Below are 56,355 nucleotides of genomic sequence, written 5' to 3' on the forward strand. Positions count from 1 at the left end.
CGGCACGGTCAACGCGTTCTTCGGCCCGGTGGTGAGCCCCGTGCCGCGCGGCGAGGAGGCCGGCCGGCTGTGGGACGGGGTGCTGCTGGTCTCCGGCACGCCCGGCTTCTTCGAGCTCAAACGCGGACGTACCGGCGGACCGCGGGTCGACTAGGGCCTGTCCCGTCGATCATGGAAGCCAGGTGATTGCGGCGATGAGGACGAGGCGGGTGGCCTGCCGCCGGCGCTGCCCTTGGCGGTCCGGCGGGTGACCTGGTCGGAGCGTTCCGGGATGACGTGCCGGATCCCGCGCGATCGCAGGGCGCGTCTGGTGGAGTCGTGAGCGTAGCCCTTGTCCGCGATCAGTACGTCGGGACGCTTGCGGGGCCGGCCCGGTCCCGGCTCGTCGACGCGGATCGCGTCCAACCGGTGCGGTGGCTGGCTGGTGAAGCGATCGTTACGGCCCTGACCGGAAGTGCCATATGCCACTCACGAGCGCTCGGACGCCGGGAAACCCGGATCTCGGACCGTTCCGGTGGGCGGCAGATGAGCACGACGCCCGTTCTTTCCGATGAGCCGGAACGTGTGGCCCAGATCCATGACGGTGGGGAAGCTACATGCCGAACTGGGCCGCACCTGGATGCCCCGTAAAGGGCGAGTCGGGCATGATCGTTTGCGTGTCTGTGGAGGAGAGGAACGGGACGACGTCGGACAGGGAAGAAGGCGGGCCGGCCAGGCGGCGGACGGCCATGCGTGGCTCGCTGGTCCTTACGGCCCATCTGGTCGCGGTGATGGCGATGACGGTCGTCACCGTCGCCGCCTTCTGTCTCGTCGCGCTGGGCGTCGGTGTGCTGATCTTTCCCGGCTGCGTACGCGTGCTGCATCGCCGGGCCGAGCGACTGAGCCGGGCGGCTCAGCGTTTCGCCGGCAGCGGTTTCGCGGTGCCGAGCCTGCCGGACCCCGCCGGTTCCGGATTCGCCGCTCAGGCACGTCAGTGCTGGCGACTCCTCACCGACCGTGCGTTCTGGCATCTGATGCTGTGGGCGGCTTTCGACCCGTACACCGGTATCGTGCTCGCGATCGCACCATTCGGACTTGTCGCCTGGGGTCTGTACGGTTGCGTGGCCATGCCAGTCCTCTACCTCGGTCTCGGCCTGCAACCGACGGAGTGGTACGCGTTCGTCCCAGTCAATTCGGCCAGCACGGTGCCGTACGCCGCCGTCCTCGGCTGCGTTCTCATCGTGTTTGGCGCCCGCAGCGGACCCTGGTGGTTGCGGGTACAGGGCCGCTGGTCGTCCGTACTGATCGGCAGCCACCTGGTCGACCTGCAGGCTCGGGTCTCCGCCCTCTCGGCCACCCGCGACGAGGTCCGCGACGACGCGGCCGCGCAGCTTCGCCGCATCGAACGGGATGTGCACGACGGCGCTCAGGCTCAACTCGTGGCGATCGGCATGAAGCTGGGAGCCGCGGAGACCCTCATGGCCAGCGACCCGGACGCGGCGCTCGCCCTCATCTGTCAGGCGCGTGAGGACTCCTCGAACACCCTCGGCGAACTGCGCGATCTCATGCGCGGGATCCACCCTCCCGTCCTCGCCGATCGCGGACTGGGCCCGGCGATCGAGGCGATGGCCATCGAGTCGGCACTGCCGACGACCACGCAGGTACGGCTACCCGGACGTCTGGACTCCTCGCTCGAGGTCGCGGCGTACTTCGCCACCCGCGAACTGCTGACCAACGCCGCGAAGCATTCCGGCGCGGCTCACCTCGTGGTGACGGCGGACATCCAGAAGGACCATCTCCGCATCGGGGTGCGCGACGACGGCAAGGGGAGCGCGGTTATCGTGCCCGGCGGCGGGCTCGACGGTATCCGTCGGCGGCTGGCCGCCTTCGACGGCACCCTCGCCGTCAGCAGCCCGGCGGGCGGCCCGACGGAAATCGTGATGGAGGTGCCGTGCGCGTCGTAGTCGCAGAGGACCAGATGATGCTGCGCGCCGGCCTGGTCGGCCTGCTCGAGGCCGCCGGCCATCAGGTGGTCGAGCAGGCGGGTACAGGACCCGAGCTGTGCCGGGTTCTCGGCGACTGGCGGGCCGATGTCGCGATCGTCGACATCCGCCTGCCTCCGTCGCACACGGACGAGGGGCTGCGCGCCGTGCTGGCGGCACGACGGGTCCAACCCGCGCTGCCGGTCCTGCTGTTCTCGCAGTACGTGGAGCAGATGTACGTACGCGAACTCCTCGCCGACGAGGCCGGTGGAATCGGCTACCTGTTGAAGGATCGGGTGTCCCATCCGCGTCAGTTCATGGACGCCCTCACCCAGGTCGCCGCCGGCGGCACCGTACTCGACCCCACGGTCATCAGCGCGCTCATCAACCGTGTCGAACGGCGCGGGCCCGTCGGCAGGCTCACGGAACGCGAGCGGCAGGTCCTCGACCTCATGGCACAGGGGCGCTCGAACACGGCGATCGGCGGCGAGATGCATATCAGCGAGAGCGCGACGACCAAACACATCTCGAACGTGTTCGCGAAGCTCGGTCTGCACCCGAGTCTCGACGACAACCGACGGGTCCTGGCGGTACTGGCGTACCTCAACGAACGCTGAGCCCGCGGTAGGGAAAACTGCACCCAGCCGGACGCCCAGCTCCAGTGTCTGAAGCCGTCGCCTGGCCGAGGCTGGACGCATGACGAAGACGAACACTGTCCCTCCGGTGGGAGCGGGTAGGGCGCGCATGAGAACGATCGTCGTCGCGTTTCTGGTGGTGTCGGCCGCCGCCTCGCCGTTGTTCACGCTGGCGCAGGGGGTGACCGGGCTCGACCCGACCATCCTGGTGCTCACCCAGTTCTCCACCGCATTCGGCAGCCTCGTCATGTACGCGATCTGGCGAGGCCGCCTGCCCTACCCGCGTACGACCAGGCGAGGCGTCCTGGCCCCACTCTGGGCCGCCGTCGGGCTGTCGCTGGCGGTCATCCTCCTCCTCTGGCTTCTGGCGATCGTCGAGCCGCGCCGCTGGCAGTCGCTTGACACCTCGACGCTTCCCGCACCGCTGGCCCTGATCCTGTTCGCGCAGTTCCTTGGCGCGGCCGGCGAGGAAGTCGGCTGGCGGGGCCTCGTGCAACCCCTGCTCGAAACGCGCATGCCGACGTTACCGGCCGCCGCCGTTACCGGCATGCTCTTCGGGCTCGGCCACTTCCACGTGGCGGGCGCCGGAATCGCGGTCTACTCAGTCTTCGTCGTCTCGACCATCGGACTGTCCATCACCGCGGCAGCCATCACGGTCGGGCGCTCATGGTGGGCTCGCATCCTTGTGGCTACCGTTCTGCACTGGGGCGTCAATACCGGGATACTCGTCGCCTTCTCGAACGCCGATGAATCCATGCGGTGGATGACCGATACCGCGATCGCGACGGGTCTCGTCGGCGCGGCCTGCGTTCCCCTCGTCATCCGGTCGAAGCACCGGGCGTCGAACGATTCGCCGGCACCATGTGCGGCCGTCGGCGCCTGATCAGGCCCGCCGGCGCGCACGAGGGACGGACGGCCGCACTGGCGTGGACGGCTCCGCCACGCGTCACGGCGAGACCCGTGGTGCCGGGCGAGAGGACGAAACGCCTTGCTGCCGACCATCACATAAACGATGATCACTGACAGCTGTGCAGGTGCGAGCGGACGAGCTGTGGAGGCTGCGGTGGTCGGCGGCGACTCTCCCCGCCGTGGCGCGGCGGAGCCGGACGTCGACGGTGTGGCGGCCCCGCTGCTGATCGGCCGCGAGGGGGAACTGGCCCGGCTGGAGCAGGTGCTCACCGACGCCTCGGCGCTGGTGCTGGTCGAGGGGGAGGCCGGCGTCGGCAAGAGCCGGCTGCTGGAGGAGTTCCTCGCTTCCCCCGCCGGCGGTGTGCACTGCGCGCTGACGGCGGTATGTCCGCCCGTGCGCGAGCCGTACACGTTGGGACCGATCGTCGAGGCGCTGCTGGCCACCGACGTCGGCACGGTGGCGGACCTGGGCCTCAGCGGCCTGGCCGGCGCACTGCGACCGCTGTTCCCCGAGTGGGCGGAGCACCTGCCGCCGGCCCCCGAGCCGGCCGGGGACGCGAGCGCCGCCCGGCACCGGGTGCTCCGGGCCCTCGCCGAACTGCTCGACAGGCTCGGAGTGGGCCTGCTCGTCGTCGACGACGCACAGTGGTCCGACGACGCGACCCGGGAGTTCCTGCTGTTCCTGGCCGAGCGGCACGGCCAGGCGCCCAGCCTGGTGGTGGCCTACCGCCCGGAGGACCTGGTGGGGGACCCGTGGCTGCTGCGCCTGTCGGGACGCCTCCGGCCGCACCGCGCACGGCTGCGAGTCGTCCTCGATTCGCTCGACGAGTCCGAGACCGCGGCGCTCGCCTCGTCGATGCTGGCCAACCAGGAGGTCTCCGGCGAGTTCGCCCAGCACCTGCACGCCCGCACCGAAGGGGTGCCGCTCGCCGTCGAGGAGTGCGTGCGGCTGATGGCCCGACGCGGCGACCTCGTTCGTCGCGGCCAGGGCTGGAAGCGGCTTCCTCTGGAGGAGATCGTGGTGCCCCCGACGGTGCGGGACACCGTGCTGGAGCACGCCGGCCGCCTCGACGGCGCCACCCGGGCAGTGCTCCGAGCCGCCGCGGTCGTCGCCGATCCCGTCGCCGAACACCTGCTGGCGCGGATCAGCGAACTGCCGCCGGCCGAGTTCGCCGCCGGCCTGGCCGAAGCCGTCGCCCGCCGCCTGCTGCACCGACGGGACCACCATCGGGTGTCCTTCCGCCACGTGCTTGCCGGCCGGGCCATCTACGACGCCATCGACGAACGGGACCGCCGTACGCTGCACGAGCGCGCGGGGCGGGTGCTCGAGACCGTGACCCCACGACCGCTGGCGCAGCTCGCGCGGCACTTCCGGCAGGCCGGCGACGGCGAGCGGTGGGGCAGGTACGCGGAACTCTCCGCGGACGTGGCGCTGCAGACCGGCGACGAGACCACCGCGGGCGCACTGCTGCACGACGTGCTGACCAACGGCGACGTGCCCGCCGCGCAGATGTGCGCGCTGGTGGAGAAGGTGCCGTTCGGTTCCTTCACCGGCCCGGACCGCCTGCGGGACCTCACCGCCGCCGTGCGCCGGGTGCTCGACGGAGGTGTCCCCGATCCGGGGTTGGAGGCCAACCTCCGCTTCCAGCTCGCCCGGATCCTCAACGACATGGAGGAGTTCGACGAGGCCCACGCGGAGCTGGAGCGGGCGCTGCCGCACCTCGACCGTCGGCATGCCTCACCCGCCGTCGCCATGATGCTGCTCGGCTGGCCGCGCGGCCGCTCGCCGGCGGCCCGGCACCTGACCTGGCTGGACCGGGCGGCGGAGTTCGCGCGGTCGCTGGAGCCGTCGGACCGGCTACGGGTCGCGGCCGGCCGCGCGCCCGCCCTGCTGCAACTCGGTGACGAGCGCGGCTGGGCGGAGGCGGCGCAGATCCCGCAGACGGCCCGGACCGCCAGGGACCGCCGGATCATCACCGTCGGCTACCTCAACATCGGCGACGCGGCCATGCGGTGGGGGCGGTACGCGGCGGCCGGCGGCTGGCTCGCGACCGCCCGTCGGCTCGCAGTCGAGTACGAGCAGGTCAGGATCAGGGAGCTCGTCGACTCCACCCGGTTGCACCTCGACTGGTTCACGGGCGCCTGGGACGGTCTCGCGGAGCGTGCGGCCACGCTGGCGGACACCGACGACCTCCACCCGGTCAGCCGGGTCGAGCCGATCATGGTCGGTGGCCTGCTGCGTATGGCAACCGGTGACCTTGTCCAGGCGGCGCGGGAGATCGAACGCGCGGTGTCGGGTGCCCGCGACGCCGGGGCCTGGGACACCGTCGCAGAGGCGGTGGCGACGTTGGTGCAGATCCGGCTGCGCGAGGGCCGACCCGGCGAGGCGTTGACGATCTCCCGCGACCCGTGCGAGGTCGTTGCGGAGAAGGGGGTCTGGCTGTGGGGCACCGACGTGGTGCCCGCCCGCGTCCAGGCCCTGCTCGCCGTCGGAGCCACCGCACAGGCGCAGGACCTGGTCCACGCGTTCGCCCGGGGGCTGCCCACCGGGCGGTTGCCCGCGCCGCGGGCCGCCGTGCTGGACTGCCGGGGCCTGCTTGCCGAGGCCGCAGGCGACCACGCCTCGGCGGCGGGCCTGTTCGGGCGGGCCGCCGCAGCCTGGGCGGCGCTTCCCCGGCCGTACAGCGCGGCGCTCTCCCGCGAGCGGCAGGCGGGGTGCCTGATCCGGGCCGGGGCCGTTCCGGAGGGGCTCGACCTGCTCACTGACGTCCTGGATGGACTGTCGTCCCTGCCGGCGAGCCTCGATGTGGACCGCGTCGCCCGTACCCTGCGTGCGCACGGCCGCCAGGTGCCGCGCGTGTGGCGCGGCGGCCGGAAGGGCTACGGTCCCAGCCTGTCGCCCCGCGAGCGGGAGGTCGTCGCCCTCGCGGCCGAGGGGCGGACGAACCGGGAGATCGCCGATGCCCTGCACCGCTCGCACCACACGGTGGCGAGCCAGATGAAGTCGGCGATGCGCAAGCTCGGGGTCTCCTCCCGGGCGGCGCTCACCGCACGGGCCATCGGCGCGGGGCTGGTCTCCGAGCCCGGCACGGGCGCGGGGGAGTGACTCGCCGCCGACGGTCGCGAATTGTTTCACTCACCTGAGGGATCGCAGCGCCATCTCGCGGTTGACCACGATGCTGGCATGCCGCATCGAGACGACCCGGACGAGGACGAGGACGAGACGACGTCGCCGGAGACCGCCCGCCCCGCCGACACGCGCGTCGAGTCCCGCCCCGGGGCCGGACCGGGCGACGAGACCGACGTCGCGGACGACGACCGATACCTGCCGCTGTGACCAGTCGCGGCAGCAGCCCTCACACCCTTTCGGAGGAGGATCCGCCATGCGCCCAGCCCATCCGTCGAGACGAAGAATCGTGACCGTGGTGGTGGCCGCCGTGGCCACGGTGCTCGCACTGAACGGCGCGGCCACCGCGCTGCCCTCGACCGCGCCGGAGCCGCCGACGGCAGCGGCCGCGAAGGCCAAGATCCGTCCACAGCTCCAGACCCAGCTCAACGCTCAGGAGTCCCCCGTCGACTTCTGGGTCTACTTCGACGCGAAGGCGGACCTGAGCGCGGCCCGGTCGATGCGGGACTGGAACGCGCGCGGCACGGCGGTGGCCAAGGCGCTGCGGCAGGCCGCCGAGGAGAGCCAGCGGGCGGTACGCGGGGAACTCACCGCCTCCGGCGTCGCGCACCAGAGCTTCTGGGCGACGAACGCGATCAAGGTGACCGGCGATCAGGCCCTCGCCGAGCGGCTGGCCGCGAAGCGTGAGGTCAGCTCGCTGCTGCCGTCGTTCAAGGTCGCCCCGCCCCCGGTCACCAAGGGCGTCAGCCGGCAGGCCGTCGACGCGGTCGAGTGGGGGGTCGCCAACATCAACGCCGACGACGCGTGGGAGCAGTTCGACGTACGCGGCGAGGACATCACGGTGGCCTCGATCGACACGGGGGTCCAGTTCGACCACCCCGCCCTGGCGCGGCAGTACCGCGGCAACAAGGGCGACGGCGTGTTCGACCACAACTACAACTGGTTCGACGCGGCCGGCACCTGCGGGGGAGCGCCCTGCGACGGTGACGGGCACGGCACGCACACGATGGGCACGATGGTCGGCGACGACGGCGCCGAGAACCGAGTCGGGGTGGCGCCGAAGGCCCGCTGGATCGCGGCAAACGGCTGCTGCCCGAGCGACGCCGCGCTGATCAGTTCGGGCCAGTGGCTGCTGGAGCCGACGGACCTCAACGGCCAGAACCCGGACGCCAGCAAGCGACCGCACGTCATCAACAACTCGTGGGGGACCAACGCCCCGTCGGACGCGCCGTTCCTGGAGGACATCAGCCTGGCGTGGACCGCGTCGGGCATCTTCGGCGTGTGGGCCAACGGCAACAACGGGCCGGGCTGCCGGACGAGCGGCGCCCCGGGCAGCCGGAAGATCAACTACTCGGTCGGCGCGTACGACTCCGACCGCACCATCGCGCCGTTCTCGTCGCGCGGGGCCGGCCAGGACGGCGAGATCAAGCCGAACGTCGCTGCGCCGGGCGTGAACGTCCGGTCGAGCATGCCGGGAGGCACGTACGCCAGCTTCAACGGCACCTCGATGGCGGCCCCGCACGTCGCGGGCGCCGTCGCCCTGGTCTGGTCGGCGGCCACGTCGATGGTCGGCGACACCGAGGCCACCAGGTCCCTGCTGGACGGCACGGCCGTCGACAACCCGGACGGTCAGTGCGGCGGCACCGACGACGACAACAACGCCTTCGGCGAGGGACGACTGGACGCACTCGCCCTGATGAAGCAGGCGCCGCGCGGACCCACCGGCAGGATCGGCGGCACCGTGAGCGACGCCGCAACCTCGAAGCCGCTGCCCGATGCCACCGTCACGATCACCGGCCCGGTCAGTCGTGAGGTGACCACCGACGCGGAGGGCGCCTACCAGTCGGGTGCCCTGCCGTTGGGCAGCTACACGATCGGTGTACGCAAGTACGGCTACGCGGCCGGCACGACCCAGGCGCAGGTCCGCGAGGGTGAAGCCGCCACCGCCGACGTCAGGCTGACCCCTCGGCCGATGAGCACGGTCAGCGGCACCGTGACCGACGGATCCGGGCACGGCTGGCCGTTGTACGCCAAGGTCGTCATCGACGGCTATCCACTCGGACCGGTCTTCACCGACCCGGTGACCGGCCGGTACAGCGTGCGGCTGCCCGGATCCGCGTCGTACACCATGCGGGTCACCGCCCAGTACCCCGGATACCGGGGCGTCCAGCGGACGTTCGAGCTGGGCGGGGCGGACCTGACCCAGGACGCGGCGCTGACCGTCGACGAGTCGACCTGCATCGCCCCCGGCTACCGCTTCAGCGGCGTCGGCGAGGACTTCGACGACTGGACCGACAGCGGTACGCGCGACGGCTGGCGGACCTCCGGCAGGCCGGGCTGGCGGTTCGACAATCCCGGCAACCGACCGGTGCCCGAGGGCGGGGGCGGCAGGTTCGCCGTCGCCGACTCGACGGTCGGCGCCGGGAAGCGGTTCGACACCACCCTGACCTCCCCGGCGATCGACCTGTCCGGCGACGCCTCTCCGAAGCTCACCTTCCGCACGTCCTACTACCCCGACGACGCGGGGCAGCGGGCCGCCGTCGGCGTGTCCACCGACGGCGGCCGGACCTGGAAGACGGTGTGGCGGCAGACCACCAGGCACGCGTTCGGCCAGGTCACGCTGCCGCTGCCGCAGGCGGCCAACCGTGCGGACGTCCGGATCCGGTTCCACTACCAGGGCCGCGACGCGTGGTGGTGGGCGGTCGACGACGTCTTCGTGGGCGACCGCGCCTGCCGGCCGGTCGAGGGTGGGCTGGTCGTCGGGTTCGTCACCGACCGCGACACCGGCGCGCCGGTCTTCGCGACCGTGTCCCGGGCGGAACAGCCCGGGGAGGCCGGCACGGGCGTCACCACACCGGCGGACCCCGCCCTCGGCGACGGCCTGTACTGGGTCTTCAGCTCCGCGACCGGCGGCACCGAATTCACCGCGCGCGCGTCCGGCTACCAGACCGGCACCGCGACGGTCCCGGTCCGCGCCGACGCGGTCGTGACCCGGGACTGGTCGCTGGCCCCGGCAGGTGGCTGACATGCCGGACGACGCCGTGCAGCGCGGTCCCACCAGCTCGCCCGACAAGGAGCAATTCGTGACCACACCACGCAGCGACCTTCACCCCCGCAGACGCCGTCGGCTACGGCTGCTCGCCGCCGGCTCCGCCCTCCTCACCGTGCTCACCGCGCCCGTCGCCGCCGCCGCCCGGCCCGAGGAGCCGGCCGGGCGGGTCCCGACGCCGACCGGAGCCGCGGCCGAGAACGGCCTGCGGGCGGTCTCGCTACCCGGGCTGACCAAGCCCACCTACAAGGTCACCCTGATCACCGGAGACGAGGTCACGCTGGCCCGGACCGGTGGCCGTTACACAGTCACCGCCGTCCCGTCGGCGCGGGCCGACGGGACCCGCCCGACGATCGACGTCACTGTCCGGACGGGGCCGGGCGGAGCGGACACCAGCCTCCACGCGGTGCCGAGCGACGCGCAGGCGTTGGTGGCCGGCGGCGTCGTCGACCGTAAGGTCTTCGACCTGGGATGGCTCGCCGGCCAGTCGGAGCGCGGTGGCGGCAGCCCGCTCGCCGTCACCGTGAAGTACGGCGACCGGCTGGACAAGGCGGCGCTGGACAAGCGGGTGTCGGGCCTGCCCGGCGCAAAGACCACCGCAAGGCACCCGGACGACGGCTCAGTGGACCTGCGTGTCGAACCTCACCGGGCCGCCGCCTTCTGGGCCGCCGTCAACGGCGAGCAGCGGGGCGGGCTGAGCAGCTACCTCTTCGACCGGGCCACTCCGAAGCTTGCCGGCGGCGCGGTGGCGATCTGGCCCACCGGGCTCCGCTCGGCGAAGGCCGGGCCACAGACCGACACCGGGCAGCCGACGTACCGGGTCACCCAGATCGTCAAGCGGCAGAAGGGTGAGCGGTTCTACTGCGACAACCGCCTCATGACCATCTGCCCGATCGCCGGATTCGTGCTCGCCCAGGTCGCCGGGGCCGCGGTCGGGACCGGGTACGAGTCGGTCAGCGCGCGGTGCCTGGACCAGGATCCCTGCACCACGTTCGAGGTGAACTACGAGGTGCCGCCCGGCACCTACGAGTCCGCCGGTTACACGATCTTCCGCATAGACGGCCGGGAGCAGCACCTCAACCTGGAACTGCCGGAGTTCGAGGTCGCCGGGGACACCACCATCACCCGCGACGGCGACGCGGCCCAGCAGATGACGGTCGGCACCCCGCGACCGACCGAGACGTTCATCGGCTCCCGGACCACCTTCCGCACGTTCAGCAACGGCGCCGGCGGTGGCGTCCTCAGCTTCACCGGCTACAGCAACTCCAGGTTCTGGGCCATCCCCAGCGCCCCGGTGACGGTCGGCACCTTCCACTTCGGGGTCAACTGGGTGCTCGGCAAGCCGATGCTGACCATGGCGGCCACCGCCCCCGAGCGGCTGGCGCTGACGCCGACCCTGCCGATCGACTGGTACAAGCGCCCGGGCTTCGAGGTGGTGCGGTTCGACGGCCGGCAGACGGTCCAACTGGTCGACGGCGGGCTGGGGCGGGACGCCGACCTCCGGCGGATCGACGCCCGGGGCAAGCTCGTCCTGCTGCGCATCGACGCCGACAAACCCGCCGGCGGGCAGTGCCGCGTGGGGCCCGCGCAGCTGACGCGGGCGCGGGCGGCGGGCGCCGTCGGCGTGCTCGTCGACCCGACCTCCACCGGCGGGCCGTGGCCCACCACGACCTGCCTCCTCCCGGTCGAGCCGGACTGGTGGTACCACGAGACGCAGGAGGCCGCCGACATCCCGTACGCCTCCATCCCGCTGGCACAGGCCGAGCGGCTGCGTGGGCTGCTGCGCCGCGGCCCGGTGAAGCTCGACGTGTCGGGCTACGACTCGGTCAGTCCGTACGTCTACGCGCTGCACGTCTACCAGGAGGGGCGGATCCGGGCCTCGCAGCACACCAAGCTCACCGACCGGCAGCTCGCCACGGTCGACACCGCGCTCCACGGCACGCGGGCGGAGCCGGCGAGCATGATCTACTCGGCCTTCCGGCCGAACGAGACCGCGGTCGCCGGAGTCTTCCACGGCTACGTCACCGACAGCGTCCGGTTCACCACCTACCGCGGGCCGGTCTCGCCCGACCTCGTGCGGAACCAGTTCTACGAGCCCTCGGGTTCGCAGCTCGGCGTCCGCACCATCGACGTCATCGACCGGGCGGGACCGGCCACGGCGCGGTGGGCGGCGCGACCCGTCGTGCCCGGGCCGCCGGAGCTGTCGCCCAAGATCTTCCGCACCCAACCCGGTAAGTGGGAGGGCGACTGGTCCACCGAGATCTGCGCCTTCTGCCGGCAGGGCGACACGTTCTACCCGATCACCTACCTGGTCTCCGGGACGCAGCCGGGACACCTCATCGGTTCGTACGTGTTCGAGCCGGCGAACGTGCACATGTACGCCGACGACGGCCGGGAACTGCCCCAGGGCAGCTCCACCGTGTGGGGTCCCACCTACGAGCTTCCGGCCGCGCCCGGGCGCTACCGGATGACGGCCCGGACCGCCGACGGCAGGACCACGACGGAATGGCGGTTCACGTCCGCCACGCCGACGCGGAACGAGCCGCCGCAGGGGTTCAAGTGCGTCGAGGGATCGGGCCGGCCGTGCCACGCCGACCCGCTGTTGTTCCTGCGGTACGACGCGGGCACCGGCCTCGACGACGCGGTGACCGCACCCGGCCGGCATCAGATCAGGGTCGCCGCGTACCACCAGGCGCCTGCCGCGCCGGCGGTGAAGAGCCTGACGCTCTCCGTCAGCACCGACGGCGGGGTCACCTGGCGGCGGCTCCCGACGACCGCCCGGGGCGGCGGAAACTACACCGCGAGCTACCAGGCCCCACGCCTGGCCGCCACCACGGGCACGGTCAGCATCAGGGCCAGGGCGGAGGACGCCGCCGGCAACACCGTCGAGCAGACCGTCCTCGACGCCTTCCGCCTCACCGCGCGCTGACGCGCTGTCGGATCCGCCGGGCACGTCGCGGACGTGCCCGGCGGACCGGCACCCCTGGCCTCCAGGACGGTGACCGCCGACGACGAGCCCGGCCACGCAGCGCGCGGCCGGGCTCGTCGATCTGTTCGGCGGCCGGAGTGGCTATCGCCGCAGGTCGGGCCAGCGGCGGTGGGTCCATGCGCGCAACGCCCACTCCACGGGGCCGTACCGGAACCGCCGCATCCACCACGCGCTGGTCGCCACCTGCACCGCGAAGATCGTCAGCGCGATCAGCAGCGTCTGCGCCGGCGAGGTGTGGCCGGCCAGGCCCAGCCCGACGCCGGTGAACACGAGCACGCAGAGGAGTGACTGGCCGAGATAGTTCGTCAACGCCATGCGTCCGGCGGGCGCCAGGGCGTCCGCGACGCGCGGTCGCCGGGTGAACAGGCGCAGCAGGGTCGCGGCGTAGGCCGCGGCGAGGAACGGCGCGGTGACGGCGCTGACCATCAGCCCGGTCATGCTCGCCGAGCCGCCGCCGACCGCGAACACGGCGGCGCCGGCGAGACCGACCGGATAGCCGACCCGCTCGCAGCGGCATAGCAGGTTCTCGTGGGTGGGCACGGTGGCGAGCATCCGGTGCCTGCCGGCGGCGAGGCCGACCAGGAACGCGGCGAAGGCCAACGGCCCCTGCACGGCGAGCGCGCCGAGCATTGCCGGCAACGAGCGCAGGTGCTCCAGGACGACATCACCGAGCCCGCCGCGGAGGGCCTCCGTCGAACGCGCACCGGCGGCGAGCGCGGCGGCCTCGTCCGGGACCACTGTGGCGCCGAGGACCGCGGCCAGACCGATCACGGTCGCGACCACGCCCACGATGGCCGCCGCTGCGACCAGTGCGGCGCGCGGTTCGGTCCGCCGGGCGGTGAGCAGCACGAGACCGAGCAACGCGTACGTGGTGAGGATGTCGCCGTGGTACAGCAGCACCGCGTGCAACGCCCCGAGCACGAACAGCCCGGACAGCCGGCGCAGGAACGACGGGCCGAAGGCCACCCCACGCCGGGCCGCTGAGTCGAGTTGCAGGGTGAAGCTGTAGCCGAACAGGAATGAGAACAGCAGGTACGCCTTCATCGCGAACAGCAGTTCCGCCGCACCTGCGACCAGCCGGTCGACCGTGCCGTGCGCCGGATCGTCGACCAGGTGGAACTCGAATCCGGAGCTGAAATACCACACGTTGGCCAGCAGGATGAACAGCAGCGCGATCCCGCGCAACGCGTCCACGACGTTGATCCGGGCGTCGTCGTCGTGGGCGGCTGCACCGCGGGCGCGGCCCTGCCGGTCGGGTCGGAGCGCGCTCATGACGCCGAGCCTCCCGCGACCGCGAGGGGCACGTGCCGCCTCTTCGTCGCGGCATTCCGGTGGCCGTCGGCTCGGTGCCGTCGGCGAACATCCCCCGGGGCGAGGTCGACGGCGACGCCGTCGAGCGCGGCCACCGGGTCGTCGTGGGTCCTACGCTCCGGGTCCAGCTGCACGATATCAGTCATGGCGTACACCGTACGAGCGCACTATGGAGGGCAATAGTGAGGCTGTCCCCCGTATTCGCTCTCGGGGTATCGTCACTGCACTAGTGCACGGGAGGCCGCTGTGGAGGAACCGCCGTACCGCCGGATCGCCGCCGATCTCGCCGGCCGGATCGCGTCCGGCGAATTCGCCCCCGGAACGAGGATCCCGTCGACGAGGCAGCTCATAGCCGAGTACGGGGTGGCGATGGCGACCGCGACGAAGGTCCTGGCCACCCTGCGCGAGCGGGGTCTCGTCGAGCCCGTACGGGGCGTCGGCACCGTGGTGGCCGCCGATGTGGGCAGAGCACCCGGCCCGGACCGTGCGCAGGTGGTCGCCACCGCCGTGGCCACCGCCGACGCCGAAGGGCTGCACGGCCTGTCGATGCGCCGGCTCGCCGGTCGGCTCGGCATCCCGACGATGGCGATCTACCGGTACGTGGCCGACCGCGACGAGCTGGTGATGTTCATGATCGACAAGGTCATGGCCGACAATCCGCCCCCGGCCCTCACCCCGGAGCGCGACGGCTGGCGGGCCTGCCTCGAGGCCATCGCCCGGCTGCAATGGGCGATGTACCGTCGGCACACCTGGCTGGCCGAGGCGGTCTCCTTCACCCGGCCGCTGCCGGCCCCGCACGCGATGGTCCATACCGAATGGATGATGCGGGCCCTGGACGGACGCGGGCTCGACCTGAACGCACAGTTCACGGCGGCGGTGACGGTGGCCAACCACGTTCGCGGCACGGCGGTGAACCGGGCCGAGGAGGCGCAGGCCGAGCAGGACAGCGGCCTGACCGACGCCCAGTGGTTGGAGGCCCAGGAAGGACGCATCGGCGCGGTCCTGGCCGACGGGCGGCTCCCGCTGCTGGCCCGCTTCGTCGCCGCCGACGACGGGGTCTGGAACCTGGACACACTCTTCGAGTTCGGCCTCCAGCGCCTCCTCGACGGCTTCGCCCCGCTCCTGCGGTGACGGCCTCCGCCTCGCGCGCGGCCACGACGAGCACCGGGATCCGGGCCACCGGAACCTGCGAGGTCACGTGCGGCTGGCGGCGCCGAACAGGTAGCGCAGCTCGTCCAGCATGACGACCAGTACGCCGACGGCCAGCGCGGCGGCGCCGGCCAGAACCGCCTCGCCGGGGCGTACCGCACCGGCCGGCGCGAGCGCGCCGGCGACGGCACAGGCGACGAGGAACGCGTTGCGCCACACGTGGTGCCGGCCCAGGGGCGCGGCGGTGCGGCCGAAGCAGCGGCAGGTGCCGCCGCCGCGCCGCAGGTTCGCGACGACGGCGGCGGTGAAGGCGAGCAGCAGGGCGCCCGAGGCGAGGAACCCGGCCAGCGGGAACACCGCCAGCAGGACCACGGCGGTGAACTCGGCGGCGACCACGGCCGCGGCGAGCGGGCCGGCGGGCCGGTAGCCCATGTCGCGCACGGAGCGCGTGAACTCGCGGTAGGCGTCGCGGCCGGAGACCTTCCCGACCGCCGCCGCCAGCAGGACCGTGCCGAGCAGCACCCGGCACCCGATCTCGACGTACATCTGTCATCGCCTCCCTCTGACCACGCCGAGGACTGCCTCGGGTGGCACCGCGCCGAAATGCCGCGAGTCCTGGCTGTGGGTGTTGTCGCCCCGTACCGTCACGGCGCCGTCCGGTTCGACCCGGTGCACCCGTTTGACCATCCACGTCAGGTCCGAGGCGGGGACGACGTCGCGGGCCCGGAAGACGACGAGGTCACCGACGGCGGGCGCCCGGCCGACGCGGACGATGAGCCGGTCGCCGTCGCGCAGCGTCGGCGCCATGCTCTGCCCGCTCACCACCACGAGGCGCCAGCGGCGGCGCAGCCAGCCGGTCACGTCGCCGCCAGCTGGTAGCCGTCCGCCTGGAGGCGGAAGAGCCGGGCGTACTCACCGTCGGCCGCCATCAGCTCGTCGTGCGTGCCCGACTCGACGACGCGCCCGGCGTCCAGCACGACGATGCGCCGCGCGTCGCGCAGGGTGCTGAGCCGGTGGGAGATCAGCAGCCCGGTGCGGCCCTGGCGGATCCGGGTCAGCGAGGCGTGCACGCGGGTCTCGGCGTCCGCGTCGAGACCGGAGCTGGGCTCGTCCAGGATGAGCAGGTCGGCGTCGGCGCGCATCAGGGATCGGGCGAGCGCGACCCGCTGCCACTGCCCGCCGGAGAGCGTCACGCCGGGCTCGCCGTCCTGGCCGGCGAAGGTGCGGCTGAGCAGCGTGGCGTACCCGTGGGGGAGGGCGCGGAGGCGGTCGTGGATCTCGGCGCGTGCGGCGGCCTCGGCGACCTGCTCGGTCGTGTGCGGCAGCCGGCCGATGCCGACGTTCTCCTCGGCGGTGAGGTCGTAGCACATGAAGTCCTGGAACACCGCGCCCATCCGCCGGCGCACCGTCTCGATCCGCAGCTCGCGCAGGTCCACCCCGTCCCACGTGATCCGGCCGCGGTCCGGGTCGTAGAACCGGCAGAGCAGCTTGACCAGGGTGCTCTTGCCGGCCCCGTTGAGTCCGACGAGCCCGACGGCCTGCCCGGCGGTGATCGTGAGGTCGACGCCCCGCAGGACCCACGGGCCGCCCTCGTCGTAGCGGAACCACACGTCCTCGAACCTGATCGCGGTGCGCAGCGGCGGCGCCGGCAGCGGCCCGTCGACAAGGTCGGTGGGGCTGTCGAGGACGGCGACGTAGTGCCGGAACAGCCGCATGGCGGCGCCGGCCTCGCCGAGCTGGGCGGCGATGCCGGCCAGGCCGCTGTGCGCCGCGGTGAACGCGGCCAGCAGGAGGGTGAGGTCGCCGAGGCTGAGCCGGCCACGGACCGTGGCGTTCACCGCGAACACCGTCGCGGTGAGGGTCACCGCGGCGCCGGCCAACGCCCAGCACGCCTGCACCGTCGTGGTGTGCCGGGCGGCGGCAAGCTCGATCCGGGCGGCCGAGCGCACCGCGCCGGTGAGCCGGTCGTGGAAGAACCGGCCGAGGTGGTAGAGGCGCACCTCCCGGGCGGCGCGCAGGTCGGTCAGCACGGTCTGGAACAGGAACCGGGCCCGGAACAGGCCGGCGCTCTCCTCCACGGCCCGCGCGGTCCGCCGGGACAGTCGCAGTTGGATGAGGAAGTCGGGCACCGCAACGGCGAGCAGGAGCAGACCGGCCGGCGGCCAGAGGGACGTCAGGATCACGGCGAAGCCGCCGATGGTGACGACGTTCTGGGCCACGTCGACCGCGAACATGACGACCACGTACGGCGCCTGGGTGGCGGCCTGCTGGGCCAGCGCCAGCCGGTCGCGCAGGGCCGGCTGCTCGAACGGGACCAGCCCGACGAAGGTGTTCAGTTTCCGGTACAGCCGCACGTCGGCGGCGATCGTGATCGCGTTCTGCAGGGCCGTGGTGAAGTATCCGGACACCCGGCTGGCGATCGCGGCCAGCGCGCCCAGGACGGCGATCGCCACGGCGTACCAGGTGGCGGTCGACGGGTCGGCCGAGCGGCCCCTGCCGACCTCGTCGAACAGCAGCTTGGTGAACCACGCGACGCCGATCGGGGGCGCCGCGCCGATGACGACGAGGGCGACCGTGGCGGCGAGCGCCCTGCGGTCCGCGCAGCCCAGTCGCAGGGCGGCTCGCAGCGTGGCCACGTCTCAGGCCAGAACCGGAAGCTGGTGGCTGGAGCTGACGACGACGCCGTCGACGACCGACAGGACGGCGGGGAAGCCCTTGACCCCGAACTCCTTCTCGGCCTGGTCCTCGTCGATGGTCGCCGTGTCGAAGTCGGCCAGGCGGGGAGCCATCTCCACCGTGTCCTCCGGCATGCCGATCATGAACACGAAGGTGTCGTGGCGGTAGCGCCGGGCATCGGCGGTGAGGGTGTCCAGGATGGTCTGGCACGGTGGACAGGTGGGGGTCAGCATGACCACCGTGCGCCGACCGGCGGTCAGGTCGACGTGCGGGAAGCCGGTGACCTCCAGGCCCGGGCCCGGCAGCACCTCGGGGGCGGCCCCGCCGTCGTGGGCGGTGGCGGTCCGCGTCTCCCGGAGCCGTCGGGCGAGGGCCAGGGTCAGAACGAGGTTGAGCACGGCGACCGTGCCGATCACGGCGATGGCGGCGTAGGCGAAACCCGGCATGGGAACTCCTCAGCGAGTCAGCGGGGTGGGGGCCGCGCCGACGGCGCGGCCCCCGAGGATGTGCCAGGTCAGCAGACGCCGACCTTCTTGGTGTAGCAGATCGGCGACGACGTCGTGACCGAGCACACGCCGGTGCAGGACAGGGTGCTCCGCCGGTAGTAGCGGAAGTACGAACCGCCCGAGCAGTAGCCGTTGGACACCGCGCAGCACGACTGGCCGTGCTCCGGCACGCAGGCGCCGGCCACCTCGCGGCCGAGCACCTTGCTGAGCATCGCGTCGCCGACGCGGTTGACGAGCTTGGTCATGGCAGACCTCCTTGGTGGGTGACTGCCATCACTGTGCCGGGTGCCGCTGCGCGCGCCCTGCGCTCCTACTGCGCGCCGGCTGCGCTCCGCCAACGCGGCAGCGATTCGCGCAGGTCGTCGACGTACGCGGAGTCGAAGTGCTCGAAGATGCGCAGCGCCTCCTCGCCCAGCGCGACGGCCCGGTCGTGCCTGCCGAGGGTGGCTTGCGCCCGCGCGAGCAGGTGCAGCGAGTTCGCCAGCGGGAACGGCTGCCCGACGCCGCGCAGCATCGCCACCGAGCTCTCCAGTTCCACCACCGCCCGGTCCGCGTCGCCCTCCTCGAGGTGCGCCTTGCCGAGCAGCCGCCGGGAGATCGCCTCACCCCACTCGTGACGCAGCTCGTGGAACGCAAGCACCGTACGCCGCAGCAGCCGCCGTGCCGCCTCGCCGTCGCCCGCCGCGAGGTGCGTCGCGGCCAGCGCCTGCTCGGCTGTGGTCACGCTCATCCGGTCGCCGAGCCGGCGCGCGGCGGCCACCGCCTGCCGAAGCTGCTCCACGGCCGGCGGCCACTGCTCGGCGTGCCGGTGCAGCAGCCCGATGGTCTCCCGCGTGAGCGCCTCGCCCCACAGGTCGCCGTCGTCGACGAAGACCCGCAGGGCCGCGGCGCAGGCGTCGAAGGCGAACGGGGAGGTGAGCCGGTACTGCCCGTGCTGCATGCCGAGTGCCAGCAGCACGTGCCCGCCGACGCGGCCGACCGGCCAGTGCACGGCGCACAGCTGCACCATCACCAGCAGTGCGGCGTCCGCCTGCCGCAACCTGCCGAGGTGGCGGCAGGACAGCGAGTAGCCCAGCAGGGCGACGAGGCGGTGCGCCACCCACCGCCCGCGGCCGGCCCGCTGCGCCGCGCGCAGCAGCGGCACGGCTTCGGCGTGCCGGTTCAGCGACCGGTACGCCGTGCCGAGGTGCAGCCACAGCGACATCCGGGTCGCCGGCGGCAGCTCGGCGTGGCGGTCGAGCACGGCGCGCAGACAGTCGACCAGCTCGGGCAGGTGCTGGCTGCGCATCGTCGCGAAGTTGCCCATCGTGCAGGCCAACCGCCCCGCCAGGTCGACGGCGCCCAGCCGCAGCAGGTCCTGCACCGCCGCGACCAGGTTCTCCCGCTCCGCCTCGAACCAGTCGACGGCCTCCCAGGCGTCGAGCGCCGGCCCCGCGTCGGCCACCGGCAGGGCTCCGCAGGGCAGCGACGCGTCGGCCCGCTCGGCGTACGCGTGCAGCCGTGCGTACCAGGCGACGACCTCGTCGACGGGGACCTCGGTGCGTTCCCGGGCGACGAGCCTGACCAGGTCGTGCATGCGGACCCGGCCGCTGGCGTCGTCGGTCAGCAGGTGGGCCCGGCACAGCTGCTCCAGCAGCGGCTCGGTGGTCTCGTCCCACATGCCGAAGCTGCGCAGCGACGTGCGGCTGAGCACCGCGAGCAGCCGCGCGGCGGGCTGCGGCAACCGCTCGAACCCGACGGTGAAGCTGCTGCGCACGTCGAGCCCGTCGAGGGAGAGTTCGTCGAGGCGGCGTCGCTCGTCGCGTAGCCGCTCGCGCAACCGCGCCACGGTCATCGCCTCCCGCTCGGCCAGCCGCACGCCGGCGATTCGCAACGCCAGCGGCAGGCGACCGCACAGCTCCACGACGTCGGCGGCGGCCCCGGCATCCCGGTCGATTCGCTCGCCGCCGGCGAGCCCGGCCAGCAGGTCCAGGCCGTCGTCGATCGGCAGCACGTCGAGCGGGACGACCTCGGCGCCCGCCAGCCCCGGCAGCGCTCCCGTGCTCGTGACGACAGCGCTGCCGCCGGGCGGCAGCAGCGGACGTACCTGCGCCGCGTCCGCCGCGCTGTCCAGCATCACCAGCAAGGTCTGGTCGGCGAGCACGGAGCGGTACAGCGCCGCGCGCTCCTCGGCCGCTGCCGGGATGGCCTCGCCGGCCACGCCGAGGGCGCGCAGGAACGCGCCGAGCACCGTGCCGGGCCGCGCCGGTTCCGGGGTGTTGCCGCGCAGGTCCGCGTAGAGGCATCCGCCGGGGAAGCGGTGCCGGCTCTCGTGGGCCGCGCGCAGCGCCAGCGTGGTCTTGCCGGTTCCCGCCAGCCCGGTCACGACGATCACCTGGGCGACCCCGGCGACCGTCGGGGTGCGCCCCAGCAACGACAGCAGCAGCCCCAGCTCCTTGTCCCGCCCGACGAAGTCACCGGTGACTCCGGGAAGCTGGTTGGGGCGCACCCACCCCCGCGAGGGCGTCTCCTGCTCGCTGCCGAGGATCTCCCGGTGCAGTTGCCGCAGCTCCGGCCCCGGGTCGATGCCGTGCTCCTCCGAGAGCACCCGGACCCCGGCCCGGTACACGGCGAGCGCCTCCGCCTGTCGGCCGCTGCGGTGCAGGGCCACCATCAGCTGGCCGCGCAGCCGCTCCCGCAAAGGTCGGTCGCGGACCAGCGTGGTCAGCTCGGGCACGAGTTCCCGGTGCAGACCGAGCGAGAGCAGTGCCTCGGCGCGCAGCTCTGTCGCGTGCTCGCGCAGCTCACGGAGCCGATCGCGCTCGTACTCGACGAGCCGCGACCCGACGTCGACGAACGCGTCGTCGCGCCAGCGCGCCAGCGCCCGGTCCAGCAGCTCCACGGCGCGGCGGGCATCGGCGGTGGCCGCGGCGGCCCCTACCTCGGCGGCGAACTCCGCCGAGTCGACGACCGCCACGGGGTTCAGCTGGTAGCCGGGCGAGCGGGTGAGGATCAGCTCCGGCTTCGCGCCGCGGCGGACCGAGGCGACGACCGCCTGGACCCGGTTGCGCGCCCCCGTGGGCGGATCGTACGGCCAGAGCCCGTCGATCAGGCGGTCGACGGAGACGATGCGTCCCTGGTGGGCCGTCAGGCTCGCGACGAGTGCCCGTTCCAGCGGGGCGAGCGACACGGCCACCCCGTCGACGCTCACCTCGATCCGCCCGAGGATGCCGATCCGATACCCACGCACGGCGCAAAGCTACGCGGCCTGCGCCCTTTGTGGCCGCACGTGCGGGACGCTCCCGGCGGAAGGCGCTGGTCACGACGTTCCGGCCCGAAGATCGTGACCAGCGCCACTGTCGGCCCGTCGCGGGGTGGCCGGGGCGGCGGCGGCGTAGTAGCGCGAGCCGTCGTCCGGACGCCTTGCGGAGCCGGCGATCTTGGGGCTTGTCCCCGACGCTGCTGGTCAGCTGCGCCGGCCGACCCCGCAGTATGTGGCGAAGCGGCGCGGGTCCTCGTCCGGGTCGACCGGCCAGTCGGGCCGCCATTCGGGCAGCTGCACCAGTCCTGGCGAAACGAGGGTGTAGCCGGTGAAGAGTCGTTCGATCTCGGGCCTGCTCCGCAGGGTCATCCGGGCGGTGTTGGCGTACCCCTGGTTGTAGGTGTCGCGTAGGGCCAGCGCGTCGGCACGTTCGTCGGAGGAGGCGTGCGACAGGGCGAGGTAGCTGCCCGGGGCGAGTCGGTCGCGGTAGTGGGCGATGATCGGGGCCGGGTCGGTGGTGAGCTGGTGCAGCACGCCCACCAGCAGGACCGCGACCGGCCGGTCGAGGTCGAGCACGTCGCGCAGCGTCGGGTCGCCGAGGACGGCGTCGGGCTGGGTGAGGTCGGCGTGCAGCACCATGGTCCGGGGGTCGTCGGCCAAAAGGCGTCGGCTGTGGTTGTACGCCACGGGGTCGATGTCGACGTACGCGACGACGGTGTCCGGGGCGGCCTGGCCGGCGACCTCGTGCACGTTGCCCGCCGTGGGGATGCCGGAGCCGAGGTCGAGGAACTGCCGGATGCCTGCGTCGACGAGCGCGCGGACCGCGCGGCGCAGGAACGCGCGGTTGGCCCGCATGATGTGTCCGATGTCGGGCATGGCCTGCTCCATGCGGGCCGCCAGCGCGCGGTCCGCGGCGAAGTTGTGCGACCCGCCGAGGAAGTAGTCGTAGACCCGGGCAGGGCTGGGCGTGTCGAGATCCGGGGTGAGGTCCATGACACAAGTGTCCGTCGATACGCCTGTTCCGCGCTGCCCGGCGCGATCGGCGCAGTAGGAGCGCGCTTCGCTGACACCGAAGAGGCCCCGCCCGCTCCCGCGGGCGGCCGTCCTCAGTCGGCGGACGTGACCCCGACCAGCGCCGCCAGCTGAGCCCGCGACGTGATGCCCAGCTTGGGGAACGCCTTGTAGAGGTGGTAGCCCACGGTCCGTGGGCTGAGGAAGAGCTGGGCGGCGATGTCGCGGTTGGACGCGCCGGCGGCGGCCAGCCGCACGACCTCGCGTTCCTGCGCCGTGAGCACGCTGAGCGGGTCGCCGGCCCGGCGGGGCGCGGCCGGGACGTCCCCCGTCGCGCGCAGCTCGGCGCGGGCCCGCCGGGCCCACGTCTCCGCGCCCAGCCGGTCGAAGACCTCCAGCGCGACGCGGAGCTGCGTGCGCGCATCCGCCCGCCTCCGGGCCCGCCGCAGCCACTCGCCGTAGGCGAGTCGCGTCCTCGCCTGCTCGTACGGCTGGTCGTCGCCGTCGTGGGCGCGGACGGCGGCGACGAAGTGCGCCTCGTCCTGCTCCACCAGGGCCCGGCAGCGCAGGGCGACCGCGTCCGAGGCGGGCTGACTGACATGACGGGCCCAGGTCACGTAGCGCTCCAGCGGCTCGGCGGCCCGCTCCGGCCGGCCACTGCGGACCGCCGCCTCGACGAGATCGGCGGCGGCGAGCGCCCCGAACCCGGTCGGCGGAATCCGTTCCAACTGCTCCAGCGCGGCGTCCGCGTTCCCCTGCCCGAGTTCGAGCCGGCCGAGCGCCCAGCGTCCGAGGGTCGCCGCGAGGACCAGCTTGCGGTCGTCGGCCCGCCGGACGCCGTTCTCGGCCCTCGCGCGGCACCCCGCCACGTCCTCCTGATGAGCGAGCACCCAGGCGAGGCAGCAGGTGAGGTGGATGACCCGGTGCTCGTGACCCAGGTCGGTCGACAGCCGCAGCCCCTCGTCGAGGGTCGCCCTCGCCTCCCCGTAGCGGCCCTGTAGCCCTTGCGCGAATCCCTGGTCCTGAAGAGCGAACGCCAGCCAGCCGATCATCCCGCTCGTCCGGCAGTCCGCCACGACCCGCCCGGTGAGTTCCTCGCAGAGGGCCGCGCGGCCCGTCGCGAGGGCGGCGCCTGCGGCGAAGGTCAGTCCGGGAACGCCCAGCCCGGCGAGCCCGGACGGGTCCAGCGCGCGGCCGGTGAGCGGCAGCCCGCCCGTGAGGTCGCCGGCCAGCAGCCGGGCCAGCCCGACCGCCTGGCCGACCAGCGGCGAACCGGTCGCCGGCAGCTGGTGGAGCGCCGTCGCCGCCTGTTCGGCCAGCGGCGCGTCGCCGGCGAACCAGGCGCAGCGAACCGCCTCCACCAGCAGCCAGGTCGCCTGCTCGGGGTCGCGCTCCGCCACCCGGGGCGCGGCGTCGAGGATGATCCGGCCGGCGGCCAGCGGGGTGCCCAGCTCGACCTCGCGGTGAGCGCGGACCTGGGTCAACGCCACGATCATCGCCGGGTCGTCCACGTCGGGCGTGGCGTCTGCGGCGAGCGCGGCGGCGCGGTCGGTCAGACCGGCGTCGCTCGCGGCCAGCGCCGCCGCGGCCAGCCGAGCGGATCGGCGTACCGGATCGACGGTGAGCTCGGCGGCCCGCTGGTAGGCGGCCGCCACCGCGGCGTGACCGCCTCGGGTACGGGCCCGGCCCGCCGTCTCCTCCAGCTGCCGCGCGACGCCCTCATCGGGACCGAGCGCGGCGGCGGCCAAGTGCCAGATGCGCCGGTCGGCGGCGTCGGGCGAGGCCGAGCCGTTCAACGCGTCGGCGAGCGCCCGGTGTACGGCGAGGCGCCGGCTCACCGATGCGCTCTGGTAGGCGGCAGCGCGGATGAGGGGATGACGGAAACCGACGGCCGTCCCGTTGATCCCGATCAGCCGGCTCCGCTCGGCGGCTTCCAGACCGTCGAGCGGAGCGCCGGCGGCGACCAGCGTCGCGAGTTCGCCGGAGCCTTCCGCCGCCGCGACCAGGAGCGCGGTGCGCGCGGCTTCGGGCAGCGCGGCCATCTGCGCGAGGAAGGCCTCCTGGATCCGCTCCGCCACCGGCATCGCCCCCACCGGCGACAACCGGCCAGTCCGCTGTTCGGGGGTCAACGCGGCCGGCAGCTCGATGAGCGCCAGCGGGTTGCCGGCCGACTCCTGGACGAGGCGCTCCCGGACCTGCGGCGGAAGATCGGCGGGGAGCAGGGCGGTGGCCGCCGTGTCGTCGAGCCCGGCGAGACGGCGTTCGGGAAGGCCGGTGACCGGGAGGTCCGGACGGGCGGCGAAGATCATGGCGACACCCTCGGCCCCGAGCCGGCGCGCCGCGAACACCAGGGCGTCGACGGACGCCTCGTCGCACCATTGCACGTCGTCCACGAGGCAGAGCAGCCCGCCGTCCCCGGCCAGCTCCGACAGGAGGCTGAGGCTGGCCAGGCCCACCAGGAACCGGCTCTCCGGTGGCGCGTCGCGCAGCCCCAAGGCGGCGCCGAGCGCCCTCGCCTGCGCGTCGGGCAGCGCGTGGATCCGGTCGAGCCCGGTCCGCAGGAGCAGGTGCAGCGCGGCGAACGGCAACGCCGCCTCGGACTCGATGCCGACACCGTGCACCACCCGCATGCCGATCGCCCGCAGCGCGGCGTGCTCCAGCAGCACCGACTTGCCGATCCCCGCCGGTCCCCGGAGGACCAGGGCGCCGCTGCGACCCTCCCGGGCACCGTCCACCAGCCGGTCGATCTGCGCCTGTTCCTCGACCCGCCCGTGCAGCACGACTGGCAACCTACCGTCACGATGACAGATTCGGCGTGGCCCCCAGCTCCGTAGCTTCGTGATCAGACGCACGTCAGCACCACGAAGGGACTTCGAGATGGCCACCATCGCCAGCACCGCCCGGACCGCCGTCGACGCCAAGCTGCTCCGCTTCGCCCTCAAGCAGGACGCGATCGGCTCCGGCGCCAACGGCGTCGTCTACCTCGCCGCCGCGGCGATCTTCGGCCGGATGTTCGGTCTTCCCGCCGGTCTTCTCTACCCCGTTGGCGCCTTCCTGGTCGCCTTCGCGGCCGCCCTGCTCTTCCTCGCGTCGAGGCAGACGGTGAGCCGGCCCGCCGTGGCGGTCGTGATCGCCCTCAACATCGCCTGGGTCGCCGCGAGCGTCGAGCTGCTCGTCGCCGGCTGGTTCCCGTTGACCACCCTCGGCGTCGCGCTCGTCATCGCACAGGCGGTGGTGGTCGCCGGATTCACCGCCCTCCAGATCACCGGCCTGCGCCGGACCGCCGTCTGAATCGCGCTTGTCCCCGGGTGCTCGTTCCGGGCCGGTGCGGACACCCGGGGATCGAACCCGCCGGCCGATCCGGTCGGCGCCCGTTCAGTGACCGACACGTCCGAGCCGTCTGCGCCCACCACGGACGCCTGGCGACCGTGCGGCAGTCGACGCTTTCACCGGCGGCTGGGTCAGGCCGGCGGATCGTCTCGAAAGAGGGCTTCCTTCACACCTGGACCGCCCCAGCGGGTGGCGACGAGTTCGGGACGGGGACGGGTCGGCTCGGGCACCCCGCGGTGTCGTCTTGTGTCGGGCGCAGGGCGGTCCCAATCAGCTACCAGGGCGAAAGGATCGGTGCCGAGGTCCGGCTCATCGTCACATCGCTCCCGGACAACCATCGCCGGATAGAAGCGCAGTTCCTGCGCCAGGTTGCAGTCGTCTGCCCGCGAGGCGACCACGGCACCGCAGCCTTGACAGGCGACGCAAGGGATCCATCCCACCATCGACCAGCAGCCCGTGTGGACACGGTCATGGACGAAGTGTGTCCCGCGTACGTCGCCGGGTGAGAGGACGAAGGTGCCGGTGACGTGATCACGGCCGTAGGCGGCATCGTCGATCGCGTAGGCGCCGGGGTCCAGGAGCTGCGGGTTCACGTGGTGGCAGTCCAGGAGCGACCAGTGCGGCTCCGCCGGCAACTCCACCAACCGGACCGGGACGCTCAGCGTGTTCCCACAGCCCGTACACCGAAAGCGCTCCACTGCCGCAGTGTGGCATCGCAGTCGAGCGACGGCATCCGAGATGTGCATAGAAGGCGCCCGCGACGGCCGGTCGGTGGTCGACCCGGCGCTGCGTCCGCTGCTGCGGCGGCGGGCCGGGCTGCTCTCCGGTGGCCAGCGTCAGCAACTCGCCATCGCCCGCGCGTTGATCACCCGGCCGCGGCTGCTCATGCTCGTCGAGCCGACCGAGGGCATCCAGCCGTCGGTGGTCGCCGAGATCCAGGAGCGCAGCGTGGAGCTGACCCGGCAGTCCGGCTTCAGCGTGCTGCTCGTCGAGCAGCACCTCGGTTCGCCTTGCGGGTGGCGAACCGCTACCACGTCCTCGAATCCGGCCGGGCCACCTCGCACGGCGACGGGGGAGTCACGGTGGAGCGGGAGGTACGCGCGGCCTCGCGGTCTGACCCGGTACGTCGGTATCGATTTACATTGACTGCGGTCTTTACTAACATCGTGGCTGGGAGTCGCCATGCGCTGCTGGGCAGCAGTGCCGTCCACCCCTGGGACGGCTTGAATCGATCGGCGTCACCTTCTCCGGGGTGGGCACCCAGCGAGGGCCACTGGGCGCCGGCGCATCCACTGGAGCATCATGAAAATCTCACGGACAGCACGCCGTCTGGGACTGGGCGCGGTAGCAGTTCTCGTCGCCTCGTTCACGATGGTCGTCGTCAACCAGGCCGGTCCGGCCTCGGCCCACGGATCGGTCACCAACCCGCCGTCACGCAACTACGGATGTTGGGAGCGCTGGGGTTCCGACCACCTCAACCCCACGATGGCCCAGACCGATCCGATGTGCTGGCAGGCGTGGCAGGCCAACCCGAACACCATGTGGAACTGGAACGGCCTGTACCGCGAGAACGTCGGCGGCAACCACCAGGCCGCCGTGCCGGACGGACAGCTGTGCAGCGGCGGTCGCACCCAGAACGGCCTGTACGCCTCGCTCGACGCGGTCGGCGCGTGGACCGCGAAGCCGATGCCGAACAACTTCACCCTGACGCTGACCGACGGCGCCAAGCACGGTGCCGACTACATGTTGATCTACATCACCAAGCAGGGCTTCGACCCGACCACCCAGCCACTCACCTGGAACAGCCTCGAACTGGTGCTCCGCACCGGCAGCTACCCGACCACCGGGCTCTACGAGGCGCAGGTGAACGCGGGCAGCCGCACCGGGCGGCACGTCGTCTACACCATCTGGCAGGCGTCCCACCTCGACCAGCCGTACTACCTCTGCAGTGACGTGATCTTCGGTGGCGGCAACAACCCGCCGCCGACGACCCCGCCGCCCACCACGCCGCCGCCGACGACCCCGCCGCCGACCACGCCGCCGCCGGCCGGAAACGGCGCCTGCACCGCCACCTTCCGCAAGACCAACGAGTGGTCCGGTGGATTCGGTGCCGAGGTCACCGTCCGGGCCGGCAACGCCGCCATCTCCGGATGGACTGTGGCATGGACCTGGCCCAACGGCCAGAGCATCACCAACTCCTGGAACGCGACGATCACCTCGAGCGGTTCGTCGGTCACGGCGTCGAACGTCGCCTACAACGGTTCCCTGAGTGCCAACGCCAGCACCAGCTTCGGCTTCAATGCCTCCTGGAACGGCACCAACTCCACACCCACCCTCACCTGCACCGCTCGGTAACAGCATCGGCGTCGGGGTGGCGCGGCACGCGCCACCCCACCGTCGGGCATTGCCGGGCCGGCAGTGTGCCGTGCGCTGCCCTCCGCCACCACCAGGAACCGCGACGAGGTGAAGGACGACAATGATTTCCCGGGTGAGCGTCGGCGGCTGGTACCGAAGCCGCTTCGTGTGGATCGAGGTGTGCCTGCTGGCCGCGTCGATCGGTGTGGCCGCCGTGATCACCGCGACCACCCCGAAGACGGACCCGGCGGAACTCCACCGGCAGATCCTGACCCGGATGCGGACGACCCTCGAGCAGGCGGACCCGGCACAGCACCAGCACGCCGGGCACACCGCCCCACAGGTGTCAGCCGGAGAGCAGGCCGCGCCTGCGGTCGTCTGCGGAGTCCACGTCTACGGTTACGAGCCCACCGGGGCCGCCACACTGGCCGACGTCCGGACGGTCTACGGCTTCCACCTCTGCGGCGTCGCCGAACAGAAGCGCCAGTGGGACGGGGCGGTCAAACTCGTCGGCCCGGTGATCATGGACATGACCACCCGGCCTCCCGGCATCCAGGTGGTCGAGGCGAGCGCCGACGTCAGGTTCGTCGACCGGCTACGGGAGATGTTCCCCGACAAGTACGAGGAACTGGCCCTCAGGGAAGCGCTGCCCCCGTCGGAGATGGCCGACCTGCGGCGCCGGTACGACGCCGCCGCCGGCCTCTGACCACGCCGAGCGACCGGGTCACCAATTCCTGCAGTACGGCACCCGCCGGCCGCCTCCCGACAGCCGGCGATCGGCGCGAGAGCATCGACGTCAGCGGCGCGTGGCGAGGACCACGCCGCCCAGGCACAGCGCGCCGCCGGCCAGGGCGAGCGGTGCCGGCACCTCGCCGAGCAGCGTCCACGACAGCAGGACGGTCACCGGGGGCACCAGGTAGGTCGCGGCGGTGGTGCGACCCGCGGTCCAGCGGGACAGGACGTAGCCCCAGGTGAGGAAGCCGACAGCGGTCGGGAACACGCCCAGGTACAGCATGCCCAGGGTGGCCGCCGGTGGGGCCGTGGCGAGCTCTGCCAGGAGCGTGGGGGCGAACGGCAGCAGGGCCGCGGTCCCGGCCAGGGCGCCGAGCCAGGTCATCGTCACGGCGTCCACCCGCGCCAGTAGGCGCTTCTGGAGCAGTACGCCGAAGGCGTACAGCAGGGCGGAGAGCACCGCCAGGGCGACGCCGGCCTTGTCGGCGTGTCCGGTGAAGCCGCCGGCGGCGATCAGGGCGACGCCGGCGAAGGCGATCGCCACCCCGACGCCGAGCCGGCCGCTGAGCCGCTCGTCGAGAACGAGGACCGCGGCGACCGCGACGAGAATGGGCGCGACCGCCACCAGCAGTGCCGCCGTCCCGGCGTCGACCAGCCGCTCGGCAGCGTTGAGCGCCACGTTGTATCCGCCGAACCAGGCCGCGCCCCAGACCGCGATCAGCGCGAGGGTTCCGCCACGGGGCAGGGCGGTCCGGCGGGGAGCCGTGGCGTCCGCCCCGGGCTGGGCGTGCTGCGGTCGTGTGCTGCGGCGTCGGACGGCGGCGCTCACCGCCATGAACGCGCTCAGCGCGACGGACGCCGCTGCCATGCGGCCCAACGCCATGGCGCCGGGGGAGTGGTCGTGCCCGGCGAAGCGGATGCCGACGAACGCCGACGCCCACAGGAGCACGGTGACACCGGCGGCACCGACCGTCGGCCAGGACCGGGGGTGCGCCGTGCCGGCGTGGTCGCTCTCGGTGGCAGTCGGCCGGCTCGGGGCGGTGGTCAGCGGTGCACTTCTCATGTCACGATCCTCATGCGCCCGAATGTTCAGCACCATCGACTATTTCTTCACAACCATTCAGCAGGGCTTTACTGTCGTGAGGTGCTCGACGTCCACCGCCTCCGCGTCTTCCGCTCCGTCGTGGCCTCCGGGTCCGTCCAGGCCGCCGCCGCCAACCTCGGCTACACCCCCTCCGCGATCAGCCAGCACCTCACCGCACTCCAACGCGAGACAGGCCTGACCCTCCTCGCCCGAGTGGGACGCGGCCTGCGACCGACGGCCGCCGGGCATGCCCTCGCCGCCGAGGCGGACCGGGTGCTCGCTCGGATCGGAGCGGCCGAGTCGCTGATCGCCGACCTGCGCACCGGACGCACCGGCGCGCTGTCCATCGCGTACTTCGCGTCAGTGGGCGGCGCCTGGATGCCTTTCGTGGTGCGGCGCATCCTCACCGAGTTCCCCGGTGTCCGGCTCGACCTGCAGCTGCGCGAACACATTCCGGGCAGCCGCGAGGAACGCGCTGACGTCCAGGTGGCCGTGGCAGGCAACGGCTTCGACCCCGGCCCGGGTTTCACCACCCGTCACCTCCTCGACGACCCCTACGTGGCCGTCGTTCCTGCCGGGCACCGCCTCGCCGGGCAGGAGGAGGTGGACCTGGCCGACCTCGCCGACGAGCGCTGGATCGACAACGACTTCGCCCGCGGCTGGTGTCGCGCCAACCTCATCGAGGCATGCACCGCCGCCGGGTTCAGCCCCGCCTTCCAGGTCGAGGCGCACGACTACCCGACCGCGCTCGCCTTCGTGGCGGCCGGCATCGGCCTCACTGTGCTCCCTGCGCTCGGGGCAGCGCACCTGCCCGACGACGTGACCTGCGTGCGGGTGGTCCGCCCGACGCCGATCCGGTCGATACACGTGGTGGTGCACGACGCGGTCGAGCACACCCCGGCGGTACGCACGGCGGTTGCCGCGCTGTGGGAGTCGGCCGGCGCCGCGAGCGAGCAGTAGGACCGGGGGAGGGGGCCGGCGGAGCCGTCAGACGGTCGTACGCGACCACTGCTGATTGGCGCCGGTGTTGCACGGATACTGCTTGAGGACCACACCGTCCGCGGTCGAGGCGGCCGGCACGTCCACGCACTTGCCGCTGTGTCGTGCCCGGAGCTGGAAGTAGCTGCCGCCCGTGACCATCTGGAACTGCTGGTTGGTGCCGGTGCCGCAGGTGTACTGGATCAGCTCGGCGCCGTCGGCGGTGGACGCGCTCACCACGTCGAGGCACTTGCCGCTGTTGCGGCTGACGAGGCGCCAGTAGCCGCTGCCGGCGTCCTGGAACTGCCACTGCTGCCACGCATTGCCGTTGTACGTGTACTGGCCGACGCGCGCGCCGTTGTCGGTGTTCGGTTGCTGGACGTCCATGACCTTGCCGCTGTGCCGCACGGTGATCCGGTAGAACGTTCCCGTCGACGGCGGGGGCGTCGTGGGGCCACCCCCGATGGTGTCGCCCCACGCGTACCGGATCTGGTCGGCGCCGGAGGTGTTGCGGACGGTCAGGTCGAGGTCGGTGCCGCCACCGCTGAGCGAGTACATCGAGTACCAGTCGTAGCCGATGTTGCCGGGCTTGCCGCCGAGCGCGGGCCAGTAGGTGCCGCCCATCCGGTTGTCGCGCATGACCTGGGCCATGGCGCGGATGTGGCGCACGAAGTTGTCGGTGCTGTTCGCGTCGGCGTAGTTGCGGCCGTCGTTCATGGGTGCGCCGAACTCGGTGGCGACCGCCCGCGACGCACAGTTGCCGAGGCGGGTCTGGATGTGGCTCCGGAAGGCGTCGTAGGTCATCTCGCCGTAGAAGAAGGCGTAGTGGTGGAAGGACAGCAGCGTCGAGGCGAAGCGGGTGTCGTTGCAGACGTCCCGCAGGTCCTGACTGAAGCCGGTGCCCCCGATGAGCACCCGGCTGGGCACCGCCGAGTAGTGGTAGCTGAGCCAGTCGGCCGCGACGTTGCGCCACTCCGCCGAGCTGTAACCGTGCGGCTCGTTCATCGGCTCGAAGTAGACATTGGGGTTCGAGCCGTACGTGTTGGTGACCGTGGACCACATCGCGTTCCACGCGGCGAGGTTCGTGATCCTGCCGCCGGAGGCGGCGCCGTCCTCCCAGTAGGCGAGGATGACCTTGAACCCGCGCGCGGTGGCGGCGTCGACGGCGCCCCGGTAGGCGTCCCACCACGCCGTCCCGACCGTGTGGGTGTTGATGGGCAGCCGGACGGTGTTGACCCCCATGGTGGAGACCATGTCGTCGTAGAGGGCGTTGGCCTTGGCTCGCACCGTCGCGTTGCTGTCGGAGGAGCTCAGGCCCTGCACGACGAGGGGACCGGTGCTGAAGTTGTCACCCAGCACAGCCCAGTTCATGCCTCGGAACTGGTTCGTGGCGGCAACGGCCGGCGACGACACGGCGACGACGCCGCCGACCAACGCCGTCATCGCGGTCACCAGCGCGATCAGCAGCCGGCGCGACGACCGGATGCTCCGCGGTGGCCCGGCTGCGTGGCACCGCGACGACGTGGTCCGCGTCAGGAAGTGGTGAGTCACCGATCTGGCCTCTCTGGGTTCGGGCATCAGGCTGATCGCCGAGCGGCTGCTGCCCTGGGCCCGAGTTCGTTAGCGCTAACATCGCTCAACCACACTCAAGCCAGTCACGGCGAGGCGGGCAGACGTGTACTCGGTGTCAAGGGCGTGTTGCAGACAAGTGTTAGCGGTCTCATCTGGCGAGTCAAGGAATCGACCAAGGTCGTTCCCTCTGCGCTCCGGCCCGCCGGCCTGCGCCGGGTGGGCGCAGAGACCGGGCACCCGGGAGGGTGCCCGGCACTAGATTGAGGCGGGTGAGCCGGGGCGAACCATCGGCGGAGGCCGGTCCGTCGGGCGAGGACGCGACGGCGAGGATGCTGGCGGCGGCACGCGCGGGCGACGGCGCGGCCTTCAGCCGCCTCGTCGCGCCCCTGCGGGACGAACTCCATGCGCACTGCTACCGGATGCTCGGTTCCTTCCACGACGCGGAGGACGCGGTCCAGGACACCATGGACCGGGCGTGGCGGGCTGTCGCCCGGTTCGAGGGGCACGGGTCGATCCGGCCGTGGCTCTACCGGATCGCCACCAACCGGGCGCTGTCTGCCCTCCGATCACGCGGGCGGCGTGAACTGCCCACCGATTTCACCGCCCAAGGCGTGTCCCGGGCCGAGGTGAGCTGGCTCGAACCGTATCCGGACCGCCTTGCGGCCCCGTCCGTCGTACCGGATCCGGAGGCCCGCGCGATCGCGAGGGAGACCATCGAACTCGCGTTCGTCGCCGCGTTACAGCACCTGCCACCGCGGCAACGTGCCGTTCTGCTGCTGCGTGACGTTCTCGGTTACTCCGCCGAGGAGACCGCCGGGATGCTGGTCACCACCGTCGCCGCCGTCAACAGCGCGATGCAGCGGGCCCGCCGGATCGTCGCCGGGCTGACGCCGTCGGACAGTCAGCGGCGGATCCTCGCCGAGCTGGGCGACGCGGGGCAGCGGGAGGTGGCCGGGCGGTACGCCGCGGCGTGGGAGTCCGGGGACGTCGAGACGATCGTGGCGATGCTGACGGAGGACGCGCGGTACTCGATGCCGCCGCTGACGGTCTGGTACGAGGGCCATGAGCAGCTCCGTGGCTTCCTGGCCGAGGTGACGGGTGGGCGGAGGTGGCGGTTCCTGCCGACGAGTGCCAACGGGCAGCTCGCGTTCGGGACGTACCTGTGGAACGAAGCGGCCGCCGCCTACCTGCCGGCGGGACTGGACCTGCTCGTGCTGCGGGGGCGCCGGGTGGCCGAGGTCGTCTCGTTCCTCGAGGCGCGCCTGCCTGCCTTCGACCTGCCGGAGCGGCTGCCGGAAAGTTCGCGTGGAGGCGATGAGTTCGCGGTTCGGCCGGGGTTGTAGTCCTGACGGGTTCACCACCACGAAGGGCAGAGCCACGATGCCGAGCAACGAAGAACAGATCCGGGCCATGGTCGAGCGCTGGGCGGCCGCGGTTCACGAGGGGAACCTCGCCGGCGTCCTGGCCGACCATGCCGAGGACATGGTGATGTTCGACGTGCCGCCGCCGTACGAGGGCGTGCGCGGGTTGGACGCCTACCGGGAGATCTGGCCGCCGTTCTTCAGATGGCAGGCGCAGGGCGCGTCGTTCGACGTCGAGTCGCTGGACGTCGTCGCAGGCGAGGACGTGGCCTTCGCGTACGCGCTCCTGCGGTGCGGCATGCCGGCCGACTTCGCCGCGGATCCGGAGAACCGTTTGCGGGTGACCTTCGGCCTGCGAAGGCGGGAGGGCCGGTGGATCGTCGCCCACGAGCACCACTCCTTCCCGCTCGCTCGTACCGAGCCGGCCCGGGACGCGGCCGCCGCCGAGGCGGAGGTGCGCCGGCTCCACCAGCGCTGGTTCGACGGCACAGCGGCCAAGGACCTGGATGCCCTGATGGAGGCGGTCGCCGATGACGTGGTCTCGTACGAGCACGAACAGCCGCTGCGATACGTCGGCGTGGAAGCTGTCCGCGAGGTCTGCGCGGCGGGTCTGGAGGCGTCGGGTGACGGATCAGTCGCCTGGGACGTGCCCGGCCTGACGATCGTGGTCGACGGCGACCTCGCCGTCGCCTGGGGCCTCAACCGCGTCTCGGTACGCCCGAGCGGTGGCCCGCCGATCGAGAGCTGGTCCCGGGGCACCCGGGTCTTCCAGCGACGCGACGGGGCCTGGCTGATGACCCACCAGCACCTCTCCTACCCGTACGACCCTTCGACCGGGACGGCGCGGACGGATCTGCGTCCGTAGCGGCGCGGGCACGACGTCGCACACCGAGCCGTCCATCGACGTTCATCCAACAGATCGATGTGCGTAAGGTCCGCACGGTCAGATCTGGGGAACCTACCGAGGAGGTTCCATGGATCGTCGAGCGATGTTGCGGGCCACCGTTGTCGGTGCGGGCGCCCTCGCCCTGCCGTTCACTGCGTGGTCGGCGGCGTACGGAGCACCGGCGCAGAACGCGGCGGGGCCCTACGGCGGGCTCCAGCCCGCCGACGCCAACGGCATCCAGTTGCCGGCCGGGTTCACCAGCTCGATCGTCGCGCGGTCCCGCCGGACGGTGCCGGGAACGTCGTACACATGGCACGACGCTCCGGACGGTGGCGCCGTGTTCCCGAACGGCACCGGCTGGGTCTACGTGTCGAACTCCGAGGTGTCCGCCGGGGCCGGTGGCGGTGCCTCACGCCTCGTCTTCAACTCCAGCGGTGCCGTGATCGGTGCGTCGCGGATCCTCTCCGGCACCGACAACAACTGCGCCGGCGGCAAGACGCCGTGGAACACCTGGCTCTCCTGCGAGGAGGTGTCCCTGGGTCGGGTCTTCGAGACGTACCCCCTCGGTGGGACCGCCGTGGCGCGTCCCGCGATGGGCCGGTTCAAGCACGAGGCGGCCGCGGCCGACCCGGTCCGCCGGGTCGTCTACCTGACCGAGGACGAGACCGACGGCAAGTTCTACCGCTTCGTGCCCACCACCTGGGGCGACCTCTCCGCCGGAACCCTCCAGGTCTTCCGCGCCGGTACGGCCACCTCCGGCACGTTCACCTGGGCCACGGTGCCCGACCCGGACGGCTCACCCACGCCCACTCGGCAGCAGGTGTCCGGCGCGAAGACGTTCAACGGTGGCGAGGGCTGTCACTACGCGGACGACACCGTCTGGTTCACCACGAAGGGCGACAACCGCGTGTGGCAGGTCAACCTGGCCGCCGGGACGTACGAGCTCGCCTACGACGACAACCTGGTCAGCCCCGGCACCGCTCCGCTGACCGGCGTCGACAACATCACCGGGTCCACGGCCGGCGACCTGTACGTCGCCGAGGACGGCGGCAACATGGAGATCTGCATGATCACGCCGGACGACAAGATCTCCGTCTTCCTGCGGATCACCGGGCAGAGCGGTTCGGAGATCACCGGTCCGGCGTTCACCCCGGCCGGGGACCGGCTGTACTTCTCGTCGCAGCGCGGCACGACCGGCTCGTCCTCCGGCGGCATCACGTACTGCGTCACCGGGCCGTTCCGCCGGTGACCGGCTCACGGGCCCGCTGACCGACACGTGACCACCCGAGGGACGTCCGGTCGTCACCGGGCGTCCCTCGCGACCCGCTCACCCGGCCGCGCCGGGACGACCAGGTACGCGCCCGGCCGGTCAGACCTTGCGGTAGCGCGCCTCGGTCAGCGCGAACACGCCGTACGCCGCGAAGCCGAGCGCGATCACGAGCAGCAGGCCGGTGCCGTACGCCTCGCCGGCCAGCGTCCGCAGCGCCGCGTCGAGTCCACGCGCCTTGTCCGGGTCGTACCGCCACCCCGCGATGACGAACAGCGCGCCGGCGATCCCGTACGCGAGGCCCTTGGCCACGAAGCCGGCCGCGCCGAGCCGGCGCACGAGCCGCCGCGTCCCGGCGGCCATCTCGCCGGCTCGCAGGTGCTTCTCGAAACGTCTGGTGAGCCCGACGAACGCCAGCCATCCGCCGATCCCGGCCAGGACCAGACCGGCCGCCACGACAGTGACGCGACCGCCGCTCGACGCGAGCAGACCCTCGGCGGTGTTCTGCTGGGTGTCGGCGCTCGACGACTTCTTGCCGCGCAGCACCTTGACCCCGCTCACGGCGAGGTAGAGGTAGAACGCGGCGCGTCCGGCCGATGCCATCCGTTCGGCCGGCCGGCGATCCCGGAGCATCTCCAGCACCTGCCAGGCCGCCATGGCCACCAGCCCCACGACGATCGCCGCGATCAGCGCCAGCCCGAACGGCTCGTCGGCGATCTCCTGCATCGCGCCCGACTGGTCGCCGTCGGCGGTCGGTCCGCCCGAGGCGATCCGCGCGACAACCCAGGCGAACAGCAGGTGCAGGATTCCGTAGCCGATGAAGCCGGCCCGGGTGAGGCGCTCCAGACCAGGGTTGTCGGCGGCGCGGGAGAGGGCGCCGCGAGCCCGTGTGGACAGCGATGACATGCGCCGACAGTCTCCGCTCGCGGCTCCGGCGAAACCTGCTCGCCGTCGGGGGTGCGCCCGGCGGTCCTCGCCGCTCACGACGAGGTGGGGTCGCGGCCGTGCGCCGACGCCATGGCGCCTGCGGACTGCGATCGACGTCGTGATCCAATGACGCACATGGTTCTCCAGCGCGTTACCGCCGGTTTCCTGTTGCTGATCGGGCTTCTGGCGATGGCTGCCACCCGCGCCTTCCCGTTCCTCGACGATCTCTCCGAACCGGCCGAGACGGCGGTCGCGATCGCGGGCGCGGCGTTCCTGCTGGCGGGGGTGTGGCTGTGGTTGCGCAAGCCGGCGGACCGGTCGCCCGCGGCCGGCGACGGTGAGCGCCCGTGACCCCGAGTCCATCGGAGGGGTAGCGGGCCGGGGCGATCGGCGGGCGGACGCGTCACCCGGGAATGCCGGCGGGCGCGCTCGGCGGGCGGTCCCGGCGGCGGCGTCGGATACTGGGCCGATGACCAACCCCGACCTCGATCCCGAGGTGTACCCGCCGATCGACCCGCGTGAGGACGTGCCGGACGACCCCGGCGAACTCCTCCCGGACACGCCCGACGAACTGCCCGAGGCGCCGGTCGAGCCGATGCCCGACGACGGGGAGCCCGGGGGCGTACCCGAACCGGCTTGACCGTCGCGGGGCAACCGATTCATCGACGACTATGGATAATCCTGTGGTGACCGGCGCGCCGACCGCAGGGGAGACCGGATGAGAATCGTCGACGCCCGGGTGATCGTGACCTGCCCCGGCCGGAACTTCGTGACGCTGAAGGTCGTCACGGATGCCGGCCTCACCGGCGTCGGCGACGCCACCCTCAACGGCCGGGAACTCGCAGTCGCGTCCTATCTGCGGGACCACGTCGTGCCGCTGCTGATCGGGCGCGACCCGGCCCGGATCGAGGACACCTGGCAGTACCTCTACCAGGGGTCGTACTGGCGGCGCGGGCCGGTCACGATGAGCGCCGTCGCCGCCGTGGACACCGCGCTGTGGGACATCAAGGGCAAGGTCGCCGGGTTGCCGGTCTACCAGTTGCTCGGCGGCCGGTCCCGCGAGGGCGTGACCGTGTACGGACACGCGAACGGCGAAACCGTCGACGAGGTGTTGACCGAGGTCGCCCGCTTCGTCGACCTCGGCTACCGCGCGGTGCGGGTGCAGTGCGGTGTGCCGGGCCTGCCCCGGACGTACGGCGTCAGCGCCGACAAGATGTTCTACGAGCCCGCAGACGCCGCGCTGCCGACCGAGACGGCCTGGTCGACGGAGGCGTACCTGGCCCACGTGCCGAGCGTGTTCGCCCGGGTCCGCGAGGAGTTCGGCCCCACCCTCCGCCTGCTGCACGACGTGCACCACCGGCTCACCCCGATCGAGGCGGCGCGGCTCGGCAAGAGCCTGGAGCCGTACGCGTTGACCTGGATGGAGGATCCCGTCCCGGCCGACCTGCAGGAGGGTTTCCGGCTCATCCGCTCGCACACCACCACGCCGATCGCCGTCGGCGAGGTCTTCAGCAGCATCTGGGACGCCGCCCAGCTCATCCGGGAACAGCTCATCGACTACATCCGCGCCACAGTGGTCCACGCCGGCGGGATCACCCACCTGCGACGCATCTTCGACCTCGCCGCGCTGCACCACGTCCGCAGCGGCTCGCACGGCGCCACCGACCTCTCCCCGGTCTGCATGGCCGCCGCGCTGCACCTGGACCTCGCCATCCCCAACTTCGGCCTGCAGGAGTACATGCGGCACACCGAGGCGACCGACGAGGTCTTCCCGCACGGCTACCACTACGACGGCGGCTACCTGCATCCGGCCGAGACCCCGGGGCTCGGGGTGGACATCGACGAACAGGCCGCGGCCCGCTATCCCTACGCACCGGCCTACCTGCCGGTGAACCGGCTGGCGGACGGCACCGTGCACCCCTGGTGAACGTGCCGGTTCAGTGGATGCGGCGACCGTGCGCGTCCGGCACCCCGGACTTGCGGAAGAAGTAGGTGTTGATCTGGTCCCGCCACTCGACGGCGCTGCGGAGCTGTTCGTCGAGGCGCTCGGCCACCCGGTCGTGGACGGCCGGGTCGACCGCTCCGGCGACGAGCCGCCACCGCTCCCGCATCGCCGCCACCTCCTCCACGCCGGCGAAGTGCGTGTCGTAGATGTGCTGGATGACGGAACGGCCACTGTGCAGCACGTGCCGGTACGGGACGTGGTGGAAGAACAACAGCAGTTCGTCGGGGCAGCGCTCGCGTGACTCGTACACCTCCGACCACGGCGGCGGGTACTGGCCGGTGAACCCGGTCCCGGTCGCCCGGGTCCGGTCCACTCCGACGCCGTCGCGGTCGGCGAAGTGGTAGGTGCCCCACGGGGTGTACTCGTAGCCGTCCACGTCCGGGCCGTAGTGGTGGCCGGGCCGCACCATGAACCCGACGCCGAGCGGGGCGGTGTAGCGCTCGTAGGTGCGCCAGGAATCGTCCATGATCGCGTGCATCGTCCGCCGCACCGCTTCCGGATCGCCGGTGGTGACCGGCAGCCACGTCAGGTCGATCCATTCGTCGAGGATCGCGCCGGGATCCAGCAGCGGATCCCAGGCGAGCCGGCCGAAGGCGTACAGGTTCGCCTGGGCCAGCGGGTGCCCGGTCCAGAACGGGTCGTCGCCCACGTTTGCCACGGCGACCAGGCCGCCACCGGTGCCCGCCCGGCCGGCCGCCACGTCGGCGACCGTGCCGCCGGCCTCACCCCAGGGGCGGAACCGCAGCACCTCGCTCCACCAGGGTGCCAGGTAACAGACGTGCCGCTGCTGGCCGGTGTACTCCTGCGTCGCCTGCACCTCCACCGCCAGCCGGGTGGCCGGCATCGCGGCGAGCACCGGGGACACCGGTTCGCGTGGCTGGAAATCGATCGGGCCGAACTTCACCTGGAGGATCACGTTGTCGGCGAATCGTCCGTCGAGCGGCGCGAAGTGGTCGTGCGCGGCGCGGGCCCGGTCGGTCGACCGGTCCCGCCAGTCCTGGCGGTGGTCGTAGACGAACGCCCGCCAGTGCACCACGCCTCCGTGGGGGGCGAGCGCCTCGGCGAGCAGGTTCGCACCGTCGGCGTGGTCGCGCCCGTACGCGAACGGGCCTGGTCGACCCTCGGAGTCGGCCTTCACCAGGTAGCCGCCGAAGTCGGGGATCCGCTGGTAGACCCGACGGGTGGCGGCGGCCCACCAGGCCCGTACCCGCTCGTCCAGCGGGTCGGCGGTGGGCAGGCCGCCGAGGACCACCGGGGCGGCGAAGGTCACCGACAGATGAACCCGGATGCCGTACGGGCGGAGCACCTCGGCGATCTCCGCGACGTCGCCGAGCCGGTCGGTCAGCAGTAGCGCTTCGGTGTCGTGCACGTTGACGTTGTTCACCGAGATCGCGTTGACGCCGCAGGCGGCGAGCAGGCGTGCGTAGTCCCGGAGCCGGGCGGTCTCGCGCCGGGCGGCGCCGTCGCGCCAGAACAGGGAGCCACCGGCGTAGCCCCGCTCGACCTGGCCGGACACCGGGTGTACGGCCACGTTGTCCCAGTGGTCGAGCATCCGCCGGCCCAGTGCCGGCCGGTGCCGCCGCGCCGGAAGGTCGTCGTCGAAGGCCGCCGCGCCGAGCCGGACCACGTGGAACATCCCGTACAGCAGGCCGGCCGGCGCGTCGGCCAGGACCACCGTCACGCCGCTCACCCGAGCCAGCAGGTACCCCTCGTCGCCGAGCGAACCGTCGCCGGCGCCGTTCACCGCCGGTGTCGCACCGAGCCGGGCCGCCTCCGCTGCCGCGTTCGGCACCGGGCCGGCCCCGCGCAGGGCCAGCACCAGGTCGGCGTCCACCTGCCACGGTGGACCGTGCCAGACCCGTCCGCCGTACCGGGCGCAGGCCCGGCTCACCTCGTCGAGGACGGTGCCGACCAGGGGGCCGTCGCCGTGCACCAGCACCGGCCGGGAGCCGAGTTCGCGGAACGCGGCGGGCGGCAGCCAGGCGGCGTGCCAGGTCGACTCGCCGGCGTCGGCGGACGCGCGGCCGGTGACCGGAACGCTCATGCGGTGAACTCCGCCCGGATGTCGTCGATCATGGGGTCGCCGATCCGCAGCAGCGCCAGCACCGCGAGCGCTGCGAGCAGGGCGAGCACCGCCTCGGAGAACACCGCTGTGACACCGGCGGTGGCGGCCAGCAGCACGAGGTTGCCGAACGTGACGCCGGGCTTGCGCGCCACGTAGTAGAGGGCGAGCCGGAGCACGTCGCGGGTGCGGAAGGTGAACAGCGAGACGATCACCAGCGCGTTGAGCCCGACCAGGACCACCCCCGCCCCGACCACCACCAGCGGCACCGCCCACCAGCCGGGGACGGCGGCGGCGGGCAGGTTCGCCAGGTTGACCGCGATGACTGCGAGCCACAGCAGCGTCGGCGCCCAGACGCGCAGCACGCCCGCCAGGTTGGCCCGGTAGGCCCGGCGGAACACGGCGGCGGGACGGAGATCGGTCAGGTCGGGGCGTTGGTGCCGCAGCGTGTACAGCGCGGCCGACACAGCCGGACCGGCCGGCAGCGCGGCGAAGGCGACCAGCGGGACGTTGCTGCTGTCGCGTTCGAGCAGCACGAGCACGGCCAGGCCGGGCAGCATGCTCACCAGCAGCAGCAGTTCGACCACGAGCACTGTGTGGACCCTCGCGGCGGCCCGCGACAACGGCCCATCGCCGAACTCCCGCAGCCCGCCGGCCGGGTGGCTGCTCATGATCGCTCCCCGGGTGGGTCGAGCAACCGGTCGCCGTCCCACCACGGCGGGGTCTCGTCCACGACCGGAGTCAGCTCGGCGAGGGTCACCTCGTGCCGGGCGAGGACGAGGTCGAGGTCGGCCCGCCCGCCCGCGACCGGCAGGGCCCGATGGGTACGGGCCGGCTCGGCGGCCTCCCGCAACGCGTCGAGCTGCCGGGGCAGGGGCGAGTGCGGGCTGCCCATCTCCCGCCAGGCCGCCCAGGCGTTGCCGGCGTCCTCGCTCACCGACGAGCGGAGCAGGAACGCCGACACGGTGCCCGGCGGGCCGATCGGCACCGACAGGGACACGGTGTGCCGCTCGGGTGCCGGCTCCCGGCCGGTGACGTCGACAGGGGCCCAGGCCAGCACCGCGACCCGGCCGTCGGGGTGCCGGGTGACGAGGTGGTCCGGCCCGCGCGCGAGCACCTCGTCGCCGAGCCGGGCCATGAACGCGTACAGGTGGTAGGTGGGTTTCTTGATCTGCCGGTGGGTGAGCAGGCCGAAGCCGCCGTGCAGCGGCGCGGTGGGCACCCCCTCCTCCTCGAACACGTCGCTGAAGGTCCAGTAGGAGAAGGAGTCGACCAGGTCCCCGCCGCAGGCCAGCACCGGGGCGAGGTAGGCGGCGTGGAAGGCGGTGTCGTGGATCGGGTTGTCCGGCCGGTAGGAGGAGTTGAACTCGGTGATGTGCACCGGGCGGTCGGCCAGCGCGGTGCCGGCCAGGTGCCGGCGGGGCGCGGCGAACTGCTCCAGCAGTTCCGCGGCCGGGGCCAGGGTCTGCCGGGTGCCGAACGGCAGGTGCCGCGCCGGGCCGGAGGTGTAGGCGTGCCGGCTGACGAAGTCGACAGGCACGTCGCGGTCGGTGACGAACTCGGCGAACGGCTTCAGCCACTCGTCGGCGCCGGGGGAGAGGGCCGGGCCGCCGACCTGGATCGCCGGGTCGACGTCCTTGACGGCGTGCGCCGACACCTCGTACAGGCGGTGGTAGGCGTCCTGGTCGGCGCGCGCCCAGAACGCCGTCAGGTTGGGCTCGTTCCACACCTCGACGGGCCAGCCGCGCACCTCGTCGAGGCCGTACCTGCCGACCAGGTGGGCCACAGTCGCGCGGACCAGGTCACCCCATTCGGTGTACGACCGGGGAGGCGTCACGTTGCCCCGCCACCAGAACACCGTCTGGTCGCCGGAGGCGAGCGCCGAGGGCATGAACCCCAGCTCCACGAAGGGCCGGATGCCCAGGGCGAGGTAGGCGTCGACGACCTGGTCGACGTAGGTGAAGGCGTGCCGCACCCGGCGCTCGCCCTGGTACGTGTAGGGGCGGTGTACGCCCACGCCGTCGCTGAGCAGCCCGTGCCCGCGGATGTGCCGGAAGCCGATGTCCCGCTGCACCAGCGCCAGCGAGTCCTGATAGTCGCGTCGCAGGGCCAGGTCGAACCGGCCGGTGCCCACGCAGGTACGCCAGGCGTCGGTCAGCCGGCCGACGGGCCGCTCGGGAACGGTGCCGCGCATCGCCGCTCAGCCGTGGCTCTTGCGGTACCGCTCGTACGCCTTGTTGACCAGGTCGATGTAGGCCTGCGCGTTCTTGCCCTTCAGCTCGGAGACGTAGGCGTCCCACTCGCTCAGCGGCCGCTGGCCGAGGGCGAACTTCAGCGTGTTCTGGGTTACGTGGTCCTTCAGCGCGGTCGCCCAGAGCGTCGTCTGTTCCCGCTCCTCGTCGCTGAGCGGCGCGGGTGGCGGAGTCACCCAGGGCGCCGCCTTGCGGGTGTTCATCTCCTTCTGGAACTCCAGTTCCTCGGGCGAGAAGAACGACTGCACCAGGTCGAGCTTGCCGCCGTACGCGAAGACGCCGTTGTAGAAGCCGAAGTCCTTCTGCAGATGCTTGCTGCCCTTGGGGTTGAGCCCGATGACGTTGACGTCCGGGGCGAGGGTGCGCTTGCCCGAGCCGTCCTTGGTGTAGGTGGTGCCCTCGACGCCCCACTTGGCGAACTCCTGGCCGGCGTCGGAATACCAGAGCCAGTCGACGAACTGCATCATGGCCACGAAGTTCTTGCCGTCGCGGGCCTTGCTGGAGATCATCACGCCGTTCTCCAGCCGGCTCGCCGCGTTGACCGGGCCGGCCGGTCCGACCGGGAAGAGTATCTTGCCGAGGCGGGCGTTCGGGTTGATCTTCGCGATGTCCGGGCGGTAGTCGTTCACCAGGGTCTGCGCGTTCGTGCTGATCACGAACGACTTGCCGCTGGCGAGCTTCTGCCGGGCCTGGTCGTCGGTCTGGGTGAACGTCTCCGGGTCGAGCAGCCCCTCGGCGACCAGCTTGTGGAGGTACTCCACCACCTGCCGGTAGCCGTCCGAGGCGCCGGTGAAGACGTACTTTCCGGCCCCGGCGTCCCAGGCCGTCGGCTGGTAGTTCCAGCCGGCGCCGGGCAGGCCGTGCGCGAGCGCCAGCATGTTCAGCAGGTTGCCGGCGGGGTTGGGCTTGCCGAACCGGTCGGAGAACGGAATGACGTCCGGGTGGGCCGCCTTCATCGCCTTGAGCATGGCGTACACCTCGTCCCAGGTGGTCGGGGACGGGATCTTCAGCTGCTCCAGCACGTCGGTGCGGACCGCGAGCGTGTAGTCCTGCCAGGGCTTCTCGTGCAGGCCGGGCAGCAGGTAGAACTTGCCGTCCTCCTGCCGCAGCGTGTCCATCTCCGGCTTGAGGTTCCACCGCTCGATCTTGTCCTTGAAGTGCGGCATCAGGTCGAGGTAGTCGCTGACCGGCAGGATCGCGCCGGAGGAGACGTACGAGTTCTCCTGCGGGTGGTAGGTCTTCGGGATGATCAGCGGGGCGTCGCCGGAGCCGACCAGCACGCTGCGCTTCTGCTCGTAGTCGCTCAGCGGCACGGCGACCGGGTCCAGCTTGACGTTCGTCCGCCCGGCCAGCTCGGTCCAGAACAGCCACTCGGGCTTGAGCGGGTAGTTCGGGTGGTTGTTGTAGAGGATCGAGAACGTGACCGGCTCGGTGGCCTTGAACTGGTCCCCGACACCGTACTTCTCCATCGCGCCGGCACGGTTGCGGTCGAGGTCCTTCTTGTCGGGGGTGTCGTCGCCGCAGCCCGCCAGGGAGACGACGGCGGCCGCGCCGGTGGCGAGCAGCACCTGGCGCCGGGACAGCTTGGCCATGGGTTCTTCCTTCCGGTGGTGGGGGTGCGTGGGCGGCTATCCCTTCACGGCGCCGAGCATGACCCCGGAGACGAAGTAGCGCTGGATGAAGGGATAGACCGCGAGGATCGGCAGGATCGTCAGCACGATCGTCACGGACTGGATGGTGGCGGCGGACTGGACGACGTCGCCGGCGCTGCCGAGGCCGCCGCCGGTCTGCGTGGCGTCGGTCGCGCCCGCGATGAGGTTGCGCAGGTAGACGGTCACCGGGAGCAGGTCCTGACGGTCCATGTAGAGGAACGCGGCGAACCAGGAGTTCCAGAACGAGACGGCGTAGAACAGCACCATCGTGGCGACCATCGCCTTCGACAGCGGCAGCACGATCCGCAGCAGCGTGCCGTACGTGTTCAGGCCGTCGACGGCGGCGGCCTCCTCCAGCTCGACCGGCAGGCTCTCGAAGAACGCCTTCATCACCAGCAGGTTGAACACGTTTATGGCGTTGGGCAGGGCGATCGCCCACACGGTGTTCTTCAACCCCAGGCTGGTGACCAGGACGTAGTTGGGGATCAGGCCGCCGGTGAAGAACATGGTGAACACGGCGATCCCGACCAGCGCGGTCCGGCCCCGCAGGTGTCTCTTCGACAGCACGTACGCGTAGCAGGTGGTCAGCACGACGGAGATGAGCGTGGCGACCACCGTGTAGAAGACGGTGTTGCGGTAGCTGACCCAGAACGCCGGGTCGGACGTCACCACCCGGTACGCGGTCAGGTTGAACCCCCGCGGCACGAGGTTCACCTCACCGGCGACGATGTACGCGTTGTCGCTGAGCGAGCGGGCCACGATGGTGAGGAACGGGTACAGCGTCACCACCACGACGCCGGTCAGCACGACGGCGTTGACGACCTGGAAGACCCGGTAGCCCCGGGTGGGCCGGGGGCCACGCGGGCGGGCCGCCGGTTCCCGCGTAGAGGTCTGGGTACGGTCCTGCGTGCTCACCACAGGCTCGTCCCCACCGTGCGCCGGGAGATCGCGTTCGCCGACAGCACCAGCGTCAGCCCGATCACGGACTCGAACAGGCCGATCGCGGCGGCGTAGCTGAGGTTCCCGGAGACGATGCCCACCCGGTACAGGTAGGTCGAGATCACGTCCGCCGTCGGGTAGGTGAGCGGGTTGTACAGCAGCAGGATCTTCTCGAAGCCGACGGCCATGAAGGTGCCGATGTTGAGGATCAGCAGGGTCACCATCGTCGGCCGGATCCCCGGCAGCGTCACGTGCCAGGTCTGCCGCCACCGGTTGGCGCCGTCGATGCGGGCCGCCTCGTAGAGGTCGCCGTCGACTGTGGTGAGCGCGGCGAGGTAGAGGATGGTGCCCCAGCCGACGGTCTGCCAGACCTCGGAGGAGACGTAGATCGTCCGGAACCATCCGGCCTGCTGCATGAACGGGACCGGCTCGCCGCCCACGGCGCGCAGCATCTGGTTCACCGCGCCGTCCACCGACAGCAGCTGGAGGACCATGGCGGCCACGATCACGATCGACAGGAAGTGCGGCAGGTAGGACACCGACTGCACGAACCGCTTGAGGGCCCGGTTACGCACCTCGTTGAGCAGCAGTGCGAGCACGATCGGCAGCGGGAAGCAGAACACCAGGGTCAGCGCGCCCAGCACGAGCGTGTTGGTGAACACGTTCCAGAAGGTGGGGTCGGTGAAGAACAGCCGGAAGTACCGCAGTCCGGTCCAGTACTCGCCGAACAGGCTGCCGCCGGGCTGGAAGCGCCGGAACGCGATCACGTTGCCCAGCATCGGCAGGTAACGGAACGTCAGGAAGAACAGCAGCGGCAGGACGGCCAGCGAGTAGAGCTGCCAGTCCCGGCGCAGGGCCCGCCGCCAGGGCGTACGGCGACCGCGCGGGATCGGGGATGCCAAGCTCATCCTCCCGCCTGACCATCGACCGGAACTTTCCGGTAATACGCCGTAAGCCTTTCGGAAATTTATGGGTATCGTTATCGCGTGTCAAGAGCGTCGATTGATAACTCCCTCGACCAGCTCCGTCGCTACACGCCGGCCGTCGTCGAGCCCGCCGACTTCGACCGGTTCTGGCGCACCACCCTCACCGCCGCCGCGGCCACCCCGCCGCTCGTCAGCGTCCGTCCCGAACCCACCGGCCTGCGGCTGGTCGACGTATGGGACGTGACGTTCGCCGGTTTCGCCGGCGAACCGGTCCGGGCCTGGTACACCCGCCCCGCCGGCTTATCCACCCCGCTGCCGGCCGTGGTGGAGTACCCCGGCTACGGACGCGGCCGGGGCCTGCCGGGCGAGCGGCTCATCTGGCCGGTGGCCGGTTACGCGCACCTGCTGGTCGACAACCGGGGGCAGGCCGGACTGTTCAGCCGCGGGGACACCCCGGATCCGCACGACGCGCCCGGCGGGCCCAGCCCCGCCACACGGGGAATCCTGGCCCCGGACGACTACCACTACCGCCGTCTGATCACCGACGCGGTCCGCGCGATCGACGCCGTCCGCGTACTGCCCGGGGTGGACCCGGCCCGCGTCGCCGCGGTCGGCAACAGCCAGGGGGGTGGACTCGCGCTCGCGGTGGCGGGCCTCGTCGACGGCCTCGCCGCGCTCCTGGTCACTGCCCCGTTCCTGTGCGACATCCAGCGGGCCATCGAGCTCACCGATACTTCCCCCTACGGCGAGATCGCCAGCTACCTGGCCGTGCACCGCGAGGCGGAGGAGCAGGTCCGGCACACGCTGTCCTATGTCGACGGCGTCACGTTCGCCCGGCGGGCCACCGCTCCGGCGCACTTCGGGATCGGCCTGCGGGACGAGGTCTGCCCACCGAGCACCGGCTTCGCCGCCTACAACCAGTACGCCGCCGCCAGTGGCTCGACCGCGCCGCTACGGGAGATGCACACGTACCCGTTCAACGGCCACGAGGGCGGGGAGGCCGTCCACGTCCGGCGGCAGCTGCGCTGGCTCGACGCGGTGATCCGTCCCGCCGGTACGGCAGCCGGCTGACCCGCTCACCGGATGCGCGCCTCGGAGCGCCTGGACCTGGCGTCATCGACCAGGCGTCGTGGCGCCTGCGCGTGCGCCGTCCGGAGCGACTGTCGTCCGCCCCTGGACTGCGCCGATGGATGCTGAATTCGCGGCCAACGCCGCGGCCACCGCCGCGATCTTCGGATTCTTCGGGATGGCCTGGTTCGGCTGGGCGCAGGAGGCGGCCGACCGCGCGCCGCTGCAGATGTGGAACTGCAACAACACCAACGCGCAGAAGTGGACGTTCAGCGGCACGGCGCTGAAGAGCCAGAACAACAAGTGCATGGACATCGACGCCGGGTCCACCGCGAACGGCGCGGTGGTGCAGCTCTACACCTGCAACGGCACCGGCGCCCAGCAGTTCACCCTGAACGCGGCCGGAGACCTGGTCAACCTTCAGGCCGGCAAATGCGTCGACATCAAGGACTGGAACGGCGAGGACGGCGCGAGGCTCCAGCTCTGGGACTGCTCGGGCACGGCCAACCAGAAGCGGCGCAAGGGCTGACCGCCCGTGCGACCGCGGCGGGGGCCGGCCGGGAGTCGCCCCCGCCACCGGCAGGACGACGGATGACACGTCGGCCACCGGGCGAGCCGGCGCGGGCGCCGTCTGCTCGCTGCGACCGCGCGTCAAGGATCCGTGATCGGCGACGCGGCGCCCGCTCGGCGTTGGATGATGAGGTGAGTCGTCCATGCACGAGAGGCTGCGGTGAATGACCGAGCAATTGCGGGCGCGCCCGCCACGCGAGGTGCTCGACGAGCATCTGCGCCTGTCGAACGAGGGCCGGTTCGCCGAGGACATCGAGCGCAACGTGTCGCCGGACTGCCTCGTCCTCGACCGCAGGGGAGTGTTCCGGGGGCACGCCGGGGTGCGGAAACTGGCGCAGTGGCTGAGCGCGGAGCTTCCGGGCGCCCACTTCACCTACACGACGGTGCTGATCGAGGATCGGATCGGATTCCTGGAGTGGACCGCTGACGCATCGGGCGCGCGGGTCCGCGACGGCGCCGACTCGTACGTCATCGAGGACGGCTGGATCGTCGCGCAGACCATCCACTACACGGTGGAACCGACCGCCGGAGCCTGAGCGTCCGACCGGCCGCGGGCGGAGCGCTCACCGGACCGGGACGAAGGTGGCGGCCAGCACCCGCCAGTTGCCGTCCTCCCGCACCCACAGCCGGGTGTAGCGCAACCGCGCGGACACGACGGCCCCGCCCTGAACCGCATCCACCGCGGCGACCGTGCGGGTCACCCCGGTCTCACCGTCGTCCTGGACGTCGAGCGACTCCTCCACCAGGCCGGTGATCCGCAGGGCGCCCGAGCGGTAGCTCCCCAGATCGTCCTCCTTGGTGAAGACCGTGCCGTCCGGTCCGGCACCCACGACCCGGGGATGCAGAAGCGCGTCGAGGGATTCGACATCGGCGGCACGCTGAGCGGCTTGGAGCCGCCGTTCCGCAGCACGGAGATCCATCCGCCGATCCTCTCCGGCGCCCCGCACCACGACAAGCGGGTTAGCTCGCGGCAGAACGGCAATGCGCGGCCCACACGCTGTTCGCTGACATCTACCATCCTTGATCATGCTCTCGACCATGTGGCGGATACTCACCCGCCAGATCGACCCCAACCCGGCACAGGACGACGCCGTGCTGCGCGAGGCGTGCACGCAGGCGCGGTACGGCTCCGACATCGGACCGGCCCGGAAGGCTCTGGCCGCCACCCGGGACGACTACGACCGCCGGGCACGGTACGTCCGTGTGCTGGCCGAATCGACCGCTCGCGGGCTGGGAACGCGGGTCGACCGTACGACCGGCCGGGTCGACACCACAGACGCGTGGACCGACCGCTGGGCCTCTCGCGCGCCCGCCGATCCGGACGCCCAGCTCGTCCGTGCCCGTTCCCTGATGGCACGGGCGTGGGAGGTGCGCGGCGGCGACTGGGCCTCCAACGTACGCCGGGAGCAGTGGGCCGAGTTCCACCGCCTGCTGGACCTGGCCCGGCAGGTGAACGATGTCGCGATGCGGCTCGCACCGGACGACCCCACCCCGTGGGCGCACCGGCTCAATCTCATGATCGACGAGAGTGCGCCACTGGAGGAGGTCGAGGAGACGTGGCGTGAGCTGACCAAGCGGGATCCCCGGCACCATCAGGGCCACGTGCTGCGGCTGACCTACCACTGCCGGAAGTGGAGCGGCTCGCACGAGGCGATGTTCGGCTTCGCCCGCTCGGTAGCCGCCACCTCGCCCACCGGCTCGCCACTACTCGTGCTGCCGGTTCGGGCCGCCGCGGAGTGGGCGCTGTGGGAGCAGGATCGCGAACCCCACTGTGGTACCGGCGACGAGATCGGCGAGCGGTGGCGACAGGATCCGGTCATGCAGTCGGATCTCGACAACGCGCTGAACCGGTGGTTCCACCAGCCGGCGACCCGGCACGCCGACTGGCTCGACGACGCGAACTTCCTGGCTTACGGGCTGGTGCGCACCGGCCGCGACGCCGAGGCCGCGCCGGTCTTCGCGTCGATCGGCCGGTACATGACCGACGTTCCGTGGGCCTGGTGGGGCGACGAGCGGCGCGACGCCGTCTTCCTCCGAGCCCGTCGCCGCGCCCGCCGCGCTGCCTGACCACAGCCGCCGCCGCGGCCGTCGTTCGTTCCCTGGACACGGCCGCCGCCGCGGGTTCGGAGGACCGGGTGACGACGACCGTCGCGGACGTGACCGGCCGGCCGCCCCGATCGTTCCGGGACTTCTGCCGCGACCGGTCGGCCGGGGTGCCCCGCGCCGCGGACGCCTGAGATCGGCGTCAAGCAGGGCTTGCGGGTTCGGTCCTGCTCGCGTCGGGCGCCTCGTGCGGCGGCGTACGGCCCGGCGCCGGCCCGGTCCGGGCGGCCAGCGACCCCAGCAGGCGCAGGTTGTCGTGCGACGGGCTGCCGGGATCGGTCGTGTAGACGAACAGCGTCTGGTCCGGGTCACCGGGCAGGGCGAGGGCCTCGTAGCGGAGGGTGATCGGCCCGACCGCCGGGTGGTTCATCCGCTTGGTGCCGTGTGTGCGTTCGTGGACGTGACGGCCGTTCCACCAGGTCCGGAACTCCGGGCTCCTGATGGTCAGCTCGCCCACGAGTTCGCTGAGCTGCGGATCGTCGGGATGGCGCCCGGCGTCGAGGCGCAGGGTGCCGACCACGTCGGCGGCCACTGTCGACCAGTCGAGGAAGGCGTCGCGGGCGCCCGGGTCGAGGAAGACCCACCGGATGTAGTTGCGGTGCCGAGGGGGGAGCAGCGTCCAGTCGGTGAGGAGCGCACGCGCGAGCGCGTTGGAGGCGAGCACGTCCGTGCGGCGCCCGAGGACGAGCGCGGGGTGTTCGGTCATCGAGGCGATCAGCTGGTGCATCGCCGGGCGTACCCGTTGGGCCGGCGTCTGCCTGCTGCCGCGCCTGGCCGGCCGCGCGAGGTCGGCGAGGTGGGCGCGGGCGGCGGCGTCGAGCCGGAAGGCCCGCGCCAGGGCGTCGACCACCGCGGCCGACGGGCTGGTGTGCCGGCCCTGTTCGAGCCGGGTGTAGTAGTCGACGCTCACGCCGGCGAGCATCGCCACCTCCTCGCGGCGCAGTCCGCGGACGCGGCGTCCCTGCGCGTCGGAGGCGATGCCGGCCGCTTCCGGCGTCAGGTCGGCCCGGCACCGACGAAGGAACCGGCCGAGGTCCGATTGTCCCGTCATGACTCGATGATCCGCCGCGACCGCCGTCCACGACACCGCCTGGGTGGGTACGCCGTTCCCCGGCAGCGCTGGGCCTGCCTCGCCGTGTTCCCGGCCCTCCCTCGTACCCACGATGGAGAGGCGTCCCCGGCCGGGGACACGACGACATCGAGATCCGGGAGTTTCCATGCCCTACCCCACCGCAGGTCCGGCCACGTGGTTCGTCACCGGCACGTCCTGCGGCATCGGCCTCGAACTGGTCCGGCAGTTGCTGGAGCGGGGTGACAACGTCGCGGCGACGACCCGGTCGGCCGAGCGCCTCGGCGCGGCCCTCGGAACGGTCGACCGCGAGCGGCTGCTCGCCCTCGAACTCGACCTGACCGACGCGGCGGCGGTGACGGCTGCCGTCCGGGCCACCACCGACCGTTTCGGCGGGATCGACGTCGTGGTCAACAACGCCGGCTACGGCTTCCTCGGCGCGGTCGAGGAGGCAGGAGACACCGAGGTCCGGACGATGTTCGAGGTGCAGGTCTTCGGCGTCTGGAACGTGCTCCGCGCGGCCCTGCCCGGCATGCGCGCCGCTCGCAGCGGCCACATCGTCAACGTCTCCTCGATCCTGGGGCTGACCGCCTTCCCCGGCTGGGGCCTCTACTGCGCGGCCAAGTACGCCCTGGAGGGCCTGTCGGACTCGCTCGCGGCCGAGGTCGCGCACCTCGGCATCAAGGTCAACGTCGTGGAGCCCGGGTACACGCGTACCGACTTCCTGCGTCCGTCGTCGCTGGGCCTCCCGGCGCGCACCGCCGACGGCTACGAGGCGATCCGCGAGATGACCGAGGCGCACCTGGCCATGCCCGGCACCCAGCTCGGCGACCCGGCCAAGGCCGCGGCCGCCATCATCGAGGTGGCCGTCCGCGGCGATGCCCCGCTGCACCAGGTGCTCGGCTCCGACTCCTACGACCTGGCCAAGGCCCGCGTGGCGGCGCTGCTCGCCGACGTCGAGGCCGGCCGCGACCTCGCGCTCAGCACGGACGTCGACGGAGCCTGACCGCGTCGTCGACGCCCCGCGGCGCGGCTCATGTCGGCGTGATCCGGTGTTGTCGGAGCCCGTGGCTATCCTTTCGCGGTGCCGTACGCCGATCTCAGCTTCGAGCAGTGGAACGACCTCTCCGACGGCGCTGCCGGCCGGATCGTCCAGGACATCGCCGAGCGGCACGAGCTGACAGCGCTCGTCGTGCGGAACACGGCGTATGCGGGGCGATCGCACCGGACGGCGCTGTTCGACCGCGACGGTATGCGGTTCGCTCTCGTACCCGCCGGCCGGCCCACGCTCGGCTACGACGCGGGCCGGTTCCGGCCCGGTCCGCGCCAGACCGCCGACTACGCCGACAGCGCCGCCGAGTTCGGGCTTCCGTCCCTGACCGAGTACGTCGAGGCAATGACCTCGCCGGTACGCGACGTCGACATGCCGGCGATGCTGGTGGCGGTGGACGCGCTCGACCCGTGCGAGATTCCGTTGGCGCCGGACGACCCCCGGGTGCGGGAGCTGGTCGCGTCGGCCGGAGGGCGGGTCGGTGGGGTGCGCACCGTCGGATCGGGTGGTGACGGGCTGACCGTCGAGTTCGACCGGACCGGGCAGGTGGTGCGGGCCCGGGCGATCCGCGAGGTCTCCTACGACGAGGCGATGGCCGGGCTCGCGAGCCTCGGCCTGCGCACGGCCACCCCGGACGAGTGGGAGTGGGCGTGTGGCGCCGGTGCGACGACCCTGTTCCGCTGGGGTGACGACTGCCCCGACGACGGTTACCCGTACGACCACAAGACCGGCCCGCACCGGCAGGAGAACCTCTGGGGCCTGGCGATCGGGCAGGACCCCTACCGGCACGAGGCGACGACCGAGCGCACCGTCGTGTGCGGTGGCGACGGCGGCGGTGCCACCTGTGGCGGCAGCGGCTTCTTCCTGGGCTGGCTCACCCTCGCGACCGCGTACCGCGACGAGGAGTTCGGCCAGTGGTCCGCCTCCGAGGACGGGTACGCCGACGAGATCCTGACCCGGCCCGTCATCGAGCTGACCTGACGCCCGGATGACGACCGGGCCCGAGAACCCTTCGTCACAGCCGGCGGGGACCGGCCGTCCGCTGCTGTTCCTGGACGTCGACGGGACACTCCTGCCCTTCGGCGGCTCCGCCGGGCCGTCGGACGACGGCGACAACCCGCTGCTGGCCGGTCTCGACGCCGGGCACGGCCGCCGGCTCGCGGCGTTGCCGTGCGATCTCGTGTGGGCCACGACCTGGATGCACGACGCCAACGAGGTGCTCGCGCCGCGGCTCGGCCTGCCCTCGCTGCCGGTCGTCGACTGGCCGGACGACGAGGACGACGACGGCCGGCTGCACTGGAAGACGCGGCGACTGGTCGAGTGGGCCGCGGGACGCCGGTTCGTCTGGCTGGACGACGAGATCACCGACGCCGACCGGAGGTGGGTGGCAGGCAACCACAGCGCGCCAGCGCTCCTGCACCGCGTCGACGCGCGCCGCGGCGTCACCGAGGAGGACCACCGGCTCGTCGCGCGATGGCTGAGCGGCCCGATCGAGCCGCGCCCGTAGCCGAGCCGGTCAGGCTGTCCACAGCGCCGCCTGTCATGCTCGAAACGATGACCACCCAGCGTCCCCACGGTTCCGGCCGCCCGCGCCGCCGCGCCCCGCGCGTCCTGCTGGTCGTCGGCGTCCTCGCGGTGCTCGTCGCCGCCGCGGCGGTAGTGGTGCCGCTGGTGCGGCCACCCGGCCCGCGACCGGACTTCCAGCTTCCGGTGGCCTGCGGCGAGACGTGGCGGCTGTCCACCTATCCGGGGCACGACGACTACGACGTCGACCTCTTCCCGACCTCCGGGGAGGCGTGGGGACGGCCGGTGCTCGCCTCCGCCGCCGGCACCGTCACGGTGGCGGGGATCAACGGCTCGCTGGGCGGTCGTACCCCGCAGGATCCGGACGGGCCGCGCGGACGCGGCGGCGGCTACTGGGTGAAGATCGACCACGGTGGCAGGTGGGAGACGCAGTACCTGCACCTGCTCGAACCGCCGTCGGTGCAGGCCGGCCAGCGGGTGGCCCGGGGCGACCAGCTCGGGCGCGTGGGCAGCACCGGGAACTCCGGCGCCCCGCACCTGCACTACGAGCAGCGCCGGGGCTGGGAGAAGGTGGAGGCACACTTCGACGGCGTGCCATCCGGGATCACGTCCGACGACCGCGAGTACTCGGTGCGGCTGACGAGCGCGAACTGCGACCCGCCGCGCCCCTGACCGGACCTCAGCGTCCGTCGGTGGTGGTCCGGGCGCGGCGGGCCTTCCCGATCAGGCCGAGGTGGGTGTGCTCGAACCCCTCACCCGTCTTGAGGCCGTAGCCCAGGGCGCGGTCGGCGGCGATGTGGAACGCCCACGCGACGGCCAGGACGCCGAGCCAGTCGATCCGGTCGCCGGACGCGGCTGCCGCCACGGCCACCGCGCCGAGCACCGCCGGCAGCGTGTACGAGTGCGCCAGGTTGTAGCAGAGGGCGCCGACGCGCGGCCCGCGCAGGTAGCCGAGCATGGACAGGTCGAACACGAGGAACAGGGCGAGCAGCGACCACCACGGGTACCCGGCCGCGACGGTCACGACGACGGCGAGGACCGCGACGGCGACGGCCTCCGCGCGCTGCGCCGCGACCGGGTTCAACTGCGGCATCTCCCACCTCGATGTCTGTCCGTGGCCACCGCTCAAGGCCCGATCACCCCGGTGGCCGAGGTGGTCGGCGGCAGCCGGCTCGCGCCGTCACCAGCCCCGACAGGGTACGCGGCGGAGGCCGTGCGCCGGCGACGACCGCGACGGTCAGCCGCCGAAGCGTTGCCGCAACTGGAACTTGAGCACCTTGCCGGTGCCGCCGCGGGGCAGCGCGTCGAGGCGGTGGATGCGGGCGGGAACCTGGTGCGGCTCCAGCCGCTCGGAGAGGAACGCGGCGAGCGTCGCGTCGTCCAGGGCCGGGTCGGCGGCCACGACGGCGGCGACGATCTCGCCGTGCTCCGGGTCGGGCAGCGCGATGACGGTGGCCTCGCGTACCGAGGGGTGGTCGTAGAGCGCGGCCTCGACCTCCAGCGACGACACGAGCTTCCCGTCCGTGGTGATCACGTCGGTCATCCGGTCGAACAGGAACAGCTCGCCGTCGGCGGTGGCGCGGCCGAGGTCGCGGGTGCGGGTCCATCCGCCGGCGTGGACGCGGGCGTTGAGCGCCTGGTCGAGGTACAGCCGCTTGGGCGCCTCGCAGCGCAGCCACACCTCGCCGAGTTCGCCCGGCGGCAGCGGCTCGCCCTGCGGGTCGACGACGCGCATCTCGGTGCCGCGTCCGGGGCGTCCCAGCCACATCGGCCGGTCCGGGTCGACGTTGCCGAGGATGATCGCCGGCACCGCCTCGGACTGCGCGTAGGCGTTGGCGATGGTGGCGTTCGGCATGGCGGCGAGCAGGTCGCGGGCGATGCGCGGCGGCATGATCGCCGACGCGTTGCCGATGGTCTTGACCGAGCCGAGGTCGTAGCGGTCCTGCGGCCGGATGGCGGCGAGCCGGATCGCGGTCCACGGGGTCAGGATGAGGGTCGCGCAGCCGTGCGTGGCGAGCAGGCGGGCGATCTCCTCCGGGTCGTCCGGCGAGCACACGATCAGCGGTGACGGCGTCGTG

52 protein-coding genes and 2 pseudogenes (2 of these 54 only partly in view) are annotated in these 56,355 nt (G+C 72.3%); 29 read left to right on the forward strand and 25 right to left on the reverse strand.

Annotated elements, in window-relative coordinates:
- Positions 1-154 carry the final stretch of a disulfide bond formation protein DsbA gene (locus Q3W68_RS21910; RefSeq protein ID WP_302907222.1) on the forward strand. It extends 464 nt beyond the left edge of the window, so the window shows 154 of its 618 coding nt (coding positions 465-618); its start codon lies beyond the left edge, outside the window; it ends in the stop codon at positions 152-154.
- 50 nt (positions 155-204) lie between these two features.
- Here the strand turns inward: Q3W68_RS21910 and Q3W68_RS21915 are convergent.
- A pseudogene (locus tag Q3W68_RS21915) lies at positions 205-396 on the reverse strand (transposase); the annotation flags it as partial.
- Positions 397-656: 260 nt separating this feature from the next.
- Here Q3W68_RS21915 and Q3W68_RS21920 point away from each other — a divergent pair.
- The 7 genes from Q3W68_RS21920 (at position 657) to Q3W68_RS21950 (ending at position 12,610) form a co-directional block, all read left to right on the forward strand.
- The gene (locus tag Q3W68_RS21920) at positions 657-1,943 is read left to right on the forward strand and encodes a histidine kinase (protein ID WP_302907223.1); all 1,287 of its coding nucleotides are present in this window, start codon (positions 657-659) and stop codon (positions 1,941-1,943) included.
- Entirely contained in the window at positions 1,931-2,578 is a 648-nt protein-coding gene (locus Q3W68_RS21925) for a response regulator transcription factor (RefSeq protein ID WP_302907224.1), read from the forward strand. The genes Q3W68_RS21920 and Q3W68_RS21925 overlap by 13 nt, the downstream gene beginning before the upstream one ends.
- Before the next feature lie 127 nt (positions 2,579-2,705).
- A complete protein-coding gene (locus Q3W68_RS21930) occupies positions 2,706-3,479 on the forward strand; it encodes a CPBP family intramembrane glutamic endopeptidase (protein WP_302907225.1) in 774 nt (257 codons plus the stop codon).
- Positions 3,480-3,647: 168 nt separating this feature from the next.
- Positions 3,648-6,611 carry a helix-turn-helix transcriptional regulator gene (locus Q3W68_RS21935; RefSeq protein WP_302907226.1) on the forward strand — a complete coding sequence of 988 codons (2,964 nt, stop codon included), beginning with the start codon at positions 3,648-3,650 and terminating at the stop codon, positions 6,609-6,611.
- 78 nt (positions 6,612-6,689) lie between these two features.
- Complete coding sequence (locus Q3W68_RS21940; protein WP_302907227.1) at positions 6,690-6,842, forward strand: hypothetical protein; 153 nt, start codon at positions 6,690-6,692, stop codon at positions 6,840-6,842.
- Between the two features lie 79 nt (positions 6,843-6,921).
- Positions 6,922-9,657, forward strand: coding sequence for a S8 family serine peptidase (locus Q3W68_RS21945; protein ID WP_302907228.1), 2,736 nt, complete (start codon positions 6,922-6,924; stop codon positions 9,655-9,657).
- A 58-nt stretch (positions 9,658-9,715) separates the two neighbouring features.
- On the forward strand, positions 9,716-12,610 hold the full coding sequence (locus Q3W68_RS21950; protein ID WP_302907229.1) for a hypothetical protein: 2,895 nt from the start codon (positions 9,716-9,718) through the stop codon (positions 12,608-12,610).
- Between the two features lie 141 nt (positions 12,611-12,751).
- Here the strand turns inward: Q3W68_RS21950 and Q3W68_RS21955 are convergent, their stop codons facing one another.
- Positions 12,752-13,942 (reverse strand): DUF418 domain-containing protein, encoded by a 1,191-nt coding sequence (locus Q3W68_RS21955; RefSeq protein ID WP_302907230.1) that lies wholly within the window; start codon positions 13,940-13,942, stop codon positions 12,752-12,754.
- The gene (locus tag Q3W68_RS21960; protein ID WP_302907231.1) at positions 13,939-14,127 is read right to left on the reverse strand and encodes a hypothetical protein; all 189 of its coding nucleotides are present in this window, start codon (positions 14,125-14,127) and stop codon (positions 13,939-13,941) included. The genes Q3W68_RS21955 and Q3W68_RS21960 overlap by 4 nt, the downstream gene beginning before the upstream one ends.
- Before the next feature lie 100 nt (positions 14,128-14,227).
- Here Q3W68_RS21960 and Q3W68_RS21965 point away from each other — a divergent pair, with 100 nt between their 5' ends.
- A complete protein-coding gene (locus Q3W68_RS21965) occupies positions 14,228-15,112 on the forward strand; it encodes a TetR/AcrR family transcriptional regulator C-terminal domain-containing protein (RefSeq protein WP_302907232.1) in 885 nt (294 codons plus the stop codon).
- A gap of 63 nt (positions 15,113-15,175) precedes the next feature.
- Here Q3W68_RS21965 and Q3W68_RS21970 read toward each other — a convergent pair whose 3' ends face one another.
- From Q3W68_RS21970 to Q3W68_RS22005, 8 genes are all read right to left on the reverse strand, one after another.
- A complete protein-coding gene (locus Q3W68_RS21970; protein WP_302907233.1) occupies positions 15,176-15,676 on the reverse strand; it encodes a MauE/DoxX family redox-associated membrane protein in 501 nt (166 codons plus the stop codon).
- 3 nt (positions 15,677-15,679) lie between these two features.
- Positions 15,680-15,991, reverse strand: a complete 312-nt coding sequence (locus tag Q3W68_RS21975) for a S24/S26 family peptidase (RefSeq protein ID WP_013287125.1) — start codon at positions 15,989-15,991, stop codon at positions 15,680-15,682.
- A complete protein-coding gene (locus Q3W68_RS21980; protein WP_302907234.1) occupies positions 15,988-17,766 on the reverse strand; it encodes an ABC transporter ATP-binding protein in 1,779 nt (592 codons plus the stop codon). The genes Q3W68_RS21975 and Q3W68_RS21980 overlap by 4 nt, the downstream gene beginning before the upstream one ends.
- 3 nt (positions 17,767-17,769) lie before the next feature.
- A complete protein-coding gene (locus Q3W68_RS21985; protein ID WP_302907235.1) occupies positions 17,770-18,252 on the reverse strand; it encodes a hypothetical protein in 483 nt (160 codons plus the stop codon).
- Positions 18,253-18,320: 68 nt separating this feature from the next.
- Positions 18,321-18,557, reverse strand: a complete 237-nt coding sequence (locus Q3W68_RS21990; protein ID WP_302907236.1) for a hypothetical protein — start codon at positions 18,555-18,557, stop codon at positions 18,321-18,323.
- Between the two features lie 65 nt (positions 18,558-18,622).
- Entirely contained in the window at positions 18,623-21,541 is a 2,919-nt protein-coding gene (locus tag Q3W68_RS21995; RefSeq protein WP_302907237.1) for an AfsR/SARP family transcriptional regulator, read from the reverse strand.
- 216 nt (positions 21,542-21,757) lie between these two features.
- Positions 21,758-22,546, reverse strand: coding sequence for an SAM-dependent methyltransferase (locus tag Q3W68_RS22000; RefSeq protein WP_302907238.1), 789 nt, complete (start codon positions 22,544-22,546; stop codon positions 21,758-21,760).
- Positions 22,547-22,659: 113 nt separating this feature from the next.
- Positions 22,660-25,344, reverse strand: coding sequence for a LuxR family transcriptional regulator (locus tag Q3W68_RS22005; RefSeq protein ID WP_302907239.1), 2,685 nt, complete (start codon positions 25,342-25,344; stop codon positions 22,660-22,662).
- Positions 25,345-25,441: 97 nt separating this feature from the next.
- On the opposite strand from Q3W68_RS22005, the gene Q3W68_RS22010 reads away from it, so the two are divergent.
- Positions 25,442-25,855, forward strand: coding sequence for a hypothetical protein (locus Q3W68_RS22010; protein ID WP_302907240.1), 414 nt, complete (start codon positions 25,442-25,444; stop codon positions 25,853-25,855).
- Positions 25,856-26,025: 170 nt separating this feature from the next.
- On the opposite strand, the gene Q3W68_RS22015 is transcribed toward Q3W68_RS22010, so the two are convergent.
- On the reverse strand, positions 26,026-26,487 hold the full coding sequence (locus tag Q3W68_RS22015) for a hypothetical protein (RefSeq protein ID WP_302907241.1): 462 nt from the start codon (positions 26,485-26,487) through the stop codon (positions 26,026-26,028).
- 145 nt (positions 26,488-26,632) lie between these two features.
- Here Q3W68_RS22015 and Q3W68_RS22020 point away from each other — a divergent pair, with 145 nt between their 5' ends.
- The 3 genes from Q3W68_RS22020 to Q3W68_RS22030 all read left to right on the forward strand — a co-directional run bounded on the left by Q3W68_RS22020 (position 26,633) and on the right by Q3W68_RS22030 (position 28,955).
- On the forward strand, positions 26,633-27,040 hold the full coding sequence (locus tag Q3W68_RS22020) for an ATP-binding cassette domain-containing protein (protein WP_368045759.1): 408 nt from the start codon (positions 26,633-26,635) through the stop codon (positions 27,038-27,040).
- Positions 27,041-27,196: 156 nt separating this feature from the next.
- Positions 27,197-28,249, forward strand: a complete 1,053-nt coding sequence (locus Q3W68_RS22025; RefSeq protein WP_302907243.1) for a lytic polysaccharide monooxygenase — start codon at positions 27,197-27,199, stop codon at positions 28,247-28,249.
- A gap of 121 nt (positions 28,250-28,370) precedes the next feature.
- Positions 28,371-28,955, forward strand: a complete 585-nt coding sequence (locus Q3W68_RS22030; protein ID WP_302907244.1) for a hypothetical protein — start codon at positions 28,371-28,373, stop codon at positions 28,953-28,955.
- 90 nt (positions 28,956-29,045) lie between these two features.
- Here Q3W68_RS22030 and Q3W68_RS22035 read toward each other — a convergent pair whose 3' ends face one another.
- On the reverse strand, positions 29,046-30,044 hold the full coding sequence (locus Q3W68_RS22035; RefSeq protein ID WP_302907245.1) for a DMT family transporter: 999 nt from the start codon (positions 30,042-30,044) through the stop codon (positions 29,046-29,048).
- Between the two features lie 81 nt (positions 30,045-30,125).
- Between Q3W68_RS22035 and Q3W68_RS22040 the strand changes: the two genes are divergently transcribed.
- Entirely contained in the window at positions 30,126-31,025 is a 900-nt protein-coding gene (locus tag Q3W68_RS22040) for a LysR family transcriptional regulator (RefSeq protein ID WP_302907246.1), read from the forward strand.
- Positions 31,026-31,052: 27 nt separating this feature from the next.
- On the opposite strand, the gene Q3W68_RS22045 is transcribed toward Q3W68_RS22040, so the two are convergent.
- On the reverse strand, positions 31,053-32,414 hold the full coding sequence (locus Q3W68_RS22045; RefSeq protein WP_302907247.1) for an RICIN domain-containing protein: 1,362 nt from the start codon (positions 32,412-32,414) through the stop codon (positions 31,053-31,055).
- Here Q3W68_RS22045 and Q3W68_RS22050 point away from each other — a divergent pair.
- The 4 genes from Q3W68_RS22050 (at position 32,413) to Q3W68_RS22065 (ending at position 36,111) form a co-directional block, all read left to right on the forward strand.
- Positions 32,413-32,589: a hypothetical protein gene (locus Q3W68_RS22050; protein ID WP_302907248.1), complete on the forward strand. Its 177-nt coding sequence runs from the start codon at positions 32,413-32,415 to the stop codon at positions 32,587-32,589. The two genes, Q3W68_RS22045 and Q3W68_RS22050, sit on opposite strands and share 2 nt — an antisense overlap.
- Positions 32,590-32,944: 355 nt before the next feature.
- Positions 32,945-33,958, forward strand: coding sequence for a sigma-70 family RNA polymerase sigma factor (locus Q3W68_RS22055; protein ID WP_302907522.1), 1,014 nt, complete (start codon positions 32,945-32,947; stop codon positions 33,956-33,958).
- A gap of 37 nt (positions 33,959-33,995) precedes the next feature.
- Positions 33,996-34,841 (forward strand): nuclear transport factor 2 family protein, encoded by an 846-nt coding sequence (locus tag Q3W68_RS22060; protein WP_302907249.1) that lies wholly within the window; start codon positions 33,996-33,998, stop codon positions 34,839-34,841.
- A gap of 109 nt (positions 34,842-34,950) precedes the next feature.
- A complete protein-coding gene (locus Q3W68_RS22065) occupies positions 34,951-36,111 on the forward strand; it encodes an alkaline phosphatase PhoX (RefSeq protein WP_302907250.1) in 1,161 nt (386 codons plus the stop codon).
- A gap of 120 nt (positions 36,112-36,231) precedes the next feature.
- On the opposite strand, the gene Q3W68_RS22070 is transcribed toward Q3W68_RS22065, so the two are convergent.
- Complete coding sequence (locus Q3W68_RS22070; RefSeq protein ID WP_302907251.1) at positions 36,232-37,035, reverse strand: DUF1206 domain-containing protein; 804 nt, start codon at positions 37,033-37,035, stop codon at positions 36,232-36,234.
- A gap of 156 nt (positions 37,036-37,191) precedes the next feature.
- Here Q3W68_RS22070 and Q3W68_RS22075 point away from each other — a divergent pair, with 156 nt between their 5' ends.
- The 3 genes from Q3W68_RS22075 (at position 37,192) to manD (ending at position 38,983) form a co-directional block, all read left to right on the forward strand.
- Positions 37,192-37,407: a hypothetical protein gene (locus Q3W68_RS22075; protein WP_302907253.1), complete on the forward strand. Its 216-nt coding sequence runs from the start codon at positions 37,192-37,194 to the stop codon at positions 37,405-37,407.
- Positions 37,408-37,525: 118 nt separating this feature from the next.
- Positions 37,526-37,696: a hypothetical protein gene (locus Q3W68_RS22080; RefSeq protein WP_302907254.1), complete on the forward strand. Its 171-nt coding sequence runs from the start codon at positions 37,526-37,528 to the stop codon at positions 37,694-37,696.
- 78 nt (positions 37,697-37,774) lie between these two features.
- The gene (gene manD / locus Q3W68_RS22085) at positions 37,775-38,983 is read left to right on the forward strand and encodes a D-mannonate dehydratase ManD (RefSeq protein WP_302907255.1); all 1,209 of its coding nucleotides are present in this window, start codon (positions 37,775-37,777) and stop codon (positions 38,981-38,983) included.
- Between the two features lie 10 nt (positions 38,984-38,993).
- Here manD and Q3W68_RS22090 read toward each other — a convergent pair whose 3' ends face one another.
- Genes Q3W68_RS22090 through Q3W68_RS22115 form a run of 6 tightly spaced genes read right to left on the reverse strand, consistent with a single transcriptional unit; the run spans position 38,994 to position 46,874 of the window.
- Complete coding sequence (locus Q3W68_RS22090) at positions 38,994-41,105, reverse strand: alpha-glucuronidase (RefSeq protein WP_302907256.1); 2,112 nt, start codon at positions 41,103-41,105, stop codon at positions 38,994-38,996.
- Positions 41,102-41,794: a hypothetical protein gene (locus Q3W68_RS22095; RefSeq protein WP_302907257.1), complete on the reverse strand. Its 693-nt coding sequence runs from the start codon at positions 41,792-41,794 to the stop codon at positions 41,102-41,104. The genes Q3W68_RS22090 and Q3W68_RS22095 overlap by 4 nt, the downstream gene beginning before the upstream one ends.
- The gene (locus Q3W68_RS22100) at positions 41,791-43,317 is read right to left on the reverse strand and encodes a xylan 1,4-beta-xylosidase (protein ID WP_302907258.1); all 1,527 of its coding nucleotides are present in this window, start codon (positions 43,315-43,317) and stop codon (positions 41,791-41,793) included. Before Q3W68_RS22100 ends, Q3W68_RS22095 begins: the two co-directional genes overlap by 4 nt.
- A gap of 6 nt (positions 43,318-43,323) precedes the next feature.
- The gene (locus Q3W68_RS22105) at positions 43,324-44,967 is read right to left on the reverse strand and encodes an extracellular solute-binding protein (RefSeq protein ID WP_302907259.1); all 1,644 of its coding nucleotides are present in this window, start codon (positions 44,965-44,967) and stop codon (positions 43,324-43,326) included.
- Positions 44,968-45,003: 36 nt separating this feature from the next.
- A complete protein-coding gene (locus Q3W68_RS22110) occupies positions 45,004-45,942 on the reverse strand; it encodes a carbohydrate ABC transporter permease (protein WP_302907260.1) in 939 nt (312 codons plus the stop codon).
- Positions 45,939-46,874, reverse strand: coding sequence for a sugar ABC transporter permease (locus tag Q3W68_RS22115; RefSeq protein WP_302907261.1), 936 nt, complete (start codon positions 46,872-46,874; stop codon positions 45,939-45,941). Before Q3W68_RS22115 ends, Q3W68_RS22110 begins: the two co-directional genes overlap by 4 nt.
- Before the next feature lie 78 nt (positions 46,875-46,952).
- On the opposite strand from Q3W68_RS22115, the gene Q3W68_RS22120 reads away from it, so the two are divergent.
- The 3 genes and pseudogenes from Q3W68_RS22120 to Q3W68_RS22130 all read left to right on the forward strand — a co-directional run bounded on the left by Q3W68_RS22120 (position 46,953) and on the right by Q3W68_RS22130 (position 49,066).
- Entirely contained in the window at positions 46,953-47,963 is a 1,011-nt protein-coding gene (locus Q3W68_RS22120) for an acetylxylan esterase (RefSeq protein ID WP_302907262.1), read from the forward strand.
- 208 nt (positions 47,964-48,171) lie between these two features.
- Positions 48,172-48,489: pseudogene (locus Q3W68_RS22125) on the forward strand (ricin-type beta-trefoil lectin domain protein); the annotation flags it as partial.
- Between the two features lie 205 nt (positions 48,490-48,694).
- The gene (locus tag Q3W68_RS22130; RefSeq protein ID WP_302907263.1) at positions 48,695-49,066 is read left to right on the forward strand and encodes a nuclear transport factor 2 family protein; all 372 of its coding nucleotides are present in this window, start codon (positions 48,695-48,697) and stop codon (positions 49,064-49,066) included.
- A gap of 27 nt (positions 49,067-49,093) precedes the next feature.
- Here the strand turns inward: Q3W68_RS22130 and Q3W68_RS22135 are convergent, their stop codons facing one another.
- Entirely contained in the window at positions 49,094-49,450 is a 357-nt protein-coding gene (locus Q3W68_RS22135; RefSeq protein ID WP_302907264.1) for a nuclear transport factor 2 family protein, read from the reverse strand.
- Positions 49,451-49,556: 106 nt separating this feature from the next.
- On the opposite strand from Q3W68_RS22135, the gene Q3W68_RS22140 reads away from it, so the two are divergent.
- Positions 49,557-50,597: a DUF4034 domain-containing protein gene (locus Q3W68_RS22140; RefSeq protein WP_302907265.1), complete on the forward strand. Its 1,041-nt coding sequence runs from the start codon at positions 49,557-49,559 to the stop codon at positions 50,595-50,597.
- 178 nt (positions 50,598-50,775) lie between these two features.
- Here the strand turns inward: Q3W68_RS22140 and Q3W68_RS22145 are convergent, their stop codons facing one another.
- Positions 50,776-51,684, reverse strand: a complete 909-nt coding sequence (locus tag Q3W68_RS22145; protein WP_302907266.1) for a helix-turn-helix transcriptional regulator — start codon at positions 51,682-51,684, stop codon at positions 50,776-50,778.
- A 166-nt stretch (positions 51,685-51,850) separates the two neighbouring features.
- Here Q3W68_RS22145 and Q3W68_RS22150 point away from each other — a divergent pair, with 166 nt between their 5' ends.
- The 4 genes from Q3W68_RS22150 to Q3W68_RS22165 all read left to right on the forward strand — a co-directional run bounded on the left by Q3W68_RS22150 (position 51,851) and on the right by Q3W68_RS22165 (position 54,949).
- The gene (locus Q3W68_RS22150; RefSeq protein ID WP_302907267.1) at positions 51,851-52,708 is read left to right on the forward strand and encodes an SDR family NAD(P)-dependent oxidoreductase; all 858 of its coding nucleotides are present in this window, start codon (positions 51,851-51,853) and stop codon (positions 52,706-52,708) included.
- 78 nt (positions 52,709-52,786) lie between these two features.
- Positions 52,787-53,734, forward strand: a complete 948-nt coding sequence (locus Q3W68_RS22155) for a hypothetical protein (RefSeq protein ID WP_302907268.1) — start codon at positions 52,787-52,789, stop codon at positions 53,732-53,734.
- 7 nt (positions 53,735-53,741) lie between these two features.
- A complete protein-coding gene (locus tag Q3W68_RS22160) occupies positions 53,742-54,260 on the forward strand; it encodes an HAD domain-containing protein (RefSeq protein ID WP_302907269.1) in 519 nt (172 codons plus the stop codon).
- Between the two features lie 47 nt (positions 54,261-54,307).
- Entirely contained in the window at positions 54,308-54,949 is a 642-nt protein-coding gene (locus Q3W68_RS22165) for a M23 family metallopeptidase (protein ID WP_302907270.1), read from the forward strand.
- Positions 54,950-54,956: 7 nt separating this feature from the next.
- On the opposite strand, the gene Q3W68_RS22170 is transcribed toward Q3W68_RS22165, so the two are convergent.
- Together Q3W68_RS22170 and Q3W68_RS22175 are read right to left on the reverse strand one after the other, a co-directional pair.
- The gene (locus Q3W68_RS22170; protein ID WP_302907271.1) at positions 54,957-55,370 is read right to left on the reverse strand and encodes a DUF4260 domain-containing protein; all 414 of its coding nucleotides are present in this window, start codon (positions 55,368-55,370) and stop codon (positions 54,957-54,959) included.
- A gap of 144 nt (positions 55,371-55,514) precedes the next feature.
- Positions 55,515-56,355: the 3' portion of a class I adenylate-forming enzyme family protein gene (locus Q3W68_RS22175; RefSeq protein WP_302907272.1), read on the reverse strand. It continues 644 nt past the right edge of the window; only the last 841 of its 1,485 coding nucleotides appear in the window; its start codon lies off the right edge, out of view — the gene reads right to left on this strand; it ends in the stop codon at positions 55,515-55,517.

Source organism: Micromonospora sp. C28ISP2-4, from assembly GCF_030519385.1.
Taxonomy (GTDB): Bacteria; Actinomycetota; Actinomycetes; order Mycobacteriales; family Micromonosporaceae; genus Micromonospora; species Micromonospora tulbaghiae.

Excerpts from the sequence above, each read along its gene's own strand:
- Q3W68_RS22105 (WP_302907259.1), bottom strand. The coding sequence starts at position 44,967 with ATGGCCAAGCTGTCCCGGCGCCAGGTGCTGCTCGCCACCGGCGCGGCC.
- Q3W68_RS22050 (WP_302907248.1), top strand. The coding sequence starts at position 32,413 with ATGCCTCGGAACTGGTTCGTGGCGGCAACGGCCGGCGACGACACGGCG.
- Q3W68_RS22140 (WP_302907265.1), top strand. The coding sequence starts at position 49,557 with ATGCTCTCGACCATGTGGCGGATACTCACCCGCCAGATCGACCCCAAC.
- Q3W68_RS22100 (WP_302907258.1), bottom strand. The coding sequence starts at position 43,317 with ATGCGCGGCACCGTTCCCGAGCGGCCCGTCGGCCGGCTGACCGACGCC.
- Q3W68_RS22035 (WP_302907245.1), bottom strand. The coding sequence starts at position 30,044 with ATGAGAAGTGCACCGCTGACCACCGCCCCGAGCCGGCCGACTGCCACC.
- Q3W68_RS22130 (WP_302907263.1), top strand. The coding sequence starts at position 48,695 with ATGACCGAGCAATTGCGGGCGCGCCCGCCACGCGAGGTGCTCGACGAG.
- Q3W68_RS22160 (WP_302907269.1), top strand. The coding sequence starts at position 53,742 with ATGACGACCGGGCCCGAGAACCCTTCGTCACAGCCGGCGGGGACCGGC.
- Q3W68_RS22010 (WP_302907240.1), top strand. The coding sequence starts at position 25,442 with ATGGCCACCATCGCCAGCACCGCCCGGACCGCCGTCGACGCCAAGCTG.
- Q3W68_RS22115 (WP_302907261.1), bottom strand. The coding sequence starts at position 46,874 with ATGAGCTTGGCATCCCCGATCCCGCGCGGTCGCCGTACGCCCTGGCGG.
- Q3W68_RS22095 (WP_302907257.1), bottom strand. The coding sequence starts at position 41,794 with ATGAGCAGCCACCCGGCCGGCGGGCTGCGGGAGTTCGGCGATGGGCCG.
- Q3W68_RS22170 (WP_302907271.1), bottom strand. The coding sequence starts at position 55,370 with ATGCCGCAGTTGAACCCGGTCGCGGCGCAGCGCGCGGAGGCCGTCGCC.
- Q3W68_RS21990 (WP_302907236.1), bottom strand. The coding sequence starts at position 18,557 with ATGACCAAGCTCGTCAACCGCGTCGGCGACGCGATGCTCAGCAAGGTG.
- Q3W68_RS22070 (WP_302907251.1), bottom strand. The coding sequence starts at position 37,035 with ATGTCATCGCTGTCCACACGGGCTCGCGGCGCCCTCTCCCGCGCCGCC.
- Q3W68_RS22025 (WP_302907243.1), top strand. The coding sequence starts at position 27,197 with ATGAAAATCTCACGGACAGCACGCCGTCTGGGACTGGGCGCGGTAGCA.
- Q3W68_RS22135 (WP_302907264.1), bottom strand. The coding sequence starts at position 49,450 with ATGGATCTCCGTGCTGCGGAACGGCGGCTCCAAGCCGCTCAGCGTGCC.
- Q3W68_RS22045 (WP_302907247.1), bottom strand. The coding sequence starts at position 32,414 with ATGAACTGGGCTGTGCTGGGTGACAACTTCAGCACCGGTCCCCTCGTC.
- Q3W68_RS21960 (WP_302907231.1), bottom strand. The coding sequence starts at position 14,127 with ATGACTGATATCGTGCAGCTGGACCCGGAGCGTAGGACCCACGACGAC.
- Q3W68_RS22165 (WP_302907270.1), top strand. The coding sequence starts at position 54,308 with ATGACCACCCAGCGTCCCCACGGTTCCGGCCGCCCGCGCCGCCGCGCC.
- Q3W68_RS22060 (WP_302907249.1), top strand. The coding sequence starts at position 33,996 with ATGCCGAGCAACGAAGAACAGATCCGGGCCATGGTCGAGCGCTGGGCG.
- Q3W68_RS21940 (WP_302907227.1), top strand. The coding sequence starts at position 6,690 with ATGCCGCATCGAGACGACCCGGACGAGGACGAGGACGAGACGACGTCG.
- manD (WP_302907255.1), top strand. The coding sequence starts at position 37,775 with ATGAGAATCGTCGACGCCCGGGTGATCGTGACCTGCCCCGGCCGGAAC.
- Q3W68_RS22145 (WP_302907266.1), bottom strand. The coding sequence starts at position 51,684 with ATGACGGGACAATCGGACCTCGGCCGGTTCCTTCGTCGGTGCCGGGCC.
- Q3W68_RS21985 (WP_302907235.1), bottom strand. The coding sequence starts at position 18,252 with ATGCCGGGTTTCGCCTACGCCGCCATCGCCGTGATCGGCACGGTCGCC.
- Q3W68_RS21930 (WP_302907225.1), top strand. The coding sequence starts at position 2,706 with ATGAGAACGATCGTCGTCGCGTTTCTGGTGGTGTCGGCCGCCGCCTCG.
- Q3W68_RS22090 (WP_302907256.1), bottom strand. The coding sequence starts at position 41,105 with ATGAGCGTTCCGGTCACCGGCCGCGCGTCCGCCGACGCCGGCGAGTCG.
- Q3W68_RS22065 (WP_302907250.1), top strand. The coding sequence starts at position 34,951 with ATGGATCGTCGAGCGATGTTGCGGGCCACCGTTGTCGGTGCGGGCGCC.
- Q3W68_RS22000 (WP_302907238.1), bottom strand. The coding sequence starts at position 22,546 with ATGGACCTCACCCCGGATCTCGACACGCCCAGCCCTGCCCGGGTCTAC.
- Q3W68_RS22150 (WP_302907267.1), top strand. The coding sequence starts at position 51,851 with ATGCCCTACCCCACCGCAGGTCCGGCCACGTGGTTCGTCACCGGCACG.
- Q3W68_RS21955 (WP_302907230.1), bottom strand. The coding sequence starts at position 13,942 with ATGAGCGCGCTCCGACCCGACCGGCAGGGCCGCGCCCGCGGTGCAGCC.
- Q3W68_RS22080 (WP_302907254.1), top strand. The coding sequence starts at position 37,526 with ATGACCAACCCCGACCTCGATCCCGAGGTGTACCCGCCGATCGACCCG.
- Q3W68_RS22075 (WP_302907253.1), top strand. The coding sequence starts at position 37,192 with ATGGTTCTCCAGCGCGTTACCGCCGGTTTCCTGTTGCTGATCGGGCTT.
- Q3W68_RS21970 (WP_302907233.1), bottom strand. The coding sequence starts at position 15,676 with ATGTACGTCGAGATCGGGTGCCGGGTGCTGCTCGGCACGGTCCTGCTG.
- Q3W68_RS22055 (WP_302907522.1), top strand. The coding sequence starts at position 32,945 with ATGCTGGCGGCGGCACGCGCGGGCGACGGCGCGGCCTTCAGCCGCCTC.
- Q3W68_RS22030 (WP_302907244.1), top strand. The coding sequence starts at position 28,371 with ATGATTTCCCGGGTGAGCGTCGGCGGCTGGTACCGAAGCCGCTTCGTG.
- Q3W68_RS22020 (WP_368045759.1), top strand. The coding sequence starts at position 26,633 with ATGTGCATAGAAGGCGCCCGCGACGGCCGGTCGGTGGTCGACCCGGCG.